The sequence below is a fragment of the Sphaerotilus sp. genome, assembly GCF_013299175.1.
Classification (GTDB): domain Bacteria; phylum Pseudomonadota; class Gammaproteobacteria; order Burkholderiales; family Burkholderiaceae_C; genus Sphaerotilus.
In genome coordinates, this window is sequence record NZ_JAAFKF010000026.1 from 1 (window position 1) to 40,849 (window position 40,849).

31 protein-coding genes are annotated in these 40,849 nt (G+C 68.3%); 3 read left to right on the forward strand and 28 right to left on the reverse strand.

Annotated features, from left to right (window positions below; all coding sequences use genetic code 11):
- From QZW52_RS06560 to QZW52_RS06660, 21 genes are all read right to left on the reverse strand, one after another.
- Positions 1-1,536, reverse strand: a 1,536-nt coding sequence (locus tag QZW52_RS06560) for a c-type cytochrome (protein WP_293996539.1), incomplete at its 3' end; no start/stop codon positions are given.
- Between the two features lie 16 nt (positions 1,537-1,552).
- Positions 1,553-2,290: an FKBP-type peptidyl-prolyl cis-trans isomerase gene (locus QZW52_RS06565; protein WP_293996540.1), complete on the reverse strand. Its 738-nt coding sequence runs from the start codon at positions 2,288-2,290 to the stop codon at positions 1,553-1,555.
- Positions 2,287-8,079: a fibronectin type III domain-containing protein gene (locus QZW52_RS06570; protein ID WP_293996542.1), complete on the reverse strand. Its 5,793-nt coding sequence runs from the start codon at positions 8,077-8,079 to the stop codon at positions 2,287-2,289. Before QZW52_RS06570 ends, QZW52_RS06565 begins: the two co-directional genes overlap by 4 nt.
- Before the next feature lie 293 nt (positions 8,080-8,372).
- Positions 8,373-8,879, reverse strand: coding sequence for a type II secretion system protein (locus tag QZW52_RS06575; RefSeq protein WP_293996544.1), 507 nt, complete (start codon positions 8,877-8,879; stop codon positions 8,373-8,375).
- A complete protein-coding gene (locus tag QZW52_RS06580) occupies positions 8,876-9,331 on the reverse strand; it encodes a type II secretion system protein (RefSeq protein WP_363226256.1) in 456 nt (151 codons plus the stop codon). The genes QZW52_RS06575 and QZW52_RS06580 overlap by 4 nt, the downstream gene beginning before the upstream one ends.
- An 11-nt stretch (positions 9,332-9,342) precedes the next feature.
- The gene (locus tag QZW52_RS06585; RefSeq protein WP_293996546.1) at positions 9,343-9,825 is read right to left on the reverse strand and encodes a type II secretion system protein; all 483 of its coding nucleotides are present in this window, start codon (positions 9,823-9,825) and stop codon (positions 9,343-9,345) included.
- A gap of 8 nt (positions 9,826-9,833) precedes the next feature.
- Positions 9,834-11,936 carry a secretin N-terminal domain-containing protein gene (locus QZW52_RS06590; RefSeq protein ID WP_293996548.1) on the reverse strand — a complete coding sequence of 701 codons (2,103 nt, stop codon included), beginning with the start codon at positions 11,934-11,936 and terminating at the stop codon, positions 9,834-9,836.
- Between the two features lies 1 nt (position 11,937).
- On the reverse strand, positions 11,938-12,555 hold the full coding sequence (locus tag QZW52_RS06595) for a hypothetical protein (RefSeq protein WP_293996550.1): 618 nt from the start codon (positions 12,553-12,555) through the stop codon (positions 11,938-11,940).
- Positions 12,552-13,106, reverse strand: coding sequence for a hypothetical protein (locus tag QZW52_RS06600; RefSeq protein ID WP_293996552.1), 555 nt, complete (start codon positions 13,104-13,106; stop codon positions 12,552-12,554). Before QZW52_RS06600 ends, QZW52_RS06595 begins: the two co-directional genes overlap by 4 nt.
- Positions 13,103-13,702 carry a hypothetical protein gene (locus QZW52_RS06605; RefSeq protein ID WP_293996554.1) on the reverse strand — a complete coding sequence of 200 codons (600 nt, stop codon included), beginning with the start codon at positions 13,700-13,702 and terminating at the stop codon, positions 13,103-13,105. Before QZW52_RS06605 ends, QZW52_RS06600 begins: the two co-directional genes overlap by 4 nt.
- Entirely contained in the window at positions 13,703-14,530 is an 828-nt protein-coding gene (locus QZW52_RS06610; protein WP_293996556.1) for a hypothetical protein, read from the reverse strand. It abuts the gene before it with no gap.
- A complete protein-coding gene (locus tag QZW52_RS06615; RefSeq protein ID WP_293996558.1) occupies positions 14,508-16,220 on the reverse strand; it encodes a GspE/PulE family protein in 1,713 nt (570 codons plus the stop codon). Before QZW52_RS06615 ends, QZW52_RS06610 begins: the two co-directional genes overlap by 23 nt.
- 35 nt (positions 16,221-16,255) lie before the next feature.
- A complete protein-coding gene (locus QZW52_RS06620; RefSeq protein WP_293996560.1) occupies positions 16,256-17,362 on the reverse strand; it encodes a type II secretion system F family protein in 1,107 nt (368 codons plus the stop codon).
- Positions 17,363-17,367: 5 nt separating this feature from the next.
- Positions 17,368-17,805, reverse strand: a complete 438-nt coding sequence (gene gspG / locus QZW52_RS06625) for a type II secretion system major pseudopilin GspG (protein WP_293996562.1) — start codon at positions 17,803-17,805, stop codon at positions 17,368-17,370.
- Between the two features lie 241 nt (positions 17,806-18,046).
- The gene (locus QZW52_RS06630; protein ID WP_293996564.1) at positions 18,047-20,524 is read right to left on the reverse strand and encodes a glycogen/starch/alpha-glucan phosphorylase; all 2,478 of its coding nucleotides are present in this window, start codon (positions 20,522-20,524) and stop codon (positions 18,047-18,049) included.
- Between the two features lie 38 nt (positions 20,525-20,562).
- On the reverse strand, positions 20,563-22,026 hold the full coding sequence (glgA, locus tag QZW52_RS06635; protein ID WP_293996566.1) for a glycogen synthase GlgA: 1,464 nt from the start codon (positions 22,024-22,026) through the stop codon (positions 20,563-20,565).
- A gap of 15 nt (positions 22,027-22,041) precedes the next feature.
- Entirely contained in the window at positions 22,042-23,316 is a 1,275-nt protein-coding gene (glgC, locus tag QZW52_RS06640) for a glucose-1-phosphate adenylyltransferase (RefSeq protein WP_293996568.1), read from the reverse strand.
- Positions 23,317-23,386: 70 nt separating this feature from the next.
- Positions 23,387-25,045, reverse strand: a complete 1,659-nt coding sequence (locus QZW52_RS06645; protein ID WP_293996570.1) for an alpha-D-glucose phosphate-specific phosphoglucomutase — start codon at positions 25,043-25,045, stop codon at positions 23,387-23,389.
- 37 nt (positions 25,046-25,082) lie between these two features.
- A complete protein-coding gene (glgX, locus tag QZW52_RS06650; protein WP_293996572.1) occupies positions 25,083-27,182 on the reverse strand; it encodes a glycogen debranching protein GlgX in 2,100 nt (699 codons plus the stop codon).
- On the reverse strand, positions 27,182-29,494 hold the full coding sequence (gene glgB, locus QZW52_RS06655; RefSeq protein ID WP_434738285.1) for a 1,4-alpha-glucan branching protein GlgB: 2,313 nt from the start codon (positions 29,492-29,494) through the stop codon (positions 27,182-27,184). The genes glgX and glgB overlap by 1 nt, the downstream gene beginning before the upstream one ends.
- A gap of 3 nt (positions 29,495-29,497) precedes the next feature.
- Entirely contained in the window at positions 29,498-31,189 is a 1,692-nt protein-coding gene (locus tag QZW52_RS06660; RefSeq protein WP_293996574.1) for an alpha-glucosidase family protein, read from the reverse strand.
- 129 nt (positions 31,190-31,318) lie between these two features.
- Here QZW52_RS06660 and QZW52_RS06665 point away from each other — a divergent pair, with 129 nt between their 5' ends.
- On the forward strand, positions 31,319-32,476 hold the full coding sequence (locus tag QZW52_RS06665; RefSeq protein ID WP_293996576.1) for a GNAT family N-acetyltransferase: 1,158 nt from the start codon (positions 31,319-31,321) through the stop codon (positions 32,474-32,476).
- A gap of 10 nt (positions 32,477-32,486) precedes the next feature.
- Here the strand turns inward: QZW52_RS06665 and QZW52_RS06670 are convergent, their stop codons facing one another.
- The 3 genes from QZW52_RS06670 to QZW52_RS06680 form a co-directional block, all read right to left on the reverse strand.
- The gene (locus tag QZW52_RS06670; RefSeq protein WP_293996578.1) at positions 32,487-32,705 is read right to left on the reverse strand and encodes a hypothetical protein; all 219 of its coding nucleotides are present in this window, start codon (positions 32,703-32,705) and stop codon (positions 32,487-32,489) included.
- Between the two features lie 131 nt (positions 32,706-32,836).
- A complete protein-coding gene (locus QZW52_RS06675; RefSeq protein WP_293996580.1) occupies positions 32,837-33,808 on the reverse strand; it encodes a DMT family transporter in 972 nt (323 codons plus the stop codon).
- Positions 33,809-33,812: 4 nt separating this feature from the next.
- Complete coding sequence (locus tag QZW52_RS06680) at positions 33,813-36,071, reverse strand: arginine/lysine/ornithine decarboxylase (protein ID WP_293996582.1); 2,259 nt, start codon at positions 36,069-36,071, stop codon at positions 33,813-33,815.
- Between the two features lie 205 nt (positions 36,072-36,276).
- On the opposite strand from QZW52_RS06680, the gene QZW52_RS06685 reads away from it, so the two are divergent.
- Positions 36,277-37,455, forward strand: coding sequence for a glycosyltransferase family 4 protein (locus QZW52_RS06685; protein ID WP_293996584.1), 1,179 nt, complete (start codon positions 36,277-36,279; stop codon positions 37,453-37,455).
- 3 nt (positions 37,456-37,458) lie between these two features.
- Here the strand turns inward: QZW52_RS06685 and QZW52_RS06690 are convergent, their stop codons facing one another.
- Genes QZW52_RS06690 through QZW52_RS06700 form a run of 3 tightly spaced genes read right to left on the reverse strand, consistent with a single transcriptional unit; the run spans position 37,459 to position 39,977 of the window.
- Positions 37,459-38,592 carry a glycosyltransferase family 4 protein gene (locus QZW52_RS06690; protein ID WP_293996586.1) on the reverse strand — a complete coding sequence of 378 codons (1,134 nt, stop codon included), beginning with the start codon at positions 38,590-38,592 and terminating at the stop codon, positions 37,459-37,461.
- Between the two features lie 22 nt (positions 38,593-38,614).
- A complete protein-coding gene (locus tag QZW52_RS06695) occupies positions 38,615-39,253 on the reverse strand; it encodes a CoA transferase subunit B (RefSeq protein WP_293996588.1) in 639 nt (212 codons plus the stop codon).
- Between the two features lie 22 nt (positions 39,254-39,275).
- On the reverse strand, positions 39,276-39,977 hold the full coding sequence (locus QZW52_RS06700) for a CoA transferase subunit A (protein WP_293996590.1): 702 nt from the start codon (positions 39,975-39,977) through the stop codon (positions 39,276-39,278).
- Positions 39,978-40,064: 87 nt separating this feature from the next.
- Here QZW52_RS06700 and QZW52_RS06705 point away from each other — a divergent pair, with 87 nt between their 5' ends.
- Entirely contained in the window at positions 40,065-40,631 is a 567-nt protein-coding gene (locus tag QZW52_RS06705; RefSeq protein WP_293996592.1) for a LuxR C-terminal-related transcriptional regulator, read from the forward strand.
- A gap of 26 nt (positions 40,632-40,657) precedes the next feature.
- Here QZW52_RS06705 and QZW52_RS06710 read toward each other — a convergent pair.
- The coding region (locus QZW52_RS06710; protein WP_293996594.1) for a hypothetical protein at positions 40,658-40,849 on the reverse strand (192 nt) is incomplete at its 5' end.

The following is a 40,849-nucleotide window of genomic DNA, read 5'->3' on the forward strand; positions in this document are numbered from 1 at the left end:
GAGCATCTCGACCAGCGTGTCGTTGAGGTAATCGATGGCGAAATACACCTCGGCCTGCAGCACCTCGTCGGTCAGCGGGAGCTGGCGCACCTGGAGCCATTGCCGGAAGTAGGTCATGCCGGCCTGTCGCCGCGCTGGCAACTGGTAGGGATAGACCAGATGCAGCCGTGTGCGCCAGGCGACCGGGAACACGTCGGTGCGGCCACGGGCGAGCTGGCCGGAGAAGTAGACGGCGCCGGGCGGTGGTGGCTGCGCGCCCAGCCGTTCGATCTGCGCTGGCCGCAGCCAGGCGACCACGGTGTCGTTGGCCGACGCGGGCGGTGGCGCGGCGCTGCTGGCCGGATCGAGGTAGTGCGTGGTGCTGGCGATGCCCGCCTCCCGCAGCGCCTTGTCGAGTGCCTGCGCGGCGGTGCGGCCGGTGGCGTCGTCGGTGGCCCACTGGAGCACCTGCGCCGGGCGGTTCGGGGCGGACAGCAGGTGCTGCGCCAGCGTGGCCGCCTCCAGCGCGATGCCGCGGGAGAAGTAGACCGAATAGCGGTCGTCGTCCGATTCCGGCGGTGGGGCCTCGACGCTGGGGAACCAGCACGGCAGCGCCTGCGCCTCGCAGAACTGGTGGACCGGCGCCCAGACGCCCTGCCCCAGCCCCGACACCAGGGCGAACACCGGGTTGGCCGCATAACGGCGCGCGAGCTGCGCGGGCCACTGTTCGGGCGGGCCATCGAGCTGCCAGACCTCGAAATCCCAGTAACGCTCCGTGCCGAGGATCATCTCGGCCGCGCTCGACATCGACCGCTGACCCGGCACGAAGTTGCTGTTCTTCTGGGCCACCGCGGCCTGGACCGTATCCAGAAACACCTGCCGGCGCGCAGGTTCGACATCCGGCGTGATGACCGTGGCCAGCCGCAGGCGCTTGTCCACCACGCCGGGCGACCAGTCCGAGGACAACTGCCGCAAGTAGGTGGTGAGGACCGCCAGGTCGGCGTCGCCCAGGGTGTAGCGCGGCATGAGCGTGTCCAGGGAGCGACCACTGATGTGCCGCCCGTCGCGCAGTGCCGCTGCCAGCGATTCGGCGGTGTAGGGCGCGTGCCGCTCGTTGAAACTCTTGAGGGTGCGCAGGTGCATCTGCACCACCGCCCGCCGGTCCTGGTCGAACAGGTAGCGCCCCGTGATCGGGCTGATCTGCACCGTGCCCTCGACCGAGCCGAGTCCGCTGGGTCGGTGGCATTGGACGCAGGCAGCCGCCTCGCCCGTCAGCTCCAGCCCCTGGCGGCGCGCGGTGAGCAAGCCGCCCGACGGCAGCACGCCCTCCACGTACAAGCGCCGTCCCGCCGCCACGGTGGCCGGGTCCGCCTTGGCTTCGCTGCGCCACGCGGCAGAAGGCGCGGGGCTGTGCTGTTGCCGCATCGGCCCTTGCTGGGTCAGCGGCACCTGGGCGCTGGCCGATCCGGTCACTGCCGCGGTCCACGCCAGCGCCAGACCGGCCAGCCAGCCGAAACGGTGGCCTGGGCGGCAGGTGGTGGTCCTGTCGGTGGTCATGGTGGCGCTGGCGCGGTCAGCGCAGGATGTCGATCAGCTCGACCGTGAACACCAGCGTCTCGTTCGGCCCGACCGTGCCCCCGACACCCCGCTCGCCATAGCCCATGTGCGGCGGCACGACCACCTCGTAGCGGGCACCCGGTGTCATGTGGCGCAGTGCCTCGCGCCAGCCGGGAATCAACTGGGTGACATCGAGCGCCGTGGATTTGCCCGCCTCGGTGGCATCGAATTCGCTGCCGTCGATCAGCGTGCCGCGGTAGGCGACGCGCACCAGGCCGTCTTCGCGTGGTTGGGCGCCGCCACGACCCGCCTGCAGTTCGCGCAGCAGGACTTGGCTGGGCAGCACCTGCACACCAGAGCGGCGCCGGTAGTCGGCCATGAAGGTCTCGCCGCGCTGGCGGTTGCGGGCGGCGAGTCCGACGCGGTCGGCGGCGAGCTTGCGCTGGACATCGGCCTGCATCGAGGCCACGGCCAGCTTCAGCTCCTTTTCGGGCAGCGCGGTGCGCTCGCCGGCCGCAGCGTCACGCAAGCCCTGGACGATCTGGGCGACATCGAAGGCCACATCGCTGCGGATCAGGTTGCGCACGGTCTGCACGCCCAGGGCGTAGCTCAGTTTCTGCTGTGCCGTGGCGGGTGCGACCGTGTCCGCTGCCACGGGTGCGGCGGCAGGCCCACCCGTCTGGGCACAGCCTGACAGACCGAACAGCACCATGCCCAAGCTGCCCAAGCTGCCCAGTTGCCGGACCGTCTTCATGGCGTCGTCACCGTGAAGATGTTGCTGGTCGGGCTTTGCGCGGTGGCGGTCTGCGCGGTGACACGGAAGCTGTAGGTCGTTGCCCGCGCCAGCCGGGTCACGACAGTCTGCGTGGACTGCGCCGGCAGCGTCACCGCCGGCAGCGCCGCCCAGTTGGAGGCTGCCGTACACACCCCCAGACAACGCTCGACCAGATAGGCTGTCTCCGTGGTGGCGTTGTCGGTCCAGCTCAGTTGCACGCTGGCACCGCGGATGTTGTTGATGGCCACGCCGGTCAGACCGGTGGGTGCCAGCAGACCGCCGAGGGTCAGTGTCACTGTGGCCGGCGTGGCACTCAGGGCACCATTGCGCGCCGTCACCCGGAACGTGTAGGCCACGCCCGCCGCCAACCCCGTGACGGGGAAACTGGTGGCGTTGACCGCCGTGGTGCCGAGCGTGGTCCAGGTGGTGCCGTTGGTGCTCGATTCGACCAGGTAGTTGGCTTCGTTCGGGCTGTCGGTCCAGGTCAGCGTGGCACCCGTGGTGCCGCTGGCCGTCGCGGCCAGACCGGTGGCCGGCTGCACGGCGGCCACCAGCGTCACGGTGGCCGGCAGGCTGGCGATGCCCCCGGCGCGGGCCGTGACCCGGTACACATAGGTGCTGCCCAGCGCGATGGTGACGGGCGTGCTGAGGACGGCCCCCGTGCCGGTGATGTTGGCGCCGGTGCTGGTCAGGTTGAGCAGCGTCGTGAACGCCGCGCCGTTGACCGAGCGTTCGACCCGGAAGCTGGTCTCGTTGACCGAGCTGTCGGTCCAGGACAAGGTGGCCTGGGTGGCCGAGGTGATGGCCGTGGTGAGGTTGATCGGCGTGGCCGGGACGTTGCTGATGGTCGGTGCTGTCAAGGTGGTCGCGGCCGAGGTCACGTAGGCCGAGGCGGAGTTCGCCGCCCCCAGCGCACGGACCCGGAAGGTGTAGCTGCCGGTGACGGTGGCGGTGTAGACGTAGGACGCCGCACCGCCGGTGCCGGTGGTGGCCGGGACGGTGGCGACCTGCGTGAAGGCACCGCCGTTGAGCGACACCTCGACACCGAAGCCGGTCTCGTTGCTGGCGTTGTCGGTCCAGCGGAGCGTGGCCGTAGCGACCGCCGCGGTCACGCTCAGGGCCGTGGGCGCCGCGGGCGGGATCAGGGAGATGACCGTGGGCGTCGTGCTCCAGGCCGAGTTGCCGAGCGCGCCGACCGCCGCCACCCGGAACACGTAGCTCGCGCCCGCCGTGGTGGTCAGGGCCTGGGTATAGACCTGTGCCGTGCCGGCGGCGTTGAGGGTGGGCACGGTGGCGCCGATCTGCGTGAAGGCGCCGCCGTTGAGCGACTGCTGCAGCACGAAGCCGGTTTCGGAGACCGACGCATCGGTCCACGTCAGCGTCACCGAGGTATTGCTGACAACGGTGGCGACCACGGCCGTGGGTGCTGCAGGCGCAGCGATGGTGGTCACTGCGGCCGAGGGCACCCAGGCCGACAGCCCGTACTGGCCCGACGAGGCCACGCGGAACAGGTAGGTCGCACCGCCGTTGATGTTGACGGTGGCGGTGACACCAGCGCCGGTGCCGGTGGTGGCCGTGCCGGTGCGCAGCACGGTGGCGGCGGCAGCCCAGGTCAGACCGCCATCGGTCGATGCCTGGACCACGAAGCTCGTTTCGTCGATCGACTGGTCCACGAAGCTGACGGTGGCCGTCGTGTAGGTCGCCTGGGCGCCGACCACCGCGCTCGGTGCCATCGGGGGCAGGCCCGGCGTGGTCGCGTTGGCGATGGGCGTGGCGGTCGAGCCAGCCGCGCCGATGGCCGTGACGCGGTAGCGGTAGGTCGTCAGCGAGTTGACCTGGGTGTCGATGTACTGGACCGAGTTGGCCGGGATCATCGCCAGCGGGGTGAACGCCGTGCTGGTGGCGCCGACGGCGCGCTCCACCAGGTAGCGGTACTCGGTCGTGGCGTTGTCGGTCCAGCGCAAGGTGATGCCGCCATAGGCCAGCCCTTGCACGTTGGCGGCTGCCGTGGCGGAGAAGCCGCTCGGTGTGCCGGGAATCCCCTCACGCGCATCGAACACGATCGGGCGCATGAAGTCGTTTTCTTCGTGGCCGAGGATGTGGCAATGCCAGGCGTATTCCCAGCCGAAGTTGGCCATCGCGTTGACCACCGTGGCCGGCAGGCCGCTGGCAGGATTGACCTGCGTGAAGCCGAAGGGCGAGCCGAGCGGCTGCGTCGGGTCCAGCGGGCGGATGCTGTAGGGCAAGCCAAAGCCGGGCAGCACAGGCTTCTTGGCCCGCAGCGCGACGATGACATCCTCCAGCGGATTCATCTTCACGGTCTCTTTCCAGCCCAGCTCGTTGGGCTGCGGCGGGGAGATGAAACCGTCCCAGCCGACCCGGTTGATCAGTTGCACGTTGAGCAGGTGGAAATGCACGGGGTGCGTGTCCACGCCGTTGTGGGTGATCTTCCAGATCTGGGTCTCGTTGTCGCTGAACATCTCCGTGGCCGGGTCGATGTAGCCGAGCGGGATGGTGGTCTGTGTCAGCGCGCTGGTGAAGGGAATTTCGGTGCCCATCGTGGCGTTCAGGCGCCCGAAGGTCGGATCGAACAGCTCCTGGATGGCCTTCTGGCGGATCAGGACGCTGCCGCTCGGGATGCCGCTGGCAGCGGCTCCAGCCCCGCCGCCGCCGGAGAAACCGATGGTGGGCAGACCGGTGTAGCCGGTGCCGGCATCGACCAGGGTCACGTCGAACACCGAGCCTGCCGCGGTCGCGGCGGCGTTGGCGTCCAAGGTGCCGGCGGGAGATGCCGTGAAATTGACCACCACCTGCGACATGTCGGTGTAGCCACCACCGCCGGCGGACGACGGATTGGTTGGGTCCGGGATGGCCAGTGTCACCGCCGCCACGCCACCGGAGGACGTGCCGGTGGCCCGGACACCGCCAGTCGGTGGCAGGCCGAAGGTGAGGAAGGGTGCCGCGGTGTAGCCGGATCCAGGGTTGGTGACGGTGATGCCCGTGACACGGCCCGCCGTGAGCGTGGCCACGCCGGTGGCGGTCACGCCACCAACGGCCTGTGGTGCCGAGAACGTGACCGTGGGCGCAGCGGTGTAGCCGGAGCCGGCGTTGGTGATGGTGGTGCCCGTGACCTTGAGGGTGGAGGTCGCGGCAGCGCCACCACCGCCACCGCCGTTGGTGATGATCGTCACCAGCGGCGCGACCAGATAGCCGGTGCCGGCACGGGTCACGTTGACGGTGCTGATCTTGAGGGTGGCCTGGGCCGTGGCATTGCGGGTGGCCCCGCCGCCGCTGAACGTGACGGTGGGCGCCGAGACATAGCCCGAGCCGCCAGACGTCACCTGCACCGCGTTGAACACGCCGCTGCCGCCGCCGGGGACAAACTTGAGCTGCGGCATCTTGATGCTGCCGGCGTAGATCGGTGCGTAAGCCTGGCTGTCGTTCCAGGTCGTGCCGAACGCGGTGTTGTAGGCCGACTGGGCGACGATCGGGCGCTCTTGCGTCGCCGCATACGCCTTGGGAATCTCGGTGGCGAGACGCGCCACGTCCAGCGGTGCCGCCGGGGCGGTGGCCGCGACCACGATCTGCATCAGCGTGCGGGTGTTGGGTCCGTAGCCCTTGGAGGTGTCTTCGGCGCCGCCTTGCTGCGACTGGTCGCCCACGCCAGTGAAGTAGTCGTTGCGCGGATCACCGGCCGGCACCGGGGCGAACATGTCGTTGTAGACGATCAGCGTCTGGCCCGCGTACTGGCTGAAATCGACCACCACGTCGGCCCGCTCGGCCGGGCCGAGGAACAGGCCCGAGGTGTCCACGTTGAGCACGGTGGCGCGGCCCACGTCGTACAGCGGGTTGGTCGGCGTCGGCTCGATCTGCGCGACGTTGGGCAGCAGGCCGCCTTCGTTGCCAATCTGGTAGAGCGTCGGACCCACAGCGGAGGGGCTGGGCACGCCGCCGTTGCGGCCATCCACGGGCCAGGTCTCCGGGGTGCAGGTCGCGATACCGCCAGCCAGCGTCGGGCGCAACTGCCCCGGCGCGCACGGTGTTGCCGAGGGCGCAGCCGCCACCATCGGCACCTCGGTGTAGCGCACCTGCCCCGTCACCGGGTCCGTGAAGGGATTGGCCGTGTCCGCCTTGAACAGGTTGAACGTCATCATCCGGTCGTTCGACGCATTCAGGATGCGCAGCCGGTACGACTTGGGCTGGACCGTGAGGGTCGGGTAGGCGACGCCGTTGACCAGCGGCGTGTCGGTCCAGGCTTCGGGCGTGGTCGTCACGTCGCCGTAGCGACCGCTGGGCAAGGGATACAGCGCCGGGAAGACCGGCCAGAACCACGGCCCGTAATGCCAGCGCCCGACCTGGTTCCAGCCGTTGACCTGCTTGGGGTCTTGCACTGTCTCGTAGACGTGAGGGAACCACAGATCGCCTGGCGCGCCCCAGGCCGTCGGATTCCAGTGCGCGTCCTGCAGCGCGATGTCGTCCGGCACGAAGCCCTTCTCTTGCAGCACCAGCGGGATCGTGTCCGCCGCCGAGGGCAGCACGCCGCTGGCCACGAGGGCCTGCTCCACCGGGTCGGTGACGATGTACGGCGCGGCCATGCCCGAGTAGACATTCAGCCGCGTCAGGCCGGAGGTGTGGTCGTGGTACCAGATCATCCGTGCCGAGACCCCGTTCGGGTAATACAGCGTCATGGCGCCCGGCCCTGGCTCGTGCATGTCCGGCACATTGGCCGCACTCGCGCCCCGCAGGTATTGCGCCAGCAGCGCCGGATCGGCGATCTTGCTGGCCAGCGAGCCGGGAATGGTCGGATCGGCCTCGCCCGCCGGGGTGTACCACTGCAGCGGGGTACCGTCGCTGACCCACGGCGCGTCGGCGCCGTGCAGGTGGATGCTGGTGCGGTTCTGGGTATAGAGGTTGATGCCATCCGGGCCGACACCCGCGCCGGTCAGCGAGGTATCCACCGGCAAGAAAATATCGCCATTGCGCTTGGCCACCACCACCTGCCCGTAAGCGTCGAGCACGGGCGCACCTGCCGCGGTTTTCTGGATCACCGCAGAGCCGACCGGCAGCAGGTTATGGAACTTGATCCGCACCGGAACATTGCGCGCCGCGGTCATGAGCGGGCCGAGATAATGCGGGTTGTCGTAGGCCAGCGCCTGTTTCATCACCGGTTTGCCCGCCGCATCCAATTTAAGCGAACCATCAGGATTGGTGTCCTGAATCCGGATGGGGCTGCCATCGGGGTAGGTCAGCGGCACTTGCTTGCCCGGATTGCGCGCTGTCGAGAGCTGGACATAGCCGCGCAGCGTCGAGGGCTTTTTAAGGTCAGAGTGCAGTTTCTGGGTGTACTCTAGCGTGGCGATTTCATAGTAGTCATCGCCCGTCGTCACACCTTGCGGATTCACCCACTTCTCGGGAACCGCCGTCGGGATATACCGCACCGTGGTGCCATCGGCCATGGTCTGCTGGTTGGCCGCGCCGGGCAGTGGCAGGGGATCGATGAACTTGCGCAGGGCTTTGCCGGTACCTGGGTATCCCAGTGGATACAAGGCCGCCGCTTCGGCCACCGGGGTCTTGCGCGGACCTGAGGGGCTGTGGGAGAAATACGTGGGCACACGGAAAGGCGTGCCTGTGGGACTGATGACGTCAGCGAATCCGGGACCGGCCATGCCAGGCGCGGCCATGCCGACGCTCAAGGCCAATACTCCACCACGGATGGCCTGTTGCCGTGCCGTGTTGCGCTGCTCGCCCGCGTATCGAATCCGCTTCATGTTTCTCTGCCCTGGTTGGTCAATTCGGTCGATTTGACAAAGCTCTCCCACAGGTCACGCCGGAATCAGGCGTGACCTGGGTGGTTTGTTCTGTGTTGTTGCTTGGATGGTGCCAAATCGTACCAGTTCTTCGGTATAGGCAGAAGAATGTGAACCAATGTTTTGTGAACTGATTAGCTCAAATTGTTAATATTAACCAAACTTTTAGTTACAATATTTGATACTATTATCAATAGCATCAAATATTTAACTTCGGGTGTGTCAACGCATATTCATTTATTTCAAATCTGCAATTAATTTTGAATACGGCTCGGTGCATTCGATGGAGCCGGCGCAGCCGTGCGGGCCACAAAACGCCAGTCGGCATACCGAACCGCCGCGCCGAATCCCCGCAGGCGCGGATCGACGTGGACGCTGCGGATGGGTTGACCCGGCGCCAGGCTGTACACCCCCGTGATGCGCTGGTCCGGCTGGCGCACGAGACCCCACGGCTGCGTGGGCGCGAGCGGGTCGCGGTAGAGCTGGCGCAAATGCCGCACCGGCGTCGGAAACCTCGGGTCGGCCAGCAAGTCTTCCAGGCGGGCCGGAAACTGCCGCTGACCCGGCGGCGACTGGAAGTAATAGGACTCCAGCGCCCGCTGGTACGCCAGGCCCACCTGCAGCAGCTCGGCCTCGGCGTCGCGCTGGCGTGCATCGGCCCACCGCTGGCCCGCGTTGACCGCGGCCCAACTGGCCAGCGCCATCCACACCAGCACCCCCAGCAGCAACATCCCGCGCTGATCCGGGCGGTGCGGCTTCATGGGCGAGGGTCGTCGGCGCGGGCGTCCGTGTCCACGGGGGCGCTCTGGCTCGGCTCCGGTCGGTTGCGCGGATTGGCCTGCACATCGAACACCCCGCCCTCCCCGCTCTCCGGCGGCACGACCACCCAGTCCGGCTGGTCGCTGTACGGGTCCGCCGGAATGGCACGCAGGTAACGCCGGCGCACGAGATCCTCCAGTTGGTCCGGGTAGCGGCCCTGGTCGCCGTGGAACTTGTCGATCGCCTCGCGCATCAGGGCCAGATCCTGCTGCTGCACATGGGCCTTGCCGCGCTCCAGCGTCTGCACGTAGTGCGGCAGGGCCAGCGACAGCAGCAGCCCGATCACCGCCAGCACGACGATCAGCTCGATCATCGTGAAGCCTTGCGGTGAACGAGGCAGACGGTGCGGGCGAGGTGGCCGGGCCTGGAACGGTGGTGGTGGGTTCGTGGTCATCGCGTCGAGGTTCACCATTGCGCGTAGGGCACGCCATTGATCCCCGTCCCACGGGAACGGGAATGCACGTCGTAGACATCGCTGCCGGGCGACGGGGCATCGGGTGGGCTGCTGTAGGCCCGCAGCGCCCAGCTCTGCTCCGCCTCGACCGAAGGCGGCGCCATCGGGTCGCGCGGCAACTGCCGCAGGAAGTACAGCCGCTCGCCCTTCGGCGACCGCTGGTGGATGACCCCCTCGACCAGCACACCCAGGTTGGGCGGATAGCCGCTGTCGCCGATCCGACGGGCGATGTCGCCCCGGTCGGCCGCGGCCTTGTAGCGGTCGATGGCGTCGCGGATGTCGTGCAGGGCCAGCCGCAGCGCCTGTTCCCGCTGGCGCTGCACGGTCAGCTCCGCCAGCGGCGCCGCCACCATCGCCAGCAAGCCCAGCAAGGCCAGCGTCACCACCAGCTCCATCAGCGTGAACCCACGCGCCCGGCCCGGATGCGCGCCCATGCCCTGCCTCAACGCTTGTCCGCGGCCGGCGCGGGATCGGCTGGCACCGCGGCCTCCGGCGCTGGCGGGGGTGCAACCGCCCCGACGGGCAAGGGCGTGCGCCCAGGCAGGTAGCGCGGCATCGTGGCCGCCCCGCCCGGCAGACCGGAGGGCATCGGCACCACAGCCTGCGGCAGCAGCGGCACGGCGGGCACCACACCCACCTCTCCGCTCCCACTGCCACTGCCACTGCCACTACCGCCCACGACCACCCCCGCCGCGCGCGGCACCCCATCGCCGACCCGCACGCTGCCCAGCGGCTCGATCCGCAGCGGCCGGGTGCGGATGGTGGACTCGCTGCCCGACCAGAGATCCGCCACCTGCGCGTCGGGCATGGTCAGCGGCCGGATGATGCGCGGCGTGATCGACAGGACGATCTCGCTCTTCTTCTTGTCGCCGCTGTGGGTCGAGAACAGCCGCCCGAGGATGGGCAACTGACCCAGTCCGGGCACCTTCTGCGCGCCGCTGCGGTCCTGGTCGTTGATCAGGCCGCCCAGCACCTGGGTTTCACCATCCTTGAGGCGCAGCACGGTCTGGGCGCTGCGCGTGCCGATCTGGTACGCCTGCCCGCTGGCGGTCTTGATGACATCGGCCACGCTGCTGACCTCCAGGTTCAGCCGGATGCCCACGTCGCCGTCGGCGTAGACCTGCGGCTCGACCTCCAGCTTGATGCCCACGTCCAGATACTGGATCGACCCCGTGATGACGTTCGACTGCCCGGACTGCTGCGGCGAGATCAGGTTGGTGATCACCGGCACCTTGTCGCCGACCAGGATGCGCGCCTTCTCCTTGTTGCGGGTGCGGATGCGCGGGCTGGCCAGCAGGTTGGCGTCCGAATCGACCAGCTTCAGATTGGCGCCCACTGCCAGCGGCGTGATGAGCAACTGGTCGCGGCCCAGCGCCCGCACATCGCCCACGGTCAACCCGTTGGCTGCCCCGGTGCCGATGCCCGGCGTGGACACCGTGACGCCCGTGGGCCAGTTGATGCCCAGCTCGCTCAGGCGCGAACCGGAGAGTTCCAGCACCTCGACTTCGAGCATCACCTCCGGATCCGGCAGGTCATTGGCCGCGATCAGCCGCTCGGCCAGGGTGATGGCCTCGGGGGTGTCGCGCATGACCAGCATGTTGGTGCGCGGGTCGGTGAGGATGTCGCGGGTCTTCAGCATCGTCTTGATGAGGTTGGCCATGTGGGCCGCATCGATGTTGCTGAGCTGGAAGCTGCGCACCTTGAGTTCGCCGTACTCCTTCTGCTTGGCGGGCGTGGCGGGGTAGATCAGCAGCGTGTTGCTGTTGAGCACGCGCTTGTCCAACTGGTTCTGCATCAGGATCAGGTCGATCGTGTCGCCGACACTCGCGTCCGAGACGAACAAGGTCGTGCGCAGGTCGGTCCGCACATCGCGGTCGAGGATCACGTTGAGCTGCGTGGCGCGGGCCAGCGCCTCGAACACCTGCCGCACGTTCGCATCGCGGAACTGCAGCGACACCGGCCGCCGCAAGGCCGCACGGGCGCCGACCTGCTCCTCGCGGGCCAGGGTGTCGGCGGCGAGCTGGTCGTGCAGGCTGCGTTGCAGGGCGAGTGCGCCGGGGTGCTGCGGCTGGTCGCGCAGCAGGCGGCGCAGGGCTTCCTGCGCCAGATCGTGCTGGCCGGCGGTCACGAGGCGCTGGGCTTCCTGCAGCGCCGCCGCGGCCCGCACCCGCTCGTCGATCTGGGCCAGACCACGCACCGCCCGCTCGTTGTGGCGGTCCAGCGCGAGCACCCGCTGCCACTGCGCTCGGGCCTCGTCCAGCCGGTCGCGCTGCAGCGCCTCGTCCGCCAGGGCCACCCGGCGCAGCACCGCCCGCTGCCGCTCGTTGAGGTAGTCGATGCGGTACTGGGCATTGCCGGCGTCCAGCTCGCTGGCCTGGCGCAACTGGTCCAGCCCCTGCTCGGTGTTGCCGGCGGCCAGCGCGGCCTGGGCGTCGCTGTGCAGCCGCTGGGCCGCGCAGCCGGACAGCAGCACCGCGGCGGCCACGGCGGTGGCACGCCAGGTGTGCGACCACGTCCGTGGCCAAGTTCGGGAGGGTCTGTGCATGTCAGTGTCCATCGGTGGCGGCGGCAGTGGCCAAGGTGAGAGGCAGGCGGTCGCTGACCCGCTCGAAGCGCAGCGCCTGGGCCTGGATGGCGGTCAGGCGCCACCCCCCATCGAGTGCCTCGCCCGGCCGCGCGATCAGCAGTTGCTCGCCGAACAACAGGAACGCCCGCGCGTCGCCTCCCTGCGGATCGGCGATCTGGCCGAGGTAGCGGTAGGGCAAGGCAGGTGGAGCCGGGGGCGGGGGCGGCGAGAGCGCGGGGGGCGGGAGTTCGCCCACGGCGGCCGTGGCAGCGGGTCCGGGCCGCGGCGGCGGGGTGGGCCTTGGAGGGCGTGGTGCGGCACGGGCGGCGAATGGATCGGCAGGATCGGTGGCGTCGGGTGCCGTCTGCCAACCCGTGCGCTGCGGCAAGCCGGGGACGGACTCGGCTACAGCGGCAGTATCCGCATCCGCCATCGGATGCGGAGGTGGCACCCGCGACCCTGGCCGGCGCACCGCCGCAGCGGCAGCCACGGGTTCTGGCGTCGCGCCGTCCAGGCGCCACGCCGCCAGCGCCGCGAGCACCACCGCCACGCCCAGCAGCGGAGCCAGCCGGTGGCGTGGAGGAAACAACGGGGTCATGGTGCCAGCTCCCGGAAGTACAAGCTCCAGCGCACGGTGGCCTGCAGGCCCGTGCGCTCGCCGCTGGGGCGCTCGATCTGCAGGCTGTCCAGCCCCGTGTACGGCGACTGCCCGAGCACCTGCCCGATGTGGCGCCGGATCTGCGCATAGCTGCCCGACACCGGCAGCGTCACCCGCAGCCGCACCAGCCCCGGCGTGACCGACTCCAGCGCATAGTCGCTGGCGCCGATCACCAGCCCGGCGGCTTCGGCGGCGTTGACCAGCCGGGCGGTGTGCTGGGGCCGCTGCCGGGTGTCGGGCAGGCTGGCGAGCCAGGCGTCCCGCGGGTCAGCGGCGGGTCTGGGTGGCGCGGGCGGCGTCAGGTGGGCGGTGGCGGCGCTGCGGACCTGGTGCGCCACCCGCTCGGCCCGCACACCGGCCACGCTCCACGCAGCGGCGAGCGCGACCGCCCCGACCGCCGCCGGCCAACCCAGCCGCCGCCCGGCGTGCCAACGCAGCCAGCGCAGCCAACGCGCTGCAGGCAGTCCCACGGACAACATGGCGCGGCTCATCGGACACCTCCTCGGTGCAACGCAGTACGGACCTGTGGGCGCCACGCAGCGGTGAGCGTGAACTCCACCGCCGTGGCTGCCACGGGGCGCGGTGGTGCGGAGGCGGCGTCCACGGACTCCACCGGGTCGGCGCGGCGCTGGTGGTGGGTCAGCAGCACCTGGCTGAGCCGCGGATCGGTGTCCAGCGCGCCCGCATAGGCCAGCACCGCCGCCAGCGTGCGCGCCTCGCCCGTCAACCGGACCAGCCCGCTGCGCGCATCCGGCTCCAGCCGCAGCACGGTGACTTGTTGCCCCGCCCGCGTCTCGAACACACGCAGCAGGTCTTCCCACGGCGCAGCGAGATCCGCGACCACAGCGTCCACCAGCGGTCGCGGCACGGTCATCGGCACCGCCGGAGCGCCCTTCGGACTGGCGGCGGGCACGACCACCGGCGCAGGCACCGGGGTTGCCATCTGGACCGCGGACGGTGTCGCCGCCAGCGCGGTCGCCCGCCAGAGTCCCCACCCTTGCCACGCCAGCGCAAGCACCCCGGCCCCCAGCAAGGCCCAGCCCAGCGGACGCGCCGGTGCCCGGCCTGAAAAATCGATGTCGATCATCTAGCGCGCGCCTCCGGTGTCACCGACCACGCCCGCCCCTAGCCGCGGCGGCAGCATCACCCAGCCGGTGTCGCGTGCAGCGCCGCCGAGGGCCGTGGTCTGCCGGGCCGATTCGGGTTGGAGAAAACCTGTGCGTCCGCCGGCTGCCGTGCCGCGGTGGGCCACTGGTCGCACCGCCGATGCCGCCGATGGCCACGCCGCTGGCGGCCCGGCGTAGGCCGACAGGCGCTGGAACAAGGTGTCCCGGTCGCGCCAGTCGAGGTGCTCCCACTCCACCGCCACCAGCCGCCCCCGCTCGAAACCCAGCAAACTGACCCCGCGTTCACGCACCAGCGCCACCGTGTGGACCTCGCGGGGCAAGTGCGCCTGCACCGCCCGCAGATCGTCCAGCACCGCCACCCCCACCCGCCGCGCCTCGATCCCGTGGTGCATCAGCGCGTCCAGCGCGTGGTCGAGCGCCGCGATGTCCACGGCGGCGGCCAGCCAGGCGTGGCCGTGGTCGAGCAGGCTGACCTCCACCTGCCGGTCATCGGTGCGTCCGCCCAGCACCTGGGCCAGCAGCGCCGCCGCACACGCCCGCGCCTGCGCCTCGGTCTGGGCCTGTTCCGCTTCGGCATCGACCACGCACAGGTGCAGCAAGTCCTCGCCCAGCAGCACCCGCGCCCGCCGTGGCAGCGTGTGGCCCTGCGCCACCAGCGCGCCCAGCGCCGCGTGGATGGCGGTCGCCCCCGTGCCCTCGACCACATGGACCACGCCCTGCGGCAGGCACACCTCGCAGTGCTGCGCGCCCAGGCGCACCAGCAGCTCACTCCTCCAGCGCAGTGACACGGTTGGCCTCTTCCAGTGTGGTGGTGCCGGCGCGCACGGCGTCCAGGGCCGCGTCGCGCAGGGAGTTGAGCTGGCGGGCGCGGGCGGCTTCGCGCAGCACGGAGGGGCTGGCGCGCTCGGCGATCAGGCTTTTGAGGCCCACGTCGAGCGTCAGCATCTGCGAGACGGTGCTGCGTCCGCGGTAGCCGGTGCCGCGGCAGTGGACGCAGCCGCGCCCGCGCAGGAACCGCCAGCCCGCCGTGTCCGCTGGCAACTCGCTCAGGGCGATCAACTCGTCATCCGGCGGGGCGGGCTCGGCGCATTCGGTGCAGACCTTGCGGATGAGCCGCTGCGCGAGAACGCCGTTGAGCGCCGAGACGAGGTTGTACGGATCCACACCCATCGTCGAAAGGCGACCGATCACGTCGAAGACGTTGTTGGCGTGGACGGTGGCGAAGACCTGGTGGCCGGTCAGCGCGGCTTGCACGGCGATCTGCGCCGTCTCCGCGTCGCGCATCTCGCCGACCATGATCTTGTCCGGGTCGTGGCGCAGGATGGAGCGCAGGCCGCGGGCGAAGCTCAGGCCCTTGGCCTCGTTGACGGGGATCTGCAGCACGCCGGACAGTTGGTACTCCACCGGATCTTCGATGGTGACGATCTTGTCCTGCCCGGTGTTGATCTCCGAGAGCATGGCGTAGAGCGTGGTGGTCTTGCCGCTGCCGGTCGGGCCGGTGACGAGGAACAGGCCGTGCGGCATCCGCGCCATCTTCGCGATGAAGCGCCGCTGCGCCGGTGCAAAGCCGAGGTGGTCGAGGTTGAGCCGGTCGTCGGCAGCGAGCTGGTAACGGTCGAGGATGCGCAGCACGGCGTCTTCCCCGTGCAGGCTGGGCATGACCGAGACGCGGACATCGACGGTGCGGTCGGCCGTGCGCAGGCGCAGGCGGCCATCCTGCGGCAAGCGCCGCTCGGTGATGTCCAGGTTGGCCAGCACCTTCAGGCGCGAAATCACCCGCGCCGCATGGTCCTGCCCGTCGAGCTTGACGATGCCCTGCAGCACGCCGTCCAGCCGGTAGCGCACGGCCAGTCCCTGCGAACCAGTTTCGAGGTGGATGTCGCTGGCGCGGGCCTTGAGCGCGTCGTAGAGCGTGCTGTTGACGAAGCGCACGACGGGGCTGTCGTCGGTGCTGATGTCGGCCAGGGACAGCTCCAGCGCCTCGCTGCCGTCCTGGGTGCTCTCGCCTTGGGCCAGGTTGTCGTCGGCCTGCACGTCCAGGGCGCGCAAGTCCCGCTCCAGGCGGCCGTAAAACGCCTGCAGCTCGTGGGCATCGCCCACGCACCACTGCGTGGGTGGATGGCCGAGCGTGCGCAGGCGGCCGTCCAGCCAGAGCCGCGTGGTCCGGTCGAAGGGGTCGGCCAGGACGATCACGCGCCCGTGGCTCGGGTGCCGCAGCGCCAGGCACAGCCGCCGCTGCCCGTCTGCAAACGGCACCAGCCGGGCATCGACGGCCGCCGTGTCCCAGTCGGCCATGGCGCTCCAGGGCATGCCGCTGCGCTGGCACAGCCAGGCGCGGCGGGCGGCATCGTCTGCGGCAAGGGCACCGTCGGGCGCCTCCTGTGCCCAGCGGGCAGCGAGCCGCTCCAGCACGGGCTGCGCGCTGGCGGGCGGGTTGGCCGAGGTCGGCGGTGTGGGCGGGACAGTCGTCAAGGACATGGTGTGCGTCTGGGTCACAGTCACTGGATCACTGGTCACTGGATGCTGGCGGCGAGCTGGAAGATCGGCAGGTACATCAGCACGACGATCCCCCCGATCACGAGTCCGATGACCAGCATCACGACCGGCTCGATCAGGCGCCCGGCGCGTTCGAGCTGGCGCTCCAGGTGGTGTTCATGCACGTCGGCCAGCCGGTCGAGCGCGAGGTCGAGTGCGCCGGTCTGCTCGGCCACGCGCAGCACCTGCAGCCCCAGCCGGTCGAGCAGGCCGAATTCGAACAGGCTGGCGGCCAGCGGCGCGCCGTCCGTGGCCGCCCGGATCGCGCGGTCCAGCCGCCCCCGGTCAGCCGGCACCAGCAGCTCGCGGCTCATCGTCAGCGCCCGCAAGGCCGGAATGCCCGAGCGCACCAGCATCGCCGCCGTCCGCGTGGTCTGGCCGAGTCCGTAGAGGCGCACCAGGCGGGTGAGTCCGGGCAGGCGGGTGGCCAGACGGGTCCATTGTTCGGTCAGCGTGCCGGCCCGGCTGGCGCGCACGGTGGCGAGCGTGCCGACCACCACCACGGCAGCCAGCGTCAGCCACACCAGTGGCTGGTGGGCATACAGCGCCTTGCCGAGCCAGATCAACGCGAGCGACAGGCCCGGCAGCGCCTGCTGGCTGTTGTCGAGCACCAGGGCGAACCGCGGCACGACATAGGCCAGCAGAAACAGCACCACCGCCCCCGCCACCACGATCAGCAGCGCCGGATACACCAGCGCCGACACCAGCTTGCTGCGCATCTGGCGCAGGCGGGTGGCGTTGGTGGCGAACCGCAGCAGGCTCTCGTCCAGATCGCCCGTGACCTCGCTGGCCTTCACGCAGGCCAGCAGCCCGGGGCTGAACCGCCCGCTGGCCGCCATCGCTGCCGCCAGTGCCTCGCCCGACTCCAGCCGCAGCACCAGCGTGGCCAGCACCGTGGCCGCTGCCCCCGTTGCCTGTTCGCGGAAGGTCTCCAGCGCATCCATCACGCCCAGCCCTGAACGCAGCATCAAGCTCAGGTCGCGGGCGAATTGCTCCTCGTCCAGCGACCCACCAGGGCGGGCATCCGGCCGGCCCGCCACCGCGGTCTGGCGGCGCTGGCGCGGTGTCGTGTGCGAAGCCACCATGCGCGTCACCAGGAGGTCACGTCAGCGGCTTCGCCCTGTCCGCCAGGCTGGCCGTCTGACCCGGTGCTCGACAGGTCAAAGTCGCCGTGCTGACCCGGTGCCTGGTAGAGATACGCACGGCCCCACGGATCGGCTGGGATGTCGCGCTTCAGATACGGGCCTTGCCATTTGCCCGCCCATGCCCCGGCTGGCATGGCGCGCAGTGCAACCAGTCCCTGCTCGGTCGTCGGGTATTGACCCACGTCCAGCCGGTATTGATCGAGGGCTTGAGAAAACGCCTCGATTTGCGCTTTTGCCACTTTGGAATTGCTTTTGCCGAGTTGGGAAAAATACTGCGGTGCCACGATGCTGGCCAGTAAACCGATGATGACCATCACCACCAGCAGCTCCAGCAGCGTGAATCCCCTGGCAGTGCGTTGCACGCGAGACTGTGGGCCGGACATGCATAACTCCTTGTCGCATTTGCTTTTCTTAACTTCTTATTACCCGTGAATATGACACGCACTGACGCCATGAGAAACCCCTTGGAGCCAGTGGCTGCGGGTTTTACCTTGGTACTGGAGTGGTTTTTTTGAACACCTGCGGATCCGTTATTGAAAATTCAAAAAATAATGAAAAAAACAATGCCGCAAAAACAAAAAGCCGTGCGGAGCACGGCTTGGGCGGGCAAGGGCAGTACCAGGGCTAGATCGGGGGCTTTTCCAGCAGCACCGGTCGGGAGTGCCAGATGCCGTGCGCGTACTCGGCGATGGTGCGGTCGGACGAGAACGCACCCATGCCCGCGATGTTCAGCACGGCCCGGCGCGACCACTCGTCGGCGTTGCGGTAGAGCGTATCGACCCGGTCCTGCGTCGCGATGTAGTCGGCGTAGTCGGCCAGCAGCAGGTAATGGTCGCCCCAGTTCACCAGCGCGTCGAAAATCGCCTGGAAGCGTGCCGGCTCGGACGGGCTGAACACGCCGTTGCGGATCGCGTCCAGCGTGGCGCGCAGCTCGCCATCGGTTTCGTAGTACGTGCGCGGGTCGTAGCCCTCGGCGCGGAGTTCGGCCACCTGCGGCGTGGTGTTGCCGAAGAGGAAGAAATTCTCCGCCCCCACCTGCTCGCACATCTCGACGTTGGCGCCATCCAGCGTGCCGATGGTCAGCGCGCCGTTGAGGGCGAATTTCATGTTGCCGGTGCCGGACGCCTCGGTGCCGGCCGTGGAGATCTGCTCCGAGAGATCCGCCGCCGGGATGATGACCTCGGCCAGACTCACGCTGTAGTTCGGGATGAACACCACCTTCAACCGACCGCCAACGCGCGGGTCGTTGTTGACCGTGGCGGCCACGTCGTTGATGAGCTTGATGATGAGCTTGGCCTGGTGGTAGGCCGAGGCCGCCTTGCCCGCGAACACGACGACCCGCGGCACCCACTGCGCATCCGGGTTCGCCAGGATGCGCTGGTAGCGGGTGATGACGTGCAGCACGTTGAGGAGCTGGCGCTTGTACTCGTGGATGCGCTTGACCTGCACGTCGAACAGCGCATCCGGGTTCAGGTCCACGCCCAGTTGCTTGAGCACCAGCCGGGCCAGCCGCTCCTTGTTCTGGCGCTTGACCTTGCGCACGGCCCCCAGGAAACCGGGCAGCTCGATCGCGTGGCGCAGCCCTTCCAGTTGGTCAAGCTGGCGCCGCCAGCCGCGCCCGAGCCGCTGGTCGAGCAGCGCAGCCAAGCCCGGATTGGCCTGCGCCAGCCAGCGGCGCGGGGTCACGCCGTTGGTCTTGTTGTTGAAGCGTTCCGGCCAGAGCTGGGCGAAATCGGCAAAGATCGACTCCGTCATCAACTGCGAGTGCAGCGCCGAGACGCCGTTGACCGAGTGGCTCGCCACGACCGCGAGGTAAGCCATGCGCACACGGCGCCCGCCCTCCTCGTCGATGAGCGACAACTTGCGCAGCAGCTCGGGCTGGTGGCCGTGCTGGGCGCTGACATCGCCGAGGAAGTGCGCGTTGATGTCGAAAATGATGCGCAGGTGCCGCGGCAGGACGCGCTCGAACATCGCCACCGGCCACGTCTCCAGCGCCTCGTGCATCAGTGTGTGGTTGGTGTAGCTGAACACCTTCTGGCACAGCGCCCACGCCTGCAGCCACGGCACGCGGTGTTCGTCCACCAGCAGCCGCATCAGCTCCGGAATCGCCAGCACCGGGTGCGTGTCGTTCATGTGGACGCTGACCTTGTCGGGCAGCGCCTCGAAGCCGGTGTGCGTGCGCAGATAGCGCCGCACGAGATCCTGCAGGCTGGCGGAGACGAAGAAATACTCCTGCCGCAGCCGCAGCTCCCGCCCCGACGGAGTGGAGTCGTCCGGGTAGAGCACCCGCGAGACATTCTCGGAGTGGTTCTTGCCCTCGACCGCGCCGAAGTAGTTGCCCTGGTTGAAGGCGCGCAGGTTCATCTCCTCGGTGGCCTTGGCGGACCACAGCCGCAGCGTGTTGGTCGCCTCGGTGCCGTAGCCGGGGATGATGGTGTCGTAGGCCATCGCCAGCACGTCGTCGGTGCCGACCCAGCGCACCGTCTCGCCGTGCTGCTCCAGTTGACCGCCGAAGCGCACACGGTACTGCACCTCGGGGCGCGGGAACTCCCACGGGTTGCCGGTGGTGAGCCAGTAATCGGGCGCCTCGACCTGCCGACCTTCGACGATCTGCTGGCGGAACATGCCGTAGTCGTAGCGGATGCCGTAGCCGAAGCCGGGGACACCCAGCGTCGCCATCGAATCGAGGAAACACGCGGCCAGCCGCCCCAGACCGCCGTTGCCGAGCGCGGCGTCCGGCTCCAGATCGAAGAGCTGGTCGGTGTCGATGTTGACATCCAGCTCCGCCAGCGCCTGCCGGATCGTGGGCATCAGCTCCAGCGCGAGGATGGCGTTGGAGAAGGTGCGCCCGATCAGGAACTCCATCGAGAGGTAGTAGACGCGCTTCACGTCCTGCGCGTACTGGGCGCGCGTCGTCTTCATCCAGCGTTCGACGAGGTGGTCGCGCACGGCGTAGGACACCGCGTGCAGCCAGTCCTGCGGCAGCGCCGAAACCGGGTCTTTGCCCACGCTGTACATCAGCTTGTTGGAGATCGCGCGCTTGAAGGCACCGACATCGCGGGCGAGGTGGTCGTACTGGTGTTCGAACTGGGTGAGGTCCATGGTCGGATCGGAATCGAAATCAGAATCGGGATCAAGAATCAGGCAACGGCGTGGTACAGCGCCTCGTACTGGGCGGCTGCAGCGTCCCAGTCGAAGGACTGCCGCATCGCCCGGTCGCGCACCAAGGCCCAGTCGGCCGGGCGGCGGTGCAAGGCCAGGGCGCGGGCGGCGGCGGCTTGCAGCGCGTCGGCGGTGAAGGCGTCGAAGACGAAGCCGGTGGCGGTGGTGTCGAGGGTGTCGAGCTGCGTGTCCGCGACGGTGTCGGCCAGACCGCCCACGCGGCGCACGATGGGCAGCGTCCCATAGGCCAGCCCGTAGAGCTGCGTCAGGCCGCACGGCTCGAAGCGCGAGGGCACGAGGATGGCGTCGCTGCCGGCGATGAGGCGGTGCGCGAACGGCTCGTCATAGCCCAGGCGGACGGCGATCGACGCGGGCTGCGCGGCGGCGGCGTCGCGGAAGGCGGCTTCCATCCAGGCATCGCCGCTGCCGAGCATGGCGAATTGCCAGCCCTGCGCGACCAATCCCGGCAGCGCCTGCAGGACGAGGTGCAAGCCCTTCTGCTCCGTCAGGCGGCTGACGATGCAGACGATGGGCCGCGCCGGATCGACCGCCAGCCCCAGCGACTGCTGCAGCGCGGCCTTGCACACGGCCTTGCCCGAGAGGTCATCGCGGTCGTAGCAGGCCGGCAGCAGCGCATCGACCGCCGGACTCCACACCGCGCCATCGACCCCGTTGAGGATGCCCGACAGGTCCGCCGCCCGCGTGCGCAGCAGGCCGTCTAGTCCGCAGCCCTGCTCCGCGCCCTGGATCTCGCGGGCGTAGGTGGGGCTGACGGTGGTGAGGCGGTCGGCGTGGTAGAGACCGCCCTTCATGAAACTGAGCTGACCGTGGAACTCGACCCCCTCGACCCCCCAGAACTGCGCCGGCAGGCCCAGATCGGGGAAATGGTGGGCGGCAAAACAGCCTTGGTACGCCAGGTTGTGGACCGTGAACACGCTGCCGGCCAGGTGCTGGTGGCGGGCCTGCTGGGCGGCGCGCAGGTAGACCGGCGCCAGTCCGGCGTGCCAGTCGTGGGCGTGCAGGACAGCGGGGCTCCAGTACGGGTCCATGCCCTGCGCGAGTTCCGCCGCCACCCAGCCCAGCAGGCCGAAGCGGAGGTGGTTGTCGCCATACGCTTGCTGCTGGGCATCGGCGTAGGGGCCACCCGGCCGGGCGTAGAACCCCGGCGCGTCGATCACGTAGGCATCGACATCCGCCGCCGGCAGCCGCCCGAACAGCAGCCGCGCCCGGCCCGCCCCCCAGGACAGCCCCGCAGGCGGATACAGATCGCAGACGACGACAGTGCTCTCCAGCCCGGCCAGGATGGCGCCAAAACCGGGCAGCAGCACCCGGACCTCGTGGCCCCGCGCCCGCAGTGCCGGTGGCAGCGCCCCGGCGACATCGGCCAGCCCGCCCGTCTTGAGCAGCGGGAAGATTTCGGCACAGACTTGAAGAACACGCATCGTCTCGATTCCCGGTCAGGGTTGCAGGTCGGCCAGCATCTTGCGCGTGACCAGCACGACGCCGTTCTCGGTGCGGAAAAACCGCTGCGCATCCAGCACCGGGTCTTCGCCGATCACCAGCCCGTCCGGCACCTTGCAGCGCCGATCGACCACCACCTTGCTCAGGCGGCAGCCGCGGCCGATCTGCACGTCCGGCAGCACCACGGCTTCATTGATCTCGCTGTACGAACGCACCAGCACGTTCGAGAACAACACCGAGTTGCGCACCGTTGCGCCAGAAACGATGCAACCGCCGGAAACCAGGCTGTTGATCGCCTGCCCCGTGCGGCCGGCTTCCTCATGCACGAACTTGGCGGGCGGGAGCTGTTCCTGGTAGGTCCAGATCGGCCAGTCCTTGTCGTACATGTTGAGTTCGGGCGTGGTCGTGGCCAGATCGAGATTGGCTGCCCAGTAGGCATCGACCGTGCCGACATCGCGCCAGTACGCCCGCGAGTACGGCGGCTCGGCCACCGCCGACATCGAGAACGGATGCGCCAGCGCCTGCTGCTCCGACACGGCGCGCGGGATCAGGTTCTTGCCGAAGTCGTGCTCGGAGTTCGGGTCGTTGGCGTCGTCTTCCAGCAGCTTGTAGAGGTAGTCGGCCGTGAAGACATAGATGCCCATGCTGGCGAGCGACACGTCCGGGTTGCCCGGCATCGGCGGCGGATCGGACGGCTTCTCGACGAACTCGATGATCGAGCGGTGTTCGTCGATCGCCATCACGCCGAAGCCCTTGGCCTCTTCGCGCGACACCTCGATGCAGCCGACCGTGACCCCGCGACCGCTGGCGGCATGGTCGGCCAGCATGATCGAGTAGTCCATCTTGTAGATGTGGTCGCCCGCCAGCACGACGATGTAATCGGGCGGGGTCGAGTTGCGGATGATGTCCAGGTTCTGGTAGATGGCGTCGGCCGTGCCGCGGTACCAGTGTTCTTCGGTCAGGCGCTGCTGGGCGGGCAGCAGATCGACGAACTCGCCCATCTCGTTGCGCAGGAAGCTCCAGCCGCGCTGCAGGTGGCGCAGCAGCGAGTGGGACTTGTACTGCGTGATGACGCCAATGCGGCGCATCCCGGAGTTCATGCAGTTCGACAGCGCGAAGTCGATGATGCGGAACTTGCCGCCGAAGTGGACGGCGGGCTTGGCGCGGCGGTCGGTCAAGTCCTTCAGACGCGATCCGCGCCCGCCGGCCAGGACGAGGGCGAGGGTGCGGCGGGTGAGCGTGCGGCTGGCGGCCAGTGGGGTGGTGTCCATGAAAGATGTCTCCTGTTGTTGGTGGCGGTCGGCAAAAATCGGCAGAGTCGGGCCGGTGGGAAACAATACCTCAGGTGATGACGGTCGGAGCGGCTTGGCCACTCAGGCTGCGGATGCTGGCCACGCGGTCAGCCAGCGTGATGAGATCGGCCAGCGCGTCTTGTGGCGGCAGGTCGTGGCGGGCAGGATCGGCTTCAAAGCGTTCGAGGTAGACGCGCAGGGTGGCGCCTTCCGTGCCCGTGCCCGAGAGACGGAACACGACACGCGCCCCGCCCGCGAACAGCAGCCGCACCCCCTGGCGCGTCGAGACCGAGCCGTCCACCGGGTCGGTGTAGGCGAAGTCGTCGGCGGTTTCCAGCGTCAGCGCGCCGAAGGACTGTCCCGCCAGCGCCGGCAGTTGTGCCCGCAGCGCGGTCATCAAGGTGTCGGCACGGTCGGTCGGGATGCCTTCCCAGTCGTGGCGCGAGTAGTAGTGGCGGCCAAAACGCGCCCAATGCCCGCGCACCAGCGACTCGACCGATTCGCCCGTCACCGCCAGCAGGTTGAGCCAGAACAGCACGGCCCACAGCCCGTCCTTTTCGCGGACATGGTTCGAGCCGGTGCCGTAGCTTTCCTCGCCGCACAGGGTGACGCGGTCGGCGTCGAGCAGGTTGCCGAAGAATTTCCAGCCGGTCGGCGTCTCGTGGCTCGGGATGCCCAGCGCCTTGGCAACAGCGTCCGCGGCGCAGGAGGTTGGCATCGAGCGGGCGATGCCTTTCAGTCCGGCGGCGTAGCCCGGCACCTTCGTGGCGTGCGCGGCCATCACCGCCAGGCTGTCCGACGGCGTGACCACGAAATCGCGGCCGAGGATCATGTTGCGGTCGGCGTCGCCATCGGAGGCGGCACCGAAGTCGGGGGCTGCGGCGCCGGTCATGGCCGCGATCAGCTCGGTGGCGTGCGCCGGGTTCGGGTCCGGGTGGTGGCCACCGAAGTCCTCCAGCGGCTCGCCGTTGACCACCGTGCCGGCCGGTGCGCCCAGCAGCCCTTCGAGCACGGCCTTGGCATACGGCCCGCCTGCGGCGCACATCGTGTCCATCCGCATCCGGTGGCCGGCCGCGAACCAGCCGCGCATCGCCTCGAAGTCGAACAGCGTCTGCATCAGGTCGGCGTACAGCGCCACCGAGTCGATCACCTCCACGGCCATGCCCGCCGGGCCGCCCAGCGTGGTGGTGCCGAGGGTGTCCAGGTCGAGGTCTGCGCTGTCGGCCGTGGCCGTGGTCTGGTAGGCGGTGATCTCGGTGGTGCGCTGGTAGATCGCTTCGGTGATCTTCTCGGGCGCGGGGCCACCGTTGCCGATGTTGTACTTGATGCCGAAGTCACCGTCCGGGCCACCGGGGTTGTGGCTGGCCGAGAGGATGATGCCGCCAAAGGCCGCGCGCTTGCGGATCACGGCGCTGGCCGCGGGCGTCGAGAGCAGCCCGCCCTGCCCGACCAGCACCCGGCCGAAGCCGTTGGCCGCCGCCATGCGCAGGATGGTCTGGACCGCCACCCGGTTGTGGAAGCGCCCGTCGCCGCCGAGCACCAGCGTCTGCGCGGCGCGCTGGTCCGCGTCCGGGAGGATGTCGAACAGCGACTGCACGAAGTTTTCCAGGTAGTGCGGCTGCTGGAAGACCGTGACCTTCTTGCGCAGACCGGAGGTGCCGGGTCGCTGGCCCGCAAAGGGCTGGGTGGGGACGGTCAGTGCGGACATGGAACGGGTCTCCTCGTGTGGGCTTCGGGGTTCAGGGTCAATCTTCGATCAGGACCAGCACGCTGCGCGCCGGCAGCAACGCCGTGCCGACCGGGTGGGCGGCGGGCGCACCGGCCGGGTGGCGGCTGTCGAACACGGTCTTCCAAGCGGTCGGGCCGGGCCAGGACACCGGGCGGTCCTGAGACTGCGGGTTGAAAGCGAGCAGAACGGCCGGCCCTTGCGCCGCCTGCAAGCGGACCAGCAAGGCGCGGTCGTCCTGCTGCGCCCAGTCGTGGCCGGCGAGCGGGCGGCCGTCCGGGTGCCACCAGACCACGTCGGTGCAGCCCGTGGTGGTGTCCGGCGCGCCGCGCAGCCATTCGCCGATGCGCAGCGCCGGCAGCTCCCGCCGCAGGGCGAGCAGGCGCTGCACCGTGGCGAGCAGGTCGCCGTCGCGGCCGGGCCAGTCCAGCCACGAAATGGCGTTGTCCTGGCAGTAGGCGTTGTTGTTGCCCTGCTGGCTGTGGCCCAGCTCATCCCCGGCCAGCAGCATCGGCGTGCCCTGCGACAGCAGCAGCGTGGCCAGCAAGGCCCGCTGCAAGCGCCGACGCAGCGCCTGCACGGCAGCGTCCGCGGTCTCGCCCTCCACGCCGCAGTTCCAACTGCTGTTGTGGTGGTGGCCGTCGCGGTTGTGCTCGCCGTTGGCGTGGTTGTGCTTGTGGTCGTAGGTGACGAGGTCGCGCAGCGTGAAGCCGTCGTGGGCGGTGATGAAGTTGACGCTGGCGGTGGGCTGGCGGCGGTCGTGGTGGAACTGGGCGCTGGAGCCAGCGAAGCGGTGCGCGAACACGCCGCGGTCGCCCGCCCCGCGCAGCCACCAGGCGCGCAGGGTGTCGCGGTACTGGTCGTTCCATTCCAGCCAGCCCGGAGGAAAGCCGCCAAGCTGGTAGCCGCCGGAGCCGATGTCCCACGGCTCCGCGATCAGCTTGGTGCGCGACAGCACCGGGTCGGATTGCAGCGCCGCGAAGAAGCCCGCGTCCGCACTGAACCGCCCGTCGCGCCCACGGGCCAGCACCGGCGCCAGATCGAAACGGAATCCGTCCACGCCGTAGTGCTGCACCCAGTGCCGCAGCGAACCGAGCACCAGCTCCACCACGCGCGGCTCGGCCAGGTTCAGGCAGTTGCCGCAGCCGGTCCAGTTCACGTACTGGTCACGCCGTCCGGTGCCGTGCGGATCGAGGTGGTAGTAGCGGGCGTTCGCCAGACCGCGCATCGACAGCGTGGGGCCATGTTCGTCGGTCTCGGCGGTGTGGTTGAACACGACATCGAGCACCACCTCCAGCCCCGCCGCATGGGCCGCGCGCACCATCTCGCGGCACTCGGATTCGGCGCTGGTGCCGGGCGTGCCGCTCCAGTAGCGCGGCTCCGGCGCCAGAAACGCGATGCTCGAATAGCCCCAGTGGTTGCTCAGGCCCTGCTGCTGCAGACGGGCTTCGTCGGCGCGGGCGTGGACAGGCAGCAGGCTCAGGCTCGTCACGCCCAGTCCGCGCCAGTGGTCGAGCATGGCCGGATGCGCCATCGCCGCGTAGCTCCCGCGCAGCGCGGCGGGAATGTCCGGGTGCCGCATCGTCGTGGAGCGGACGTGCAGCTCGCACAGCACGGTGCGGTCGGCGCTGTGGTGCGGGCGTTCCGCGTCGTTCACGACCGGCGCGGGCGGCAGCACACGGGCCTTGAGCGCCACGGCGGCGTTGTCGCGGGTGTCGGGTTGCGTCGGATCGGCTTCGCTGTGGCCCTGGTACAGACCGAGATCGGCATCGGGTGTGCCGCCGTAACGCCCGACCACGGCCCGCGCCCACGGATCGAGCAGCACCTTGGCCGGGTTGAACCGGTGCCCCTGCGCGAGATCCCACGGCCCATGCGCCCGCAGCCCGTACACCCGCCCCGCCGCCGCACCGATGAGCAGGCCATGCCACACGCCATCGGTGCAGACCGGTAGGTCATGCCGCGCCAGCTCCTGCGTGCCGTCCGGATCGAACAGGCACAGCTCCAGCCGCGTGGCATCCGGCGCCCACACGGCGAAGTTCACGCCCTGCGACACCACCTCGGCCCCTAGCGGCCACGGTGATCCCGACGCCAGCCGCTGCCCCTGCATCGACACGGACATCAATCGCACACCAGCATCAGCGTGGCCAGCGGCGGCAGCGTGACCGTGATCGACTGCTCCTGCCCGTGCCACGCGATCGGCTCGCTGTGCATCAGGCCGTTGCCCACGCCCGAGCCGCCGTAGACGCTCAGGTCGGTGTTGATCAGCTCGCGCCAGACACCCGCAGTCGGCACGCCGATGCGCCAGCCGCGGTGGACCACCGGCGTCAGGCTGCTGATGACCACGACGCGCTGCCCGTTGGCCGCCCGGCGCTCGAACACCAGCACCGAATGTTCGGCATCGCTGTGGTTGATCCACGCGAACCCGTCGGCGCTGACATCGCGCTGGTGCAGCGCAGGGTAGTGGCGCAGCACGGCGTTGAGGTCGCGCACCAGCCGCTGCACGCCGCTGTGCAGGGGCCGCTCCAGCAGGTGCCACGGCAGGCTGGCGTCGGCGTTCCACTCGGTGTTCTGGCCGAACTCGCAGCCCATGAACAGCAGCTTCTTGCCGGGGTGTCCCCACATGAAGCCGTAGTAGGCACGCAGGTTGGCGAACTTCTGCCACTCGTCGCCGGGCATCTTCTGCAGCAGCGATCCCTTGCCATGCACCACCTCGTCGTGCGAGAGCGGCAGCAGGAAGTTCTCGCTGAACGCGTACATCAGCGAGAAGCGGATCTGGTCGTGGTGGTACTTGCGGTACAGCGGATCACACGCGAAGTAGCTCAGCGTGTCGTTCATCCAGCCCATGTTCCACTTGAAATGGAAACCCAGGCCACCGGACTGCAGATCCGGCGACGGCGGGCGCGTCACCATCGGGAAGGCGGTCGATTCCTCGGCCACGGTCATCGCTTCAGGGCGCTGGGTGCCGACGATGTGGTTCACGCGGCGCAGGAACTCGATGGCTTCGAGGTTCTCGCGCCCGCCGTCCTTGTTCGGAATCCACTCGCCGTGCTTGCGGCTGTAGTCGCGGTACAGCATCGAGGCCACCGCGTCCACGCGCAGCCCGTCGATGCCGAACCGCTCGATCCAGTACAGCGCGTTGCCCACGAGGTAGTTGCGCACCTCCGCCCGGCCGAAGTTGTAGATCAGCGTGTTCCAGTCCTGGTGGAAGCCTTCGCGCGGATCGGCGTGTTCGTACAGGTGCGTGCCGTCGAAGTTCGCCAGACCGAAGGCATCGGTCGGGAAATGCGCCGGCACCCAGTCGAGGATCACGCCCAGCCCGGCCTCGTGCGCGGCATCGACGAAGGCGCGGAAATCCCACGGCGTGCCGAAGCGCGAGGTCGGCGCGTACAGGCCCGTCGGCTGGTAGCCCCAGGAGCCGTCGAACGGGTGTTCGTGGATCGGCAGCAGCTCGATGTGCGTGAAGCCCATGTCGCGCACGTAGGGGACCAACTGTTCGGCGAGTTCGCGGTAGGTCAGCCACTCGGTGCCGCCCGTGCCCTGGCCATCGTCCTTGCGCTTCCAGGAGCCGAGGTGGACTTCGTAGACCGAGATGGGCGCATCCAGGGCATTGGCCCGCTGGCGCTGTTCGCTGATGGCCACGCCGGGGAGCAGGCGCTGCACGACCGAAGCGGTCTGCGGCCGGATTTCGGCGCGGAAGGCGAAGGGATCGGCCTTGGAATGCACCGCGCCGTCGGCCCCGAGCATCTCGAACTTGTAGAGATCGCCCTCGCCCACCTGCGGCACGAAGACTTCCCACACGCCGCATTCGTGCCGCAGCCGCATCATGTGGCGGCGGCCGTCCCACTGGTTGAAGTTGCCGACCACCGACACCCGCCGCGCACTCGGCGCCCAGACGGCGAAGCGCGTGCCGGCCACGCCGTCCACGGTGTTCAGGTGCGCGCCGAGCCACTCGTAGGGGCGGTGGTGCGTGCCTTCGGCGAGGAGGTAGATGTCGGCTTCGGTGATGAGCGCAGGGAAGCGGTAGGGGTCTTCCAGCTCGGTGGTGTGCGCGGGCTGGCCGTCATGGGCGCGCCATTGCACCCGCAGGCGGTAGGCAAAGGGATTGCGCCGGCGCGGGATGGCCCCGGTGAACAGATCACTGCCGTCCTGCCGCGTCAGCTCGCACAGGCAGCGGTCCAGCACATCGAGCAGCTCCACCCGCTCCGCCATCGGCAACAGCGCCCGCGCCACCAGCGCCGTGCCGGTGTGGTGCATCCCGAGCACGGCGAACGGATCGCCATGGTCGGCGCGCATCAACGCCGCCAGCGTGTCGGCATCGACGCGGCCAATGTCCGGGGGCGCCTGGAACCCAGCGGGGGTGGACGCCTTGGCGACGGCCTTGCGGGCGGGCGACTTGGCGGCGGTGGTCTTGGGTGTGGTCTTGCTCGGCATGGTTCAGTGCTCGTGGCTGGACGACTGCAGACACAGTGCGCCGAAGGGGGACAGGGTGATCCGCGCGGTGTCCGTGTCGAGACGGGCGCCGGTCAGCGGAGCGTGGGGGGCAATGCAGGCACCGTGCCAGCCGTCGGGCACCGGGAGCGTGGCGGCGGTGGCACTGAAATTGAATGCGAACAGCAGCCGTTCGGCGCCAGGCTCGTCCGGCAAGCGGCGCTCGAACACAAGCACGTCGTCGGCGTCCGTGTCCAGGAAGCGCAGCGCGCCCGCCCGGACCACCGCCGACCCCCGGCGCCACGCCAGCAGCGCACGGGTGGCGTGCAGCAGCGAATCCGCATCGGCCTCCTGCACATCGACCGCCAGCGCCCGCTGCGCCGCCGACACCGGCAGCCACGGCTCGACCGGCGAAAACCCGCCCTGCGCATCGGCAGCCACCCACGGCATCGGCGTGCGGCAACCGTCGCGGCCCTTGAATTCCGGCCAGAACGCCATGCCGTAGGGATCTTGCAGCCGCTCGAAGGGCACGTCCGCTTCCGGCAGGCCCAGCTCTTCGCCCTGGTACAGACACACGCTGCCCCGCAGGCTGAGCAGCATGGACAGCAGCATCCGGGCCTGCCGTGGGTCTGCCTGTCCGTCCACCGACCAGCGCGTGGCAATGCGCGGCACGTCGTGGTTGGACAGCGCCCAGCAGCCCCAGCCGCCGGTGCGGGCGATCTCCTGCTCCAGTGCCTCGACTTCGCCGCGCAGGTGGGCGGGCGAGCTGCGGCTGGTCAGCAGGCTGAAGCTGTAGGCCATGTGCAGGCGTTTGCCGGCCTCGGTGTAGTCGGCCATGATCGGCGGGGCGTGTTCGTCGCCGACTTCGCCGATGCTGGCCGCGCCAAATGCGTCGAGCACGCCACGCAGCCGCTCCAGGAACACGAGGTTCTCGGGCTGGCTCTTGTCGAAGAGGTGGCGCTGCATCGCATACGGGTTGTCGGCGCGCACGGTGCTCACGTCGCCACCGTCGGCCGCCGGGTTGTCGCGCAGCAGAGCGTCATGCACCTGGTGGTTGCAGGCGTCGAAGCGGAAGCCGTCCACGCCCTTCTCGCACCAGAACCGCACCTCCCCCAGCACGGCGTCCTGCACGGCGGGGTTGTGGAAGTTCAGGTCGGGCTGCGAGGTGAGGAAGCTATGGAGGTAGTACTGCCGGCGCCGCGTGTCCCACTGCCAGGCCGAGCCGCCGAAGACGCTGAGCCAGTTGTTGGGGGGCGTGCCGTCCGGCTTCGCATCGGACCAGACGTACCAGTCGTGTTTCGGGTTGTCGCGGCTGAGGCGGCTTTCCTGGAACCAGGCGTGCTGGTCGGAGGTGTGGGACAGCACCTGGTCGATCATCACGCGCAGGCCCAGTTGGTGGGCGCGGGCCAGCAGCGCATCGAAATCCGCCAGCGTGCCGAACAGCGGATCGACATCGCGGTAGTCCGACACGTCGTAGCCGAAGTCCTTCATCGGACTCTTGAAAAACGGCGAGATCCAGATGGCGTCCACACCGAGCGCAGCGACGTGGTCGAGCCGGTCGGTGATGCCGGGCAGGTCGCCGACACCGTCGGCGTTGCTGTCCTGGAAACTGCGGGGGTAGATCTGGTAGATGACGGCGCCGCGCCACCAGTCAAGCGGTGGCGTGGCTGGTGTGGACGGCGGTACGGCAGGTGTCATTTTTTCCATCATGCACACCATCTTGCCATGTAACTTCACCGAAACCCATCGGCGCAGCCCCCTGTCTTTGACGGCATCCGGTGCGCGTGGCGGCGTTCAAGTTCAGGGTGTTTTGGTCGATGTCCTGCCATGGCAGCGAACCGTCCAGACCCCGCGTGGCATTTTTCCGTCCTGTGCGGACGCCCAGGATTCGAGATCCTGCGTCCACGCTGGCAGGCTCTGGTCGATCGCCTGCCGCGCAGCACCTATCTGCAGCAACCGGGCTGGATCGGCAGCTACCTGGACACACTGGCTGGACAGCAGGAGACACTGCACTTCGTCACTGCAAGCCGTGGCGGCGTGCTCGGTGGCGTGCTGGTGTTGTCGCAGCCCACAGGACTGCGCCGCTGGCTGGCACCGGAGTTGCGGATGGTGTCCGGAGAGCACATGGTGCTGGCCGATCTGGTGGCCGATGCGCAGGAGACCACGCTGTGGCCGTCGATGCTGGACTGGCTGGGGCGACAGCGGGCGCTGGGCTGGGCCGTGATGCGGCTACCGGCCGTGTGCGCCGGCTCGGTGCTCGGGCAAGCCCTGCAGGCGCCGCTGCCACAGGGCTGCCAGCGCGTTCCCCGCACCCACTCGGCCTGGCTCGATTGCAGCCGGGATGCGGACCATGCGCTGGCGGATGTGTCGAAATCCTTCCGCCAGAACCTCAACCGCCTCCAGCGCCGCGCCCACGCCATGGGCACGCTCTGCGACCAGGTGGCCACCCAGCCCGGCGAGCTGGAGCCGGCGCTGGAGCAGCTCCTCCGCGTCGAGTCATCCGGCTGGAAAAAAGAGCAAGGCACGGCGATCGCGCTGGACCCAGCCCTCGTCGCGTTCTACCACCGGCTGGTGCGGGTGTTCGGCGCCCAGGGAAGCTGTCGCATCTACCTGCTGACGCTCGACGACACGGTGATCGCGGCCCAGTTCGGGTTGGTCAGTGACCGGCAGTTGAACTTGCTCAAGATCGGCTACGGCCAGGCACACGCCAGCATCGCCCCCGGCCACCTGCTCATGCGCCACACCATCGATCGGGTGTGTGTCGATCCGGCGCTCGACCGGCTGAGCTTTGTCACCCATCCGGCCTGGTCGCATCTCTGGAAACCACGGCTCACACCGGTCGAGAGCGTCCATCTGTTTGCGCCGACGCTGACGGGTCGGCTGGCTCAGGCGGCGTCGGGCTGGGTGCAGGCGCGGCGCTTGCGCGGAGCGGGCCTGGGTGACACACCGGCCGGCCACCGCGTGCCCGGCTTGGCGCAAGCCTGATCGCCTGCAGTCAGTCCTGGTCCTGCTCCATGCCGTCGAGTCCGGCATCGATGCTGCGGTCGTACAGCTCCAGATCACTGAGCGCATGCGGGATCAACGGCTTGTCGAGCGGGCGGCAGATCCGGCGCTGCAGGTGCTGCAGCCGCTCGGAGCATTCCATGGCGGCCAGAACGTCCTGTGCATCGATCATCAGGGCGAAGGGGTGGCTGGCGTGCTGTTGAGCGTTCATCGGGTTCTCCAGCGATCCGGACAGGATCGATGAAGCCACTGTAGGGATGCACCGTCCCCGTGCCCATTGGAGGACGGACAAAACCAGTGTCGGAATCCGGCTGACAGGGGCGTCGGCTCGTCACCACCCGTTCAAGGGGGTGGCGATGACACCGGCTCGGGCCGGATCCGCACGCCCCACAACACCCCCGCCACCAGCAAACCGATGCCGAGCACGGTGGTCGCGTCCGGCCGGTCGCCACGCAGCAGCAGCGCATAGGCCAGCGCCGCGAGCGTCTCGAACACGATGAGCTGCCCCACCAGCGCCGTCGGCAGGCGCTGGCTGGCGGCGTTCCAGCAGAGCGTGCCGAGCCAGGAGGCCAGCAGCCCGACCGCCAGCATCAGCAGCACAAAACGCTGTGGCGTGGGTCCGAACGGCATCGACAGCGCCTCCAGTCCACCTCCCCCCAAGCCCTGCCAGACCCACAGCGCGCCATAGCCCAGCGCAGCCAGCGGCAGGGTCATCAGTCCTTGCGCCGTGGCCCAGGTGCGCGGACTGCGGTCGGTGTGGGCACGCAGCCAGTCGGCATTGCGCATCGGATACCACGTCCAGCACGCCACGGCCCCCACCGCCAGCAGCACGCCGCTCCCGTAGCGCATGGCGTCGAAGTGGTCCTGCTGGCGCAGGTGCTGAAGCTCCACCTGGTTCACGCAGGCGATTCCGGCAGCGATCAGCCCCAGGGAGGGCAGCAGCTTGTGCCAAGGCAGGCGCCCGTCACGCCGTGCATCGCGCAGGTTGGAGCTGACCGCGATCACCACCGGCAACGTGCCGATCACCATGGTCGGCAATGGCCCGCCAGCCCGCTGGATGGCCGCAGCCAGACACAGGTAATACAACAGGTTGCCAATGGCCGAGAGTTTGAGCGCCTCCTGCCAGTCGTCGGCCGAGAACTGCTGCAGCCGCTTCCGGTCCAGCCAGCCCAACGGCAGCGCGATCAGCCCGAAAGCCAGATAGCGCCCGCACGACAGCAGCGCCGCCGGGTACGCGGGCAACAGCAGCGGCGTGACAAACACCAAGCCCCAGACCAGCCCCGCGGCCAGCGCGAAGACGATCCCGAGCGTCACGGCTTCACAGCTTCACGCAATCGACGTAGTAGCGGTGCAGGCCGCCGCCGATGTCTTCTTCCACCAGCCCGTGGACATCGGTGTGGAAGCCGGGGAAGCGGTCATTGAACTTGCGGGTGAACCGCAGGTAGTCGCAGATCTTCTTGTTGAACCGCTCGCCCGGAATCAGCAGCGGAATGCCCGGCGGGTACGGCGTCAGCAGCGCCGTGGTGATGCGGCCTTCGAGCTGGTCGATCTCGACGCGCTCGGTCTTGCGGTGGGCGATGTGCGCATACGCCTCGCTGGGCTTCATCGCCGGCTGCAGGTCCGACAGGTACATCTCGGTCGTCAGCCGTGCGATGTCGCCCTCGGCATAGGCTTCGTGGATCTGCTGGCACAGGTCGCGCAGGCCCATGCGCTCGTACATCGGGAACTTGGCCACGAACTCGGGCAGGATGCGCCAGAGCGGCTGGTTGCGGTCGTAGTCGTCCTTGAACTGCTGCAGCGCGGTCAGCAGCGTGTTCCAGCGGCCCTTGGTGATGCCGATGGTGAACAGGATGAAGAAGCTGTAGAGGCCGGTCTTCTCCACCACCACGCCGTGCTCGGCGAGGAACTTGGTGACGATCGACGCCGGGATGCCGGTCTTGTCGAAGGAGCCGGACATGTCCAGCCCCGGCGTGATGATGGTGGACTTGATCGGGTCCAGCATGTTGAAGCCCGTGGCGAGGTCGCCGAAACCGTGCCAGGACTCGTTGGCCTTCAGTATCCAGCCGTCGGCGCGCCCCATGCCCTCGCCCGCCAGCGCCTCCGGCCCCCAGACCTTGAACCACCAGTCATGGCCGAACTCGTCCTCCACCTTGCGCATGGCGCGGCGGAAATCGAGGGCTTCCTTGATGCTTTCCTCGACCAAAGCGGTTCCGCCCGGCGGCTCCATCATCGCCGCCGCCACGTCGCACGAGGCGATGATCGCGTACTGCGGGCTGGTGGAGCTGTGCATCAGGTACGCCTCGTTGAAGAGGTGGCGGTCGAGCTTCTGCTCCTGCGCATCCTGGACCAGCACCTGCGACGCCTGGCTCAGGCCGGCCAGCAGCTTGTGCGTCGATTGCGTGGCGTAGACCATCGCCTGCTTCGGGCGTGGGCGGTTCTTGCCCATGGCGTGGTAGGTGCCGTAGAACTTGTGGAACGCGGCGTGCGGCAGCCAGGCTTCGTCGAAGTGCAGCGTGTCGATCCAGCCGTCGAGCATGTCCTTGATGACTTCGGTGTTGTAGAGCACGCCGTCGTAGGTGCTCTGCGTCAGCGTCATGATGCGCGGCTTGACGGTCTTGGGATCGACGCCTTCGAGCAGCGGGTTGCGCGCGATCTTGGCCTCGATGGCCTCGCGGGTGAACTCGCTCTGCGGGATCGGGCCGATGATGCCGTAGTGGTTGCGCGTCGGCGTCATGAACACGGGGATCGCGCCGGTCATGATGATCGCGTGCAGGATCGACTTGTGGCAGTTGCGGTCCACCACCACGATGTCGTCCGGCGCGACCGTGTGGTGCCAGACCATCTTGTTGGACGTGGACGTGCCGTTGGTGACGAAGAAGCAGTGGTCGGCGTTGAAGATGCGCGCCGCGTTCTTCTCGCTCGCCGCCACCGGGCCGGTGTGGTCGAGCAACTGGCCGAGTTCTTCCACCGCGTTGCACACGTCGGCGCGCAGCATGTTCTCGCCGAAGAACTGGTGGAACATCTGGCCGACGGGGCTTTTCAGGAATGCCACGCCGCCCGAGTGACCGGGGCAGTGCCACGAGTACGAGCCGTCCTGCGCGTAGTCCATCAGCTCCTTGAAGAACGGCGGGGCCAGGCCGTCGAGGTAGCTCTTGGCTTCCCGGATGATGTGACGCGCCACGAACTCGGGCGTGTCCTCGAACATGTGGATGAAGCCATGCAGCTCGCGCAGGATGCTGTTCGGGATGTGCTGGCTGGTGCGCGTCTCGCCGTAGATGTAGATCGGGATGTCCACGTTGCGGAAACGGATCTCCTCGATGAACTTGCGCAGGCTCAGCACCGCCGGGTCCAGCTCGGGTCCGGGCGTGAACTCCTCGTCGTCGATCGACAGGATGAAGGCGGACGCCCTGCTCTGCTGCTGCGCGAACTGGCTCAGGTCGCCGTAGCTGGTGGCGCCCAGCACCTGGAAGCCCTCTTTCTCGATCGCCTGCGCCAAGGCGCGGATGCCCAGACCGGAGGTGTTCTCCGAACGGAAGTCCTCATCGATGATGACGATGGGAAAGTTGAAACGCTGCATCTGGGCGACTCCGAGACCTGTGAACCGATGGGGAACCGGTGGGCGAGAAAAGAAAGGGCGAAGTGTAGAGCCAGTGGATGACAGAGCTGCGTGCGGTGTGACTTGTGAGCGACTGGCACCCGTCGGGCCACCGTTGCCCGCACGGCACGGCTGACAATGCGCGCAGGGACTGCGCACCGGCAGTCCCGCTGCAGTTTCATGGCCTATGCGCATACTTTTCATTCACAGTCGATACCAGATTTCCGGCGGCGAAGAATCCGTCGTCGAAGCAGAAATTCAATTGTTGCAGTCGCGTGGTCACGCAGTTTTCCGGTATGAGCGAGACAACCACGAGGTCACGGGAAAGAACAAACTGGCACTCCTGCGGGATACGCTGTGGTCGCCGTCCAGCCATGCGGATGTCCAGCGTCTGGTGAAAGAACAGGCCATCGACGTGGCCCACGTCCACAACACCTTGCCGCTGGTCTCGCCATCGGTTTACTGGGCGGCCAGCCGGGCGGGGGCCGCAGTGGTACAGACCTTGCACAATTTCCGCTGGTTATGTCCAAAAGGAACCTTGCTGCGCGACGGGAAGATCTGCGAATCCTGTGTCGGGCACCTGCCTTGGCGCGCAATCCAGCACCGCTGCTACCGGAATTCAGCCGCTCAAAGTGCCGTGATGGCCGCAACCTACGGCTTGCACACGGCGCTGGGTTCGTTGCACCACCATGCCGACCGCATCATTGCGCTGACCGATTTCGGCCGCGATCAGTTCATTCGGGGTGGATTTCCGGCCGACAAGATGGTGGTCAAGCCCAATTTTGTCGAGGACACGGCGATGGAGTCCGCAGGGGTGTCGCAGCATCAGCCGCCGCCGCGGTCTGGATTCCTGTACGTCGGCCGCCTATCCGAAGAAAAGGGTCCGGATGTCTTCGTGCAGGCGGCCAGCTTGCTGCCATCGGAGCGGTTCGAGATGCTGGGGACAGGCCCGCTGCTGGACACCTTGGCCCGGCCGGACAATGTGGCCTTTCTAGGCGCCGTTGCCAAGGCCCAGGTACGCGACGCCATGCAGCGGTCCATGGCACTGGTGCTGCCGAGCCGCTGGTACGAGGGGCTGCCGATGGTGCTGGTGGAGGCGTTCTGCCACGGGATGCCCGTCATCGCCAGCCGGCTGGGCACCTTCCACTCGCTCATCGAGGAGGGCGTGACGGGCCTGCTGTTCGATCCGGGGGATGCCAGCGACTTGGCACGCAAGGTGCAGTGGTGTCGCGACCACCCTGAATCGGTCGCTCGCATGGGGTTGGCGGCGCGGGCCATGTATGAGCGCCACTACACCGCCGAGTCGAACTACACGCAGATGCTCGGCATTTACCGTGCAGCGATCGTGCATCGACAGGCACGCTGATCACTAGCTGGAGACGTGCTGCAGGGCCTGGACAATGCCCTGCCCGGCATTCTGGTGGGTGTAAGGTGCCACCGTCTCCCGAGAGGCCCGTGAATAGGCCGACCACTGCGCCTCGTCGTCCAGCAAGGCGAGCGCGGCTTGCGCCCACTGTGCCGCTTCCAGCGGCAGCACGCGGCCATTGACACCTTCCTGCACGAGTTCCCCGTCCACGGCACTGTTGTCGCAGGTGATCACGGGCGTGCCGGCGGCGCACGCTTCATTGACCACGACCCCCCAGCACTCCTGGCGCGTCGGGAACAGGAACAGCTTGGCGGAGGCGTACCGGGCCGGCAGCTCGGCCTGCGACAGAAATCCGGGGCAGTCGTGCGCGATGCCCAGGTCCGACAGGGTCTGCAGCGTCTGGGCGCGCAAGGGACCGTCACCGATCAGCAGCACCTTCAGCGTGCCGCGCCGCTGCTGGACCAGCCGGGCCACTTCGCAGAAAAAATCAGGCATCTTCCGGTCGATGAACTGGCCCGAGAACATGAGGTCGTAAGGCCGGTCAGCCAGCGCACCGCCGTGCGGAAAAAAGGCTGCGTTGTCGCCGCAGAGGTGGCTCTGGAAGCAGGCATCCACCGGCGCGCCGTAGGACTGGAACATCTCCAGGCTGCGCCGTGACGCACCAATGAACGCGGAGGTCTTGCGGAACACCACGCGGCGCAGCCAGCGGTGCAGCGGCGTCAGGTGTTCTTCGCTCTTGAGCCAGCCATCGGTCATGGCGACGTGCGTCCGCCCCTTGGCGATCGCCCAGAGAAATCCCATCAGGTGGGAGGGGTTGAAGCCATTGGTGATCACCACCGCCGGATCCTGTCGATTCAGCGCACGCCAGACCCCATGGTTCCAGTGGACATGGTGCAGGTAGACCCGGTAGTAGGTAAACGACCAGCCCGGCAGAAATACATGGGAATACTTTCCGATCTGGACCTGCCACTGCCGGTCTTTTTCAATGCGCTTGCAATAAAGTACCGTAAAATTATCACGATAATGTCGCGCAACCTCCTCGAACACAGGTTCTCGGTAAGGTGCAGGCATATTGGAGATGAGGGTAATGCGGTCGTTCATAAACCCAGACAAAAGGTGCGATTGGCTCGGCCGCATGATACCGCCGAGCCGGTCTGGCTCACACCAGCGGCACACCCGTCTTCGCCTGCACTTCCTCACGCGAAACACCCGGTGCAAGCTCTGCGACACGCAACCCCTCGGGCGTCACATCGAACACCCCCAGGTCCGTGATGATCCGGTCCACCACGCCCACGCCCGTCAGCGGCAGCGTGCAGGCAGGCAGGATCTTCAGGTCGGTCGTGCCGTCCTTCTTCTTCGCGACATGCTCCATCAGCACGATCACGCGCTTGACGCCGGCCACGAGGTCCATCGCGCCGCCCATGCCCTTGACCATCTTGCCGGGGATCATCCAGTTCGCCAGATCGCCGGTGGCGGTGACTTGCATCGCGCCGAGGATGGACAGGTTGATCTTGCCGCCGCGGATCATCGCGAAGCTGTCGTGGCTGCCGAAGATCGACGAGCCTTTCATCGTGGTGACGGTCTGCTTGCCGGCGTTGATGAGGTCGGGGTCCACCTCGTCTTCATGCGGAAACGGTCCGATGCCGAGCATGCCGTTCTCGCTCTGCAGCCAGACCTCGACACCGCTGGGAACGTGGTTGGCGACGAGCGTGGGAATGCCGATGCCGAGGTTGACGTAGAAGCCATCCTGCAGCTCTTGCGCCGCGCGGGCGGCCATCTGGTCTTGGGTCCATGCCATGGTGCGGATCTCCTCGGGGGCTTCAGGTGCGGTCGCGGGTGGTGCGCTTCTCGATGCGCTTTTCGGGCGTGGCGTTGAGCACGATGCGGTGGACGTAGATGCCCGGCAGATGCACATCGTCCGGCGCGATCTCGCCCGTCGGCACGATGCGCTCGACTTCGACCACGCAGATCTTGCCGGCCATCGCCACGGCGGGGTTGAAATTGCGCGCCGTCTTGTTGAAGCGCAGGTTGCCGGACATGTCGGCCACATCCGCCTTGACCAGTGACAGCTCCGGCATCAGCGCACGCTCCATCACGTAGGTCTCGCCATCGAAATCGCGCAGCTCCTTGCCTTCGGCCACCAGCGTGCCCACGCCGGTCTTGGTGAAAAACGCCGGAATGCCCGCGCCGCCGGCCCGCAGCTTCTCGGCCAGCGTGCCCTGGGGCGTGAATTCGAGAGCAAGTTCACCGGCCAGGTACTGGCGCTCGAACTCCTTGTTCTCGCCGACGTAGCTGGAGATCATCTTCTTGATCTGGCGCGTGTTCAGCAGCTTGCCGAGGCCGAAACCATCGACGCCGGCGTTGTTGGAAATGGCGGTCAGGTTCTGCGCGCCGCTGGCCACGAGGGCGTCGATGAGCGCCTCGGGAATGCCGCACAGGCCGAAGCCGCCGACGGCGATGAGCTGGCCGTCACGGACGATGCCGTCGAGGGCCGCCGCCGCGCTGGGGTAAACCTTGTTCATGGGGGGAATCTCCGCGTGTTTCGGACGGCACACTGTAGTACGTAATGCCTTACGTAGGGGGTACGTAGATTTGAGTAACATGGGGCGATGCTGGCCCTGGAACTCGACTACCGCACCGCCTTCGATCTCGCGCCGATCGGCCTGATCCTGTCGCGCCACCGGTTGATGGTGGACTGCAACCAGCACGCGCTGGCCATGTTCGGCGCGCAGCGTGCGCAGCTCATCGGCCAGAGCTTCGAGGTGCTCTACCCCAGCCACGCCGAGTTCGAGCGCACCGGCGCCCGCATCGCCGCCAGCCTCGACCGCACCGGCCGCTACGCCGATGACCGCGTGATGAAGCGCCTGCGCGCACCGGCAGGCAGCGAACCGCTGTTCTGGTGCCACGTCACCGGCCGCGCCCTCGACCCGGCCGACCCGCACGCGGCGGGCATCTGGTGCTTCGACGATCTCTCCGCCAAGCGCCAGATCAAGGCCGAGCTGACCCCGAGGGAGCGCGAGATTGCCGCGCTGCTGGTGGAGGGACTGACCAGCAAGCTCGTCGGGCGGCGCCTGGGCATCAGCCCGCGCACGGTCGATGTCTACCGGGCGCGGCTGATGCGCAAGTACGGGGCGGCAACCACGCCGGAGCTGATCAACAAGCTGCTCAGCGTGTAATCAGCATCCGAGGGACTCGCCCCCCATCAGGCCACGCTGCCGCGCTCGACCGGTGTACGCGGAATCTTGACCGGCTTGGCGAACACCGGCACCGATGCCTTCCCGCGCGGCACCACCACCACCACCACCGCCGACTTGGGCACCGAGAACCCCTTGCCCAGCACCTGCTTGGCCAGTTCGTAGTAGCGCAGCCGCTCTTCCCAGCCGGTGTAGCCGCC

Bases quoted from the DNA above. Each gene is read 5' to 3' on its own strand.
- QZW52_RS06695 (WP_293996588.1), bottom strand. From the start codon at position 39,253: ATGGCATGGACCCAAGACCAGATGGCCGCCCGCGCGGCGCAAGAGCTG.
- QZW52_RS06600 (WP_293996552.1), bottom strand. From the start codon at position 13,106: ATGAGCCGCGCCATGTTGTCCGTGGGACTGCCTGCAGCGCGTTGGCTG.
- QZW52_RS06645 (WP_293996570.1), bottom strand. From the start codon at position 25,045: ATGTCCGCACTGACCGTCCCCACCCAGCCCTTTGCGGGCCAGCGACCC.
- QZW52_RS06615 (WP_293996558.1), bottom strand. From the start codon at position 16,220: ATGTCCTTGACGACTGTCCCGCCCACACCGCCGACCTCGGCCAACCCG.
- glgC (WP_293996568.1), bottom strand. From the start codon at position 23,316: ATGGACACCACCCCACTGGCCGCCAGCCGCACGCTCACCCGCCGCACC.
- QZW52_RS06660 (WP_293996574.1), bottom strand. From the start codon at position 31,189: ATGACACCTGCCGTACCGCCGTCCACACCAGCCACGCCACCGCTTGAC.
- QZW52_RS06685 (WP_293996584.1), top strand. From the start codon at position 36,277: ATGCGCATACTTTTCATTCACAGTCGATACCAGATTTCCGGCGGCGAA.
- QZW52_RS06585 (WP_293996546.1), bottom strand. From the start codon at position 9,825: ATGGGCGCGCATCCGGGCCGGGCGCGTGGGTTCACGCTGATGGAGCTG.
- QZW52_RS06565 (WP_293996540.1), bottom strand. From the start codon at position 2,290: ATGAAGACGGTCCGGCAACTGGGCAGCTTGGGCAGCTTGGGCATGGTG.
- QZW52_RS06700 (WP_293996590.1), bottom strand. From the start codon at position 39,977: ATGAACAAGGTTTACCCCAGCGCGGCGGCGGCCCTCGACGGCATCGTC.
- gspG (WP_293996562.1), bottom strand. From the start codon at position 17,805: ATGTCCGGCCCACAGTCTCGCGTGCAACGCACTGCCAGGGGATTCACG.
- QZW52_RS06680 (WP_293996582.1), bottom strand. From the start codon at position 36,071: ATGCAGCGTTTCAACTTTCCCATCGTCATCATCGATGAGGACTTCCGT.
- QZW52_RS06690 (WP_293996586.1), bottom strand. From the start codon at position 38,592: ATGCGGCCGAGCCAATCGCACCTTTTGTCTGGGTTTATGAACGACCGC.
- QZW52_RS06575 (WP_293996544.1), bottom strand. From the start codon at position 8,879: ATGAAGCCGCACCGCCCGGATCAGCGCGGGATGTTGCTGCTGGGGGTG.
- QZW52_RS06590 (WP_293996548.1), bottom strand. From the start codon at position 11,936: ATGCACAGACCCTCCCGAACTTGGCCACGGACGTGGTCGCACACCTGG.
- QZW52_RS06665 (WP_293996576.1), top strand. From the start codon at position 31,319: ATGGCAGCGAACCGTCCAGACCCCGCGTGGCATTTTTCCGTCCTGTGC.
- QZW52_RS06570 (WP_293996542.1), bottom strand. From the start codon at position 8,079: ATGAAGCGGATTCGATACGCGGGCGAGCAGCGCAACACGGCACGGCAA.
- QZW52_RS06705 (WP_293996592.1), top strand. From the start codon at position 40,065: ATGCTGGCCCTGGAACTCGACTACCGCACCGCCTTCGATCTCGCGCCG.
- glgX (WP_293996572.1), bottom strand. From the start codon at position 27,182: ATGTCCGTGTCGATGCAGGGGCAGCGGCTGGCGTCGGGATCACCGTGG.
- glgB (WP_434738285.1), bottom strand. From the start codon at position 29,494: ATGCCGAGCAAGACCACACCCAAGACCACCGCCGCCAAGTCGCCCGCC.
- QZW52_RS06670 (WP_293996578.1), bottom strand. From the start codon at position 32,705: ATGAACGCTCAACAGCACGCCAGCCACCCCTTCGCCCTGATGATCGAT.
- QZW52_RS06595 (WP_293996550.1), bottom strand. From the start codon at position 12,555: ATGACCCCGTTGTTTCCTCCACGCCACCGGCTGGCTCCGCTGCTGGGC.
- QZW52_RS06580 (WP_363226256.1), bottom strand. From the start codon at position 9,331: ATGACCACGAACCCACCACCACCGTTCCAGGCCCGGCCACCTCGCCCG.
- QZW52_RS06630 (WP_293996564.1), bottom strand. From the start codon at position 20,524: ATGGACCTCACCCAGTTCGAACACCAGTACGACCACCTCGCCCGCGAT.
- glgA (WP_293996566.1), bottom strand. From the start codon at position 22,026: ATGCGTGTTCTTCAAGTCTGTGCCGAAATCTTCCCGCTGCTCAAGACG.
- QZW52_RS06620 (WP_293996560.1), bottom strand. From the start codon at position 17,362: ATGGTGGCTTCGCACACGACACCGCGCCAGCGCCGCCAGACCGCGGTG.
- QZW52_RS06605 (WP_293996554.1), bottom strand. From the start codon at position 13,702: ATGATCGACATCGATTTTTCAGGCCGGGCACCGGCGCGTCCGCTGGGC.